Here is a 57,671-nt window from a genome sequence, read left to right as displayed (position 1 = left end):
TACCGTCTGCATTTTCATCGGCAGAGACCGTCGTTGTGAAGCCTGTAAGGGATGCACAGAGTGCCAGCATTAAAACGTAGCGGCCTATCTTATCCATTCTCATTATTACACCTCCACCCTGTCCTGTGAGAAAGATACAATACTATTAAAATATCATGCCGCTACACTGTGTCAAACCGCTCGTATGGGAACAGTATCCTATAACATTGTGCAAAAAGTAAGGAGATTCACATGCCAGATACAGAAAAATGAGGGGGGATCGTCGCCTACTCTAAAAGAGCGCTCCCCGAAGGTGTAGCGCCGGGTGCAGTTTGACTGCCCTTGGATGTTAAAGTATTTTTATAAGAGAGAGTGGGAATCGGCACAGAAAGAGTCGCGCGGAGTCTCCGGAGGAGGAAAAGGTACCACTATGGCAGAAAAGGCGCGCATTACCGGGATTGGGGCCGAGGTACTGGCGGACGGCGGCACCCGCTTCAGGGTGTGGGGCCCGAAGGCGGAGGGGATGAGGCTGAGGGTCATAACCGGCGGCAAAGAGGATACGCGGGAGATGGAGCCGGAAGAAAACGGCTACTACACCGTGACATTGCACGATCTCCCTCCGGGGTCGCGTTACCTGTTCCTGCCGCAAGGGAAGGAGGCGCGCCCCGACCCCGCATCGCGCTTCCAGCCGGAAGGGGTGCACGGCCCCTCCCAGGTCGTCGACCCGAACCTCTTCACCTGGCACGACGAGGGGTGGCGGGGGATTTCCCTCGAGGAGTACGTGATCTACGAGCTCCATGTCGGCACCTTCACCCGTGAGGGGACTTTCGCCTCCCTCATCCCGCGCCTCGACTACCTGAAGGAGCTGGGGATCACCGCCGTGGAGCTCATGCCGGTGGCGCAGTTTCCCGGGAGGCGCAACTGGGGGTACGACGGGGTATATCCCTTCGCCCCGCAAAACAGCTACGGCGGCCCCGAAGGGCTGCGCCGGCTCGTGGACGCCTGCCACGCGAAGGGGCTCGCCCTTGTCCTCGACGTGGTGTACAACCACCTGGGTCCCGAGGGGAACTACCTGGAAGAGTTCGGATGGTACTTCACCGACAGGTACCGGACCCCCTGGGGGAACGCGCTCAACTACGACGGCCCCTTCAGTGACCCGGTATGCGACTACTTCATACAGAACGCGCTGCACTGGATAAACGAGTACCACGTGGACGCCCTGCGGCTCGACGCGGTGCACGGCATCTTCGACTTCGGCGCCCGCCCCTTCCTCCTGCAACTGGCCGAGGCGGTGGCGGAGAATGAGAGGTCGACCGGGAGGAAAAGCTATCTCATCGCCGAGAGCGCGCTAAACGACGTGCGCATCATCCACCCGCCGGAGCGGGGAGGGTTCGGCGTGCACGCCCAGTGGAACGACGACCTGCACCACGCGCTGCACGCGATCCTCACCGGCGAACGCAGCGGCTACTACGAGGACTTCGGCTCCTTCACGCAGCTGGCGAAGGCGTACAGCGAGGGATTTGTCTTCTCCGGGGAGTATTCCCCCTTCCGCAAGAGGCGCCACGGCAACTCCAGCAGGGACATCGCGCCGTCGCAGCTGGTGGCCTTTTCGCAAAACCACGACCAGGTCGGCAACCGCATGACCGGAGACCGTCTCTCCTCGTCCCTCACCGGCGACCAGCTCACCCTCGCCGCAGCGGCAGTGATCCTCTCCCCCTTCATCCCCCTTCTCTTCATGGGGGAAGAGTACGCCGAGCGCGCCCCCTTCCAGTACTTCGTCGACCACGGCGACCCGGCCCTCATCGAGGCGGTGCGGAAGGGGCGAGCGGAGGAGTTCGCCTGCTTCTCGTGGCAGGGAGAGGTGCCGGATCCGGAGTCGGAGGAGACCTTCCTGCGCTCCATGGTGGACGTGGAGCGCAGGAGAGACGAGAGGGAGGAGCGGGTCCTCTCCTTTTACCGCAAGGCGCTGCAACTGCGCCGCACCATCCCCGCACTGCGGGACCTCTCCCGCGAGGGGGTGGAGGTAATTCCCCTGGAGCGCGAGCAGGTACTCGTCCTGCACCGGAAAAGCGGCAGGAGCGAGGCGTGCGTCCTCCTTTCCTTCTCCTCGAAAGGGGAGGAGGTGGAGGTCCGGCTGACGCAAGGGACGTGGCAGAAGCTTCTGGACTCGGCAGCGCCGCAGTGGGGGGGGCGCGGCGAGATAGCCTCCCGGGAGGTGACGGCGATGCAGGCGGAGAGCCGCCTGAAGGTTGCCCCATTCTCGGCCCTCCTCTACTGCAAGTACTGATCCTCCTCCCCCCGTTGCACCCCGCCGGGATCGACGGGGACGGGCTGGAGGGGTATCCCGACCGGTGCGGCAGCCGGGAAGCTCGCGGCAGCCGACGGTGAAGTCATATGGATGGAGATCGACCACGACCACGGATTCCGGTTGCCACCTACCGGCTCCAGTTCAACAAGGATTTCGGCTTTGCCGCCGCCCGCGACATACTCCCCTACCTGCGCCGCCTCGGCATCACCGACGTCTACGCATCCCCCTGCTTCGCGGCGCGCAAGGGGAGCGGCCACGGCTACGATGTCGTCGACCACGGCTCGCTGAACCCCGAGCTCGGGAGCCGGGAGGATTACCTCTCCTACTGCAGCGAACTGCAGCGCCTCGGGATGGGGCAGATCCTCGATTTCGTGCCGAACCACATGTGCATCGAAAGCCCCGGAAACCGGCTGTGGCAGGACGTCCTGGAGAACGGCCGCAGCTCCCCCTACGCCTACTTCTTCGACATCGACTGGGAGCCGGTGAAAAAGGAGCTGTGGGGGAAGGTCCTCCTCCCCTTCCTCGGCGACCAGTACGGCACGGTGCTCGAGCGCGGCGAACTGGTCCTCTCCTTTGAAAACGGCGCCTTCCTGATCCGCTACTACGACGCGGTAGTCCCCCTCGAGCCGACGACCTGGCTGCAGATCCTCAAGTACCGTCCCGAGCAGCTGGACACCCTCCTGCACCGGGAATCCCCCGCGCGGCTGGAGTTTCTGAGCATCATAACCGCCCTGCAGCACCTCCCCCCCCCCACGGAGCAGGACCCGGACCACCGGGAAGAGCGGTACCGCGAGAAGGAGATCATCAAGAGGAGGCTGCAGGACCTCTGCGCGCAGAGCCCGCAGATCGCCGATTTCCTTGGCAGAAACATCGCCGCCTTCAACGGGACCGTCGGGACCCCGGACAGCTTCAACCTCCTGGACGCCCTCTTGCGGGAACAGCCGTACCGCCTCTCCTTCTGGAGGGTCGCCACCGAGGAGATAAACTACCGCAGGTTCTTCGACATAAACGGGCTCGCGGCGATACGGATGGAGGATGCAGCGGTCTTCAGGCACACCCACGAGCTCCTCTTCCAGCTCATCCGCGACAGGCTCGTCACCGGACTGAGACTCGACCACCTGGACGGGCTGTACGATCCCGCTGCCTATCTAAAGAGGCTGCAGCGCGGGTGCTTCGTCCAGCTGCGCCTTGCGGCCGACGGTGGCTCCGAGGAGGCAGAGCTCGTGGCGCGCCACGGGAAGGAGTTCGACGCCCTCCTGGAGGAGCACCCGCACTACCACCCCTTCTACGTCGTGGGGGAGAAGATCCTCCTGGAGGGGGAGCGCATCCCCGACGACTGGCTCCTCACCAGCACCACCGGCTACGATTTCGCCGAGAACTTGAATGGCGTCTTCATCGACGCGGCGGCGGCGAGGGCCTTCGACCGGATCTACTGCAGGTTCGTGCGGCGCCCCCTCTCCTTCCGCGAGGTGAGCTACCGCACGAAAAAGCTGGTGATGCAGGTGGCAATGTCCGGCGAGATAATCACCATGGGGCACCACCTGAGCACGATCTGCGAGCGCGACCGCGCCACCCGCGACTTTACCCGGGCAAGCCTTACCCGGGCGCTGATCGAGGTCATCGCCTGCTTCCCGGTCTACCGCAGCTACACGAGCTCAACCTCGGTGCGGGAGACGGACAGCCGCTACATCGAGGAGGCGATCGACAATGCCCGGCGCAAGAACCCCGCGCTCAGCCGGGCGGTCTTCGACTTCCTGCGCGCGATTCTCCTCCTGCACTTCCCCCCCTACGCCACCGAGGCGGACCGCTCCGAGTGGCTCCACTTCGTCATGAAGTTCCAGCAGATCACCGGTCCTGTCATGGCGAAGGGGGTGGAGGATACCGCCTTCTACCTGTACAACCGGCTCGTCTCGCTAAACGAGGTCGGTGGCATGCCGGAGCGCTTCGGGAGCGGGATCGAGAGCTTCCACGGCGAGAACGTCGCCCGCCTCAGCACCTCCCCCCACGCCATGATCACCACCTCCACCCACGATTCGAAGCACGGCTCCGACTTCCGCGCCCGCATAGATGCCCTCTCGGAGTACCCGCAGCAGTGGCAGAAGGCGCTGACCCGCTGGAACCGGATGAACCAGGGTAGAAAGCCGGTCGTAGAGGGGCAGCAGGTCCCGGACCGCAACGAGGAGTACCTCCTGTACCAGATCCTCCTCGGCGCCTGGCCGCCGGAGGGGGACGGCTGCGGGGAGGAATTCAGGGGTCGCGTGAAGGGATATCTCACGAAGGCGCTGCGCGAGGCAAAGGCGCACTCCAGCTGGATCAGCCCGAACATCGCGTACGAGGAGGCGCTCTCCCGCTTCGTCGACCTCATCCTGACAGAACGGGAGGAAAATCCCTTCCTCGGCGAGTTCAGGGTCCTGCAGCGGCAGATCGCGCACTGCGGCCTCTTCAACGCCCTCTCCCAGACCCTCCTGAAGATGACCTCCCCCGGAGTCCCCGACTTCTACCAGGGGAGCGAGCTGTGGGAACTCACCCTCGTCGACCCGGACAACCGACGGCAGGTCGACTACGGGGTGCGCAGCGAGGCGCTGGAGCGGCTCGTGGCACGCGAGGGGGAGATCGGAGCAGCGGCTTTGGTGGAGGAGCTTCTGGCCTCCCGGCACGACGGGCGCCTGAAGCTGTACCTCATCCACCGGGTGCTCTCCTTCCGGGGGGAACACCGCGCACTCTTCGAGAGGGGTGAGTATCTCCCCCTGGAGACACGGGGAGAGAGGGGGCGACACATCTGCGCCTTCGCGCGCACCTGCGGCGGGGAGTGGGGGATCGTCGCCGTGCCGCGCCTCGTTTCGGGGCTCACTCCGGAACCGGGGAGCGCGCCCCTCGGAGAGGGGGCGTGGCTCGATACCGCCATCACCCTCCCGGCAAACGCCCCCACCCGCTACCGGAATGTCTTCACCGAAGAGACCGTGGAGGCGGAGCCGAGGGAGGGTGAAGCGCTCCTTTCGGCGGCAAAGGTTTTTGCGCGTGGGCCTGTGGCACTTTTGGCACAGTGACGGTAGGCTTTTATAGTGGGGTGACGCAGTCCTCCGTCCCAAAAGGAAATCCCCCGGTCCCCCTTCACAAAGGTTCATCCGGAATTCTGGGGAAGCCGTAGTTTGTCATAATGAATCGCAGGAGGGCCTCGCGTCCCCCCCTTTGCGAAGGGGGGACAGGGGGGATTTAGCTTTCGTTGGCAGTAGAGCCGGAATCGTTTCGACAGTAAGCGGTTCATTGTGAAGCTGAAGGTGCTGCGGTCCTATCGACCTCAATCTCCGCTGTCCTTCGGCAGCAAAGAGATCAGCAGATGGGGCCACTCAATTTCGTCGTATGTGGAGATCAAGACGTTGCCGGGCGCGAAGATGAGACCACAGCAGTTGCTCATAGCAGCTTGCTTTATGACCGTCTTCAACTGGTCAGGGATGACAAGGCAAAGGCAAATCCCCCCTGGCCCCCCTTCGCAAAGGGGGGAACGAAGTGGCCTGGCCTCCTTGCTGAAGGGCCGATAGATACCGGTTCCCCGGAATTCCCGGAAGAACCTTCGCAAAGGGGGGGAACGGGAGGGGTCCTGCAGCCGGTTTCCGGCGATATGCATCAACGGGGCCCGCAACACCCTCCCGTCAAGGTTCGACGGCAGAAGAGGGAGAAGATATGAACGAAGACGGAAGAGTTCGTGTGGTGATAGAGGGAGTGGCACCGGAGATCGACTGCGGGCGGTACCCGGCGAAGCGGATCGCGGGGGAGAAGATGACCGTGCAGGCGGACATCTTCAGCGACGGCCACGACGAACTGGACGCCCGTCTCCTCTACCGGCGCGACGGCGACGACAGCTGGAGCGAAAGCCCGATGGAGCGGATCGGGAACGACCGCTGGGAAGGGAGTTTTCCCCTCCCCTTCGCGGGGAGCTACCACTACACCGTCGCGGCGTGGGTGGACCACTTTCGCACCTGGCAGAAGGAGCTGGTAAAGAGGGTCGCGGCGGGGCAGGACCCGGCGCCGGAACTGGTGATCGGGGTAAAGCACCTGGAGCACGCCCTGGAGCACGGTTCCGGTGACGCGGTGGTCAGGCTGCGGACCCTGATCGGGGAGGTGAAGGGGCTCTCGGACCCGGCGGCGGCTTTCAGGCGCGCCACAACAGAGGAGGCAGCGGCGATCTACGACGCCTGCTCCGGGCGGGCCCACGCGGCGCGCTACGGAAGGGAGCTGAGCGTCACCGTCGACCGCAAGAGGGCGCTCTTTTCCACCTGGTACGAGTTCTTCCCCCGTTCCACCTCACCGGAAGGGGGGCACGGCACCTTTCAGCAGGCAAGCCAGCGCCTTCCGGAGATAGCGGCGATGGGGTTCGACGTCGTCTACTTCCCCCCCATTCACCCCATCGGCGTCTCGCACCGGAAAGGGAGGAACAACTCCACAGTCGCCTCCCCCGATGACCCCGGAAGCCCGTGGGCCATCGGCGCGGCGGAAGGGGGGCACAAGTCGATCCACCCGCAGCTCGGGACCATGGAGGATTTCCAGGCTTTCATCGCGAAGGCCCGCCAGCACGGGATCGAGGTGGCGATCGACATCGCCTTCCAGTGCTCCCCCGATCACCCCTATCTGAAGGAGCACCCCGAGTGGTTCCTCTGGCGCCCGGACGGCAAGGTGCAGTATGCGGAGAACCCGCCGAAGAAGTACGAGGACATCGTCCCCTTCCACTTCGAGACGCCGCAGTGGCGCGAGCTGTGGGAGGAGCTAAAGAGCATCATCACCTTCTGGATGTCGAACGGGGTGCGGATCTTCCGGGTGGACAACCCCCACACGAAGCCGTTCGCCCTGTGGGAGTGGATCATCGCGGAGGCGCGCAAGGTTTCCCCAGACGTCATCTTTCTCGCCGAGGCGTTCACGAGGCCGAAGGTCATGCACCGCCTGGCGAAGCTCGGCTTCAGCCAGTCGTACACCTACTTCTCCTGGCGCACCACAAAGGAGGAGCTGGAGACGTACCTCATGGAGCTCACCCGCGGCGAGGCGCGGGAATTTTTCCGCCCGAACTTCTGGCCGAACACCCCGGACATCCTCACCGAGTACCTGCAGTACGGCGGAGAGCCTGCCTTCAAGATCAGGCTCGTCCTCGCAGCGACGCTGTCGGCGAGCTACGGGGTTTACGGTCCCCCCTACGAGCTCTGCCTTTCCGAGGCGGCGCCGGGGAAAGAGGAGTACATCGACAACGAGAAGTACGAGATCAAGGAGTGGGACGTGCAGAAAGGGAGGGCTCTCAGGGAGCTCATGACGGAGGTGAACCGGCTCCGGAAGGAACATGCCTGTCTGCAGCGCACCGACAACGTCACCTTCTATCGCTCCGACAACGAGAACATCATCTGGTACCGCAAGGCCCTCGGCGACGACATCCTCTTCATCGCCGTCAATCTCGACCCCTTCCGCAGCCACAGGGGGCGGCTGCAGGTGCCGATCGAGGAGTTCTCCATCGCGCCGGGGCAGCACTACCTGGTGCAGGACGTATTGAACAAAGACCGGTTCATCTGGCAGGGTGAAGTTGTTACGATAGAACTCGACCCGCGGACGCAGCCGGCGAGGATCTTCCGCATCTGCGCGCCGATGCGCCGGGAGCTGGATTTCGACTACTTCTACTAGGAAAGGACCCCATCCCCACCCTGTCCTTCCCCTTGAAAGGGAGGGGACGGTGGAAGCTGTGCAGCCTGAAGACGATCTGCGTCGTCGATGTAATCATCGGAGGCAGGAGGGAACCGACAAGCGCTAACGCGGGAGAGCTACTACCATGCCCGACAGAACCGACAAGAATCCTCTCTGGTTTAAGGATGCAGTCATATACGAGGTGCACATCAGGAGCTTTTACGACAGCAACGGTGACGGCATCGGCGACATACGCGGCCTGATGAGCAGGCTCCCCTACCTCAGGGATCTGGGGGTGACCGCTGTCTGGGTCCTCCCCTTCTACCCTTCTCCGCTGCGCGACGACGGCTACGACATCGCGGATTACTACAATATAAATCCCGACTACGGCACGCTGCGCGACTTCCAGGAGTTCCTCCGGGAGGCGCACCGGATGGGGATGCGGGTGATAACGGAGCTGGTCCTGAACCACACCTCGGACCAGCACCCCTGGTTCCAGCGGTCGCGCAACGCAAAGCCGGGCTCCAGCTGGCGGAACTTCTACGTGTGGAGCGAGAACCCCGACAAGTACCTCGACGCCCGCATCATCTTCAAGGACTTCGAGTCCTCCAACTGGTCCCGCGACCCGGTGGCGAAGCAGTACTACTGGCACCGCTTCTATGCGCACCAGCCCGACCTGAACTACGACAACCCCGCCGTGCACAAGGCGATGTTCAAGGTACTCGACTTCTGGCTCGGCATGGGGGTCGACGGTCTCAGGCTCGACGCGGTCCCGTACCTGTACGAGCGGGAAGGGACGAACTGCGAGAACCTCCCGGAGACGTACGAGTTCCTGAAGAAGCTGCGCTCGTTCGTGGAGGAGCGCTACCCCGACCGGATGCTTCTTGCGGAGGCGAACCAGTGGCCGGAGGATGCCGCCTCCTACTTTGGCGAGGGGCGCGCCTGCCACATGGCCTTCCATTTCCCCCTCATGCCCCGCATGTACATGGCGCTGCAGATGGAGGACTCCTTCCCGATCTCCAACATACTGCAGCAGACGCCGGAGATTCCGCCCGAATGCCAGTGGGCCCTCTTCCTCCGGAACCATGACGAACTCACCCTCGAGATGGTGACGGACGAGGAGAGCGACTACATGTACCGGGTCTACGCCCGCGACCCCAGGGCGCGCATCAACCTGGGGATCAGGCGGCGCCTCGCCCCCCTCATGGGGAATGACCGGCGCAAGATCGAGCTCATGAACGTCCTCCTCTTCACCCTCCCCGGGACGCCGATCCTCTACTACGGCGACGAGATCGGTATGGGGGACAACTACTACCTCGGCGACAGAAACGGCGTGCGCACCCCCATGCAGTGGAGCCCGGACCGCAACTCCGGCTTTTCGAAGGCGAACCCGCAGAGGCTGTACCTCCCGGTCATCATCGATCCCGAGTACCACTACGAGGCGCTGAACGTGGAGAACCAGGCGCGCAATTCCACCTCCCTCTTCTGGTGGATGAAAAAGATCATCGATCTGCGCAAGCGCTTCAAGGCCTTCGGCTGGGGGACGCTGGAATTCCTCGACATGGACAACCCGAAGGTGCTGGCCATGGTGCGGGAGTACCAGGGTGAGACGATCCTCGTGGTGGTGAACCTCTCCCGTTTCGCGCAGGTCATGCAGGTCGGTCTGCCGCGCTTTGCGGGGCTCGTCCCGGAAGACATGTTCAGCAGGAACCGCTTCCCGATGATCAAGGAGACCCCGTACGTGGTGCTGCTCGGTCCCTATGACTACCACCTCCTCCTGATGACCCGGGAGCGCGAGGCGGAGATGCCGACGGAGAAGGCGGGATTCCCGGAGATCCCCTGCCCCGGTGTGTGGCAAAACGTGCTGAAGGGGGGGGCACTGCGCCACCTCGAGCAGGTCCTCCCCACGTACCTGAAGAAGTGCCGCTGGTTCCAGGGGAAAGGGCGCAGCATCAGCAGGGTGACCTTGACCGACACCGCCCCCGTGCCGCTGGAGGAGAGGAACGAGTCGGGACTCCTCGCCTTCTTCGAGATAAGCTACGGTGAGGGGACCCCCGAGACGTACATCCTGCCGCTCCATTACCTCCCCCTCGACGAAGCGGAGGCGTTGCAAAAGGACACGCCGGAGGCCGCGATCACCAGACTGAGGATCGACAGCGGCGAGACGGGGCTTTTGTACGACGCCCTGTACAACCCGGCATTCCGCCAGGCGCTCTTTCACTTCATGGTGCGCAGAAGGACGCCGCGCAAAGGGGCGAAGATCTCCGGGCGCTGCACCCAGATGTGCAGCAGGCTCCTCGCCCAGCAGACCGCTCCCCTCCCCTCCCAGGTGGGGCGCGTCGAGCAGAGCAACAGCGCGATCCTCTTCGACAAGGTCTTCTTCTTCAAGCTGTACCGCCGCATCCAGGAAGGGGTGCATCCGGAGGTGGAAGTCGGCGAGTTCCTGAGCGAGAAGGCGCATTTCCCGCACATAGCGCCCCTTGCCGGGGTGATGGAGTACACGCGCCAGGGGATGGAGCCGGCGGCGATGGCGCTGATGCAGGGATTTGCCGCGAGCGAGGGGGACGCCTGGGGGTTCACGCTCACCGAGGTAAACCAGTATCTGGAGCGGGCGCTGGCACAGCGCGCCGAGGCGGAGAAGGCACCGCTCCTCCCGTCCCCGCCGTACCTGGCGGCCGGCGACCATGCAGCTCCGGAGATACTCGAGCTCATGGGCGGGTTCTATCCGGAGATGGTTTCCCTCCTCGGGAAGAGGACCGCGAAGCTGCACGTGGCGCTTGCAAGCGGACAGGAAGCGTCCTTCGCTCCGGAGCCGTTCACGCTCCTCTACCAGCGCTCCCTCTACCAGTCGATGCGCACGAGGGCGCACAAGACGCTGAACCTCCTGCGCAAGAACCTCGACAGGCTTCCGGAGGCGCTGCGAGCGGACGCAGACTCGGTCATCGGCGCGGAAGGTGAGATCCTTGAATTCTTCAGGGCGATCACCCTGCGGAAGTTCTCCGCCCAGAAGACCCGCACCCACGGCGATTACCACCTGGGGCAGGTGCTCTACACGGGGAACGATTTCGTAATCATCGACTTTGAGGGGGAACCGGCGAAATCGGTGAGCGAGAGGAGGATCAAGCATTCCGCGCTGCGGGACGTGGCGGGGATGGTGAACTCATTTTACTACGCAGCATATTCGGCGCTGCTGAAGTCGCAGATACGGGAGGAAGACATCCCTTACCTCGAGCCGTGGGCGGAAGCGTGGTACCGCTACAACGGCGCCGTCTTTCTCAACTCCTACCTGGAGTACGTGGGGGAAAATTCGTTCCTGCCCGAGGACCGGGATGAACTGGAGACGATTCTGACCTGCTTCATGCTGGACAAGGCGGTCTACGAGTTGGGGTATGAGCTGAACAACCGTCCGGACTGGGTGATGATACCGCTGCGCAGCATCATCGACCTGCTGAACGGTACCCGCAAGGAAGGATAGTTTTCCCCGTACCGCCGGCCCCTGTGAGAGTTGCAGGGGCCGGCGCGTTTCGATCTTTTCCCCGAACTGCTTAAAAGCTAGGGATTCGCAATGGTGTTCGTGGTAAAGGTCGTGGTGTAATCGCCGACCTTGATCTGGGTCGTCACCTGCCCGCCTACCGTCTTCGAGGGGGTATGCTCCACCTGCAGCGTCTGGTTCGGAAGGATGGTACCGGTGGTGCCGTTGAATCCGGCACCGGCGATATTGACCTTGCTGTCCGCACCGGGAGTGACATCGGTCACCGTAACGGTCCATCCGGTTGTCTGCGTGCCAGTCACCGTCACTGTATTGGACTGGCTCACCACTCCGGAGCCGGAAGCTACCGCCTGTGTAACCTCTGCAGGGGTGGTGAAGGTAAAGGCATTGGGGGAATTCCCCCCCGTCGTGCTGTTATTTTCCGGGAACCACTCCACGTCCCCGCACCCGAACATCCCCGCAACCAGCAGTGCGCCGGAAACAGCCACTATCAGCTTCTTCAATTTCACGAGTGTCCCCCTTCGCCCTCAAGCGTCATCGTTAATAGGCCCGGCATTATAGAGTAGTTCATGAGGCTGTGCAACGGATTCTGCCTACGGCCGGGCATTTCTGCCTTCAGCAGACAGGGTGCCGCTGCTCCACCCCCCCCCGAGCGCCTTCACCAGCCCGACACTGGCGGCAAGCCTTCTGCCGAGGATATCGACTGCAGCCCTTTCGTTGTTCAAGGCGGCGTACTGCGTCACCACCACGTTCAGGTAGCTGATGGTCCCTGCCCGGTACTGGTTCAGCGAGACGTCGACCGACTGGCGTGCGGCGACTACCGCGGCTTCCTGCACCTTTGCTTCCTCCTCCAGTACACGCAAGGCGACGAGGTTGTCCTCCACCTCCTGGAAGGCGACCAGGACGCTCTGCCGGTAAGCGGCGACATTCGCCTCGTAGGCGGCGACCGCCTCCTCGCTGCGGGCCCGGCGCAACCCTCCGTCAAAGAGTACCTGCCCGAGGCTCGTGCCGATCGACCAGAACCGGCTCGGCCAGAGGAGCCAGTCGGCGGCGCTCAGTGCCTGAAAGCCTGCAGAAGCGCTGATGCTGAGACTCGGAAAGTAGGCGGCTTTCGCGACTCCTATGTCTGCGTTGGCGGCCGCCATACGGCGCTCCGCTGCAGCGATGTCCGGTCTTCGCTCCAGGAGCTGGGACGGGAGGGCCACAGGGATGACTGGAAAGGTCGGCTTGAGCTCCTCCGCCTTGAGGGAGAAGGAGGCGGGGGACTTTCCGATCAGAAGCGCGATGGCGTGCTCCAGCTGGGCTCGCTGCACCTGCAGGTCGAGCGCCTGAGCCTTCGTGCTTTGCAGCTGCGTCTCTGCCTGGAGGACTTCCGCCCGCGCCGCGACTCCGCTGTCGTAGCGGTTGCGCGTCAGCTCCAGGGCTTTCTGGTAATTTGCCACCGTTGCGTCAAGGAGTCTCTGCTGCGTGTCCTGCACCCGCAGCAGGAAGTAGTTGCGCGCGAGCTCCGCCTGTGCGCTCAGGCGAACCGCTGCGAGGTCGGCTGCACTTGCCTCCGCCCGCCCCCGGCTCCCCTCCACCGCACGTCGCACGCGCCCCCAGATGTCGATCTCCCACGTCGCGTCCGCGGGTAGATTGAAGTCGGTGAAGGTGGCCCCGGCGCCTGAGCGTCCGGAGGAAGAGCCCCCGGGAGTGCGGGAGCGGGTCACGGACGGGCTCGTGGTGACGGTGGGGAAATAGCCGGAGCGCGCCTCGCGCACGAGGGCGCGGGCCTGGCGGAAGTTTGCCTCGGCCTCCTTGATGTTCTGGTTGGAGATCTCCACCTGCGACTCCAGGGCGTTCAGCTGCGGGTCGCCGAAGAGCTCCCACCACGTGCTGCTCAGGCCGGGGTCCCCCGGCTGCGCCACCTTCCACCCCTTCGTTTCCTTGAAGGGCGCGTCGGGGGGGTGCGTCTCCTTGTACTGCGTCGGCACCTCCGCGGACGGCTTCACGTAGTCGGGACCGACGCTGCAGGCGGTAAGCGCCAGGGCTGCCAGTATGGTAAGCAGGTTTTTTCGCATAAGTGCACCACCTTTACTGCTGCCCCTTCAAGGACTAAGCGAGGCTATTACGTCCCCCCCTTTGCGAAGGGGGGACAGGGGGGATTTGACTTGGCCAGCCGTCCTGCAAGGGTGCGCAACTGCTGTGGTTTCAACTATTTCTTTGATTCTGTTTGCAAAACCTGGTGGGGCCAATGTCGTTGATCTTTAGACTGCCGCAGCTGCGGTTCGACGACCGAGATGTGCTGTTAAACGGGCTGCGGTTCTGGAGGAGACTTGAAGATCAAATCCCCCCTGCCCCCCCTTCGCAAAGGGGGGAACGTGAGGCCTTCTGCAGTGCTTCGTGGCAATGTACACCACGCTGCCCCGGAATTCCCGAATAGACCTTCGCAAAGGGGGGAACGCGAGTTCGCGGCAGTGGCAACAACATGATCCCCGTCCATCTTCCCCCCTGCCAACGCCGTTCCTGTGGCGGCTTGCGTCACCATCGCAGGCAAGATGCCTGCGCTCCAGCGCGAGGTGACGCTGGTGAACCACAGGAAACAGCACTGCTTTTGCAGCCGATCTCCTCCCGTTCTCTACACCCCTGCCCGCTCCTCTTCATACTGCACCCTCTGCGGCCCTTTACCGCGCTTCTTCTCGATCCACAGCCGCAGCCGGTCCAGGTAGAGGTACACCACCGGCGTGGTGTACAGGGTAAGCATCTGGCTGAAGATGAGACCGCCGACGATGGAGATGCCGAGCGGGCGCCGCAACTCGCTCCCCACACCGGTCCCGAGCGCCAGGGGGAGCGCCCCCAGAAGTGCTGCCATGGTGGTCATCATGATCGGACGAAAACGGAGCAGGCACGCCTCGTAAATGGCGTCCCTCGGGCTCTTCCCTTCCTTGCGCTCGGCAGAAAGGGCAAAGTCGACCATCATGATCCCGTTCTTCTTCACGATCCCGATGAGCAGGATGACGCCGATGATGGCGATGAGGCTCAGGTCGGTCTTGAAGATCATCAAGGCGAGCGCGGCACCCACACCGGCGGAGGGGAGGGTGGAGAGAATCGTCAACGGGTGCATGTAACTTTCGTACAGGACACCGAGTACGATGTACACAGTTACCAGCGCCGCGAGGATCAGGAGCGGCTCGTTCGCCAGCGATGCCTGGAAGGCCTGCGCGGTGCCGGAAAAGCTCCCCCGCACCCCCGCGGGGAGCCCGACCTCGCGGGCCGCCGCCTCGATCGCCTTCACCGCGTCCCCGAGCGCGATCCCCGGTGAGAGGTTGAAGGAGAAGGTCACCGACGGGAACTGCCCCTGGTGGTTCACCGCGAGGGCGGTGGCTTTCGGCTCGTAGCGGGTGAAGGCGCTCAAGGGGACGAGCGCGCCGCCGGCGGCGGGGACGTAGATGTCCCTCAACGTCTCCGGCCGCTGCCAGAAGACCGGATCGACCTCCATCACCACATGGTACTGGTTCAGCTCCGTATAGTGCACCGCGACCTGGCGCTGCCCGAAAGCGTCGTACAGGGTGTTGTCGATGGTCTGCATGCTGATCCCGAGACGCGCGGCGGTGGCGCGGTCGATGACGAGGCTCGCCTCGCGCCCTTTGTCCTGCTGGTCGCTATTCACATCCGCCACTTGCGGCACGCCGCGCAGCTTGCGCAGGAGCTTTTGCCCGGTGCTGTTCAGGGCGTCCAGGTTGTCGCCGGTGAGGGTGTACTGGTAGAGGGCGCCGCTCCCCCTTCCACCGACGCGCAGGTCCTGCACCGGCTGCAGGAAGGTCGGCGCACCGGGGACGGAGGAGACCTTCGGGCGCAGCCTCTTGATAACATCAAAGGCGGTGGCGCTGCGCTCGGAGAAAGGCTTCAGGGTGATGAACATGCGCCCCGTGTTCGTGGTGGAGCCCCCTCCCCCGCCACCGCCGGTGAAGCCGGCGACGTACTCCACGTCCGGGTCCTTCTTTATTATCTCCGCCACCTGGGCGAGCTTCTGGCTCATCGCCTGGAAGGAGGTGTCCTGGGAGGCCTGGATGCTCGCCGAGAGCCGCCCGTTGTCCTGCTCGGGGAAGAATCCCTTCGGGATCTTCACGAAGAGGATCACGTTCACCCCCACTGTCACGAAGACGAGAAGGAGGGTGATGAGGGAGTGCCGCAGCGCCCAGGTCAGGGTCCGCTGGTAGCCGCTCTGCAGCCAGAGGAAGGAGCGCTCGCTCAAGCGGTAGAAGAAGCCGTTCTCCCCTCCTCTTTCAGGCTTCAGTATCGTCGCGCACATCATCGGTGTGACCGTGAGGGAAACCACGAGGGAGACGAGTATCGCCGCGGAGAGGGTCACCGCGAACTCGCGGAAGAGGCGCCCCACCATCCCCTCCATGAGGAGGATCGGGATGAAGACGGCGACGAGCGAAAGACTCATGGAGAGGACGGTAAAGGAGATGTCGCCGCTTCCCAGGAGTGCCGCCTGCAGCGGCGCTTTTCCCTCCTCCAGATAGCGGGTGGTATTTTCCACCACGACGATGGCGTCGTCCACCACGAAGCCGGTGGCGATGGTCAGCGCCATGAGGGAGAGGTTGTCGAGGGAGTAGCCAAAGAGGTACATGATGGCGAAGGTGCCGATGATGGAGACCGCCACCGCCACGGCGGGAATGACGGTCGCACGCACGTTCCTCAGAAACCAGAAGACGACGAGGATGACCAGGAGGACCGAGATGACGAGGGTCACCTCGACGTGATGGAGCGACCCGCGGATGGGAGGGGTGCGATCGAGGACGACGGAGAGGTCCACCGCGCCGGGGAGCGCCCCCTTTAGCTGCGGCAGGAGCGCCCGCACCCTGTCGACCGTCTCGATGATGTTCGCGCCGGGCTGGCGGAAGATGATCACCATGATCGCCGGCTTCCCGTTCACGATGCCCGCGGCGCGCACGTCCTCCACCGAGTCCTGCACGGAGGCGACGTCGGCAAGGGTGAGGGCGCTCCCGTTCTGGTAGCGCACCACAAGGGGGAGATAGTCCTTCGCCTTGTGCAGCTGGTCGTTCGTGCGCAGCTCCCAGCTTCTCGTGTCACCGGCGAGGCTCCCTTTCGGGCGGTTCACGCTGGTCGCGGACAGCATCCCCCGCACAAGCTCCAGGCTGACACCGTAGCGCGACAGGGCGAGCGGATTGAGATCGACCCTCACCGCGGGAAGGGAGCTCCCCCCGATGAAGACCTGCCCCACCCCCTCCACCTGCGAGAGCTTCTGCTGCAGGATCGTGGAGGCGAGGTCGTACATCTGCGGCTTGCTGACGGTTTGCGAGGTCAGTGCGACGATCATGATCGGCGCGTCGGAGGGGTTCACCTTCCGGTAGCTCGGGTTGCTCGGCAGGTTCGCGGGGAGGTAGCCGCGGGCCGCGTTGATCGCCCCCTGCACGTCGCGGGCGGCGCCGTCGATGTCGCGCGAGAGGTCGAACTGCAAGGTGATGCTGGTGCTCCCCCGGTAGCTCGTGGAGGTCATCTCCGTCACCCCGGCGATGCGGCCGAACTGCCGCTCCAGGGGAGCCGCCACCGAGGTCGACATCGTCTCCGGGTCGGCGCCGGGGAGCGCCGCGGAGACCGATATGGTGGGAAAATCGACCTGCGGCAGGGGGGAGACCGGGAGGAGGTTGAAGCCGATGCACCCCGCGAGGACGACCGCGATCGTCAGGAGAGTCGTGGCGACGGGGCGCCTTATGAAGACGGCGGAGATGTTCATGCCGGCGTCTGCCCCTCCGGCTCAACTCCCTTGCGGCCGTAGCGGCGCGCCACCCTGTCAAAGGCGAGGTAGATGACGGGGGTCGTGTAGAGGGTGAGGATCTGGCTGATGATGAGACCGCCGACGATCGATATCCCCAGGGGGCGGCGCAGCTCGCTCCCCATGCCGTGCCCGAGCGCCAGCGGCAGGGCGCCGAGAAGTGCGGCCATGGTGGTCATCATGATCGGGCGGAAACGCAAGAGGCACGCCTCGTAGATCGCCTGCTCGGGCGGCTTCCCCTCTTCCCGCTCGGCGGCAAGGGCGAAATCGACCATCATGATCCCGTTTTTCTTCACGATCCCGATCAGAAGGATGATGCCGATGACCGCGATGACGCTCATCTCGCTGCCGCAGATCATGAGGGACAGGACCGCGCCTGCGCCGGCGGACGGCAGGGTGGAAAGGATCGTCACCGGGTGAATGTAGCTCTCGTACAGCACCCCGAGGACGATGTACACCGTGATGAGCGCGGCGAGGATGAGGAGAGGCTCGTTCCTGAGCGACTCCTGGAACGCCTGTGCGGTCCCCTGGAAGGAGCCGCGCACGCTCGGGGGGAGACCCATCTCCCGGGTCGCCTCCTCGATCGCTGCGACGGCACCGCCGAGCGATACCCCGGGGGCCAGGTTGAAGGAGGCGGTGACGGCAGGGAATTGCCCCTGGCGATTCACCACAAGGGGCGTGGTGGCCTCGGTGGCGCGGGTGACCGCGCTCAGCGGCACCGCCCCCCCCTGCGCGCCCTTGAGATAGATGGAGTCGAGGCTTTCTGGCCCCTTGCTGAACGGCTCGTCCACCGCGAGGACGACGCGGTACTGGTTCAGCTCCGTGAAGATGGTGGAAATTTGGCGCTGACCGAAGGCGTCGTAGAGTGTGTCGTCGATCATCTGCGGAGAGATGCCGAGGCGCGAGGCGCTGCTGCGGTCGATGTCCAGCGCAAGGAGAAGCCCCAGGTCCTGCTGGTCGCTCCCAACGTCCGCGAGCTCGGGCCTCTCCTTCAGCGCCGCCACGATGCGCGGGGCCCACTCCTTCAGCTCCTGCGTGTTGGGGTCTTCAATGAGGTACTGGAACTGGGTCCGGCTGACCTTCGCGTCGACGGAGAGGTCCTGCACCGGCTGCATGTACAGCGTCACCCCCGGCACCTTGGCGAGCTCCGGCTTCAGGCGGCGGATGACCTCGCTCGCGGAGAGGTCGCGATCCTCCAGCGGCTTCAGGTTGATGAGGATGCGCCCGGAATTCAAGGAGGTGTTTACGCCGTCCACCCCGATGAAGGAAGAGAGACTTGCCACCGCCGGGTCCTTCAGGATCACGCGGGCGAGCTCGCGCTGGCGCTCCGCCATCGCCTTGAAGGAGACCGACTGCGACGCCTCGCTGATCCCCATGATGGCGCCGGTGTCCTGCACCGGGAAGAACCCTTTCGGCACCAGGATGTAGAGGACGACGGTGAGAAGAAGAGTGCCGACGGCGACCATCAGGGTCGCGGTCTGGTGCTGCAGGACGTAGGTGAGCGAGCGGCCGTAGCGCTCGATCATCCTCTCGAGGAAGCGTCCCGAGGCGTGGTAGAAGCGTCCCTGGCGCTCCTCGGGCACATGCCTGAGAAGGCGCGCACACATCATCGGCGTAAGGGTAAGGGAGACGACGGCCGAGATGAGAATGGTGACGCCGAGGGTGATGGCGAACTCCCGGAAGAGGCGTCCCACCACGTCCCCCATGAAGAGGAGCGGGATGAGGACGGCGATGAGGGAGACGGTGAGGGAGAGGATGGTGAAGCCGATCTGCTTCGCCCCCTTCAACGCCGCCTGAAGGGGTGGCTCCCCCTCCTCCACGTAGCGGGAGATGTTCTCGATCATGACGATGGCGTCGTCCACCACGAAACCGGTGGAGATGGTGAGCGCCATGAGGGAGAGGTTGTTCAGGCTGAAGCCGAGAAGATACATCGCCCCGAACGATCCGACGAGGGAGAGGGGGACGGCGACGCTCGGGATGGTGGTGGCCGGGAGGTTTCTCAGGAAGAGGAAGATGACGAGAACGACGAGCGCCACAGCCAGGAAGAGCTCGAACTGCACGTCGCGCACCGACTCCCGGATCGTCACGGTGCGGTCGCTCAGTACCTGGACCTTCACCGAAGCGGGAAGGGAGCTCTTCAGCTGGGGGAGGAGCTTCGTTATGCGATCCACCACCTCGATGACGTTCGCCCCCGGCTGACGCTGAATGTTCAGCACCACCGCCGGCGAGTCGTTCATCCACGCCGCCTGGTTCACATTCTCCGCATCGTCGATGACGGTGGCGACGTCAGTGAGATGCACCGGAGCGTTGTTTCGGTAGGCGATGACGAGGGAGCGGAAATCCCGGCTGGAGTAGAGCTGGTCGTTGGCGCCGATGATGTAGGCCTGGCGCGGGCCGTCGAAGCCCCCTTTGGCGAGGTTCACGTTCGCGGTGGCGATCGCTGCCCGCACGTCCTCCAGCGTCATGCCGTAGGAGGCGAGTGCGGTGGGGTTCGCGTGGATGCGCACCGCTGGGCGCTGCCCGCCGCTTATGGTGACGAGGCCGACGCCGGGAAGCTGGGAGATCTTCTGGGAGAGGCGGGTGTCGGCCAAGTCCTCCACCTGCGGAAGGGTGAGCGTGTCGGAGGAGAGCGCCAGGGTGAGGATCGGGGCGTCCGCCGGGTTCACCTTGCTGTACACCGGAGGATTGGGGAGATCGCGCGGCAGGAAGGTGAAGGCGGAGTTAATCGCCGCCTGCACCTCCTGCTCCGCCACGTCGAGGCTCAGATCGAGGGAGAACTGAAGGGTGATGACCGAGCTCGACTGCGAGCTTGCGGAGTTCATCTGGGTAAGCCCCGGGAGCTGTCCGAACTGGCGCTCCAGCGGCGCCGTCACCGAGGTCGCCATGACGTCGGGGCTGGCGCCCGGGTAGAAGGTGCGGACCTGGATGATGGGGTAATCGACCTGGGGCAGCGCCGCGACCGGGAGCTGCCGGTACGCCACCACCCCAGCGAGGATGATGGCTATCATGAGGAGCGTCGTGGCGACCGGACGCAGAATGAAGGGGCGGGAGATATTCATCGCCCCGCCCCGTCAGCGCTTCTCGTCGGACCTGCAGGACCGGTGCCCTGTTGCCGCCCCTGCCCCTCTCCCCCTTGACCCGTTCCCCCCTTGTTTCCCCCCTCGCCGGGACCGCGTCCCGTGTGCGGCGTCCCCTGTCTCAGCACAACCTTGCTCCCTTCACGGAGCCGTTCGGCCCCCTCCACCACGACGAGCTCCCCCTGCGCCAGCCCCTGGGCGATCTCCACCGTGTCCCCCTCGCTCTCGCCGAGGGTCACGGGACGCACGGAAACGGTATGGTCGGGACGCACGAGATAAAGGAAGGTTCCTTGCGGGCCGCGCTGGACGGCGGCGGAGGGGACGGTCACCACCCCCTGCCGCGTCTCCAGGAGAAGGCGGGCGTTCACAAACTGGTTCGGAAAGAGCTCGTCATTGGCATTGGCAAAGAGCGCCTTCAGCTTCACGGTGCCGGTCGCCGCGTCGATCTGGTTGTCTATGGTGGCAAGCTCGCCCAGCGCAAGACGCTGGCGTTGCTCCCGGTCGTACGCCTCCACGGCAAGGCGCGCCCCCCCTTTGAGCTTCGCGATCACCTTCGGGAGGTGGTCTTCGGCGACAGGGAAAACGACGCCGGCCGGCTGCATCTGGGTGATGACCACGAGTCCCGCGGCGTCCGTGGCACGCACCAGGTTTCCCACGTCGACCTGCCGAAGCCCCACCCTCCCGGAGATCGGGGCCGTGATGCGGCTGTAGGTGATCTGCAGGCGTGCGTTGTCCACCTGCCCCTGGTCGATCTTCAGCGCCGCTTCCAGCTGGTGCACCAGCGATTCCTGGGTGTCTACCTGCTGCCTCTGGATGGAATCCTTTGACCAGAGCTCCTGGTAGCGGGCAAGGTCGAGCCGCGCGTTGCGCAGCAATTCGCGATCCTTCGCGAGCTGCCCTTCCGCCTGCGCGAGCTGCACCTGGAAGGGACGTGGATCGATGAGGGCGAGGAGATCGCCCCGTTTCACATTCTGCCCCTCGCGGAAGCGCACCTCCATGAGCTGGCCGTCGACGCGGGAGCGAACCGTTACCGTGTTGAGAGGAATGACGGAGCCGAGGCCGTTCTGGAAAACCCTGATCTCCCCTTTCGCTGCGGGAATTGCCAGCACGGAGGTGGGAGGGGGCGCCCCTTTGGCGGAACTCTTCTCCCCTTTCTTCCCGGGGGCGAGGTAGAGGTAGCAGCCGAGCGCGACCGCAAGGAGAAGAAGAACCAGCGGCCACACCGTGCGCCGTTTCCTTTCCTGCGGCAGATCCCGGCTCTCTTCCTCTTCTGCTGTATTTCTAGTCACGCGGTACTCCGATCGTAGCTGGCAAGGTCGGCGGCTGAAACGGCTCCTCCAGGGGAGGTGAAGTTACCAGAACGCCGCCGCGACGTCAACACGGCAGGATTACGGATTCCTTATCCTGCAGGTGGCACCCTCGCGCAACTATGGAAGATGAATGTGCAGGAAATATGGAGTGCGCGGTGCGAAGGGGAGATTGAATACAAGCACAACCCCGGCGGCAGGTCCCTCCCCTTGAAAGGGAGGAACGAGGAGAATGTAGGCCGGAATAAGCGTAGCGTTTCCGGCAACTGTTGCAGCCTTGATCGGCCCGGCCGACGCCGGGAACGCCTGCGGCTTATCCCGGCCTACAACTGCGACACCGTCGAGGAAATTTCTTTGATGACATAAAAAAAGCTCCCCGGCGGCTGGCAGAGGAGCTTTTGAATGTGACGATAGTGGTGATGCTAGTACGAGATCCCGTACTCCTTCATCTTGCGGTACAGGGTGTTGCGCCCGATGCCGAGCATGGTAGACGCCTTCTGGATGTTCCCCTGGTAGAAGGTGAGGACTTCGTAGATCATCCCCTTCTCCGCGTCGCGCAGGGAGGTGATCTCGGTCTTTCGCACCTCCGGCTTTGGTTTCAGCGTCGTGCCGCAGTCGAGGAGGTCGCCGGTGAGAACGCCATCGACTCCGCAGCGGATGATGGCGCGCTCGACTGCGTTCTCCAGCTCTCGGATGTTGCCGGGCCAGCTGTGACCCTGAATCTTTTTCAGGAAGGTGTCGTGGATCTGGACGTCCTTTCCGATCTTCGTGCTGATCTTCTGCACCAGGTGGCGGGTCAGCAGACCGAAGTCCTCGGGACGCTCGCGCAGCGCGGGGATGTGGATCCCGAGAACGTTCAGACGGTAGTAAAGGTCCTGGCGGAAATTCCCCTTCTGTACCTCCTGGCTCAGGTCCTTGTGCGTGGCGGCGATGATGCGGATGTCCACGAGCTTCTCGTTGCAGGAGCCGATGCGGGCCACCTTCTTCTCCTGGATAACCCGCAACAGCTTCGCCTGCACGTTGAGGGACATGTCGCCGATCTCGTCGAGGAAGATCGTGCCGCCGTCGGCGATCTCGAACTTCCCTTGCTGCCCGCCGCGCTTGGCGCCGGTGAAGGTTCCCTCTTCGTAGCCGAAGAGCTCGCTCTCGATGAGGTTCTCAGGAAGCGCGGCACAGTTAAGCGCAATGAACTGACGGTCGGAGCGCTGGCTTGCGTTGTGGATCGACTGGGCGAAGAGCTCCTTCCCGGTCCCGGACTCCCCGGTGATGAGGACGGTGGAGGGGCTGGCGGCGGCAAGACGCGCCCACTCCTTCGCGGCGACGACCGCCGGGCTCTCCCCCACGATGTCGTCGAAGGTGTAGCTGTGGGAATGAACGACGGTGGCACGCTGCCTGCTCGGCTGGCGCCCGTGGTGCTCGCGGAAAACGGCGACCGCGCCGATGACGCCGCCAGCGTCGTCGCGCAAGAGGGAGGCGGAGCTGTAGATCTTGCGCCCGAGTTTCTCCAGGATGATCTCGCGGTCGTCATACTCGGTGCCGTCAGAGAGGACTTTGAGGAGCGTGGAGCGGGCGTTGTAGATCGTGTCGACGTGGCGCCCCTTCACCTGGGCCGGGCTCACGCCGAAGATCTCCGCGCCTTTGGCGTTGATCTCGGTGACGATGCCGTTGTTGTTGATGGAGATCAGACCGTCCGACATGTGCTCGAGGAGCGCGTTGGAGTAGCGGTACGCCATGAAGAGCTTGTCGGTCGCCTTCAGGAGGCGCAGCTGGTTTTCGATGGCGTTCACGGCCGCGACGGCCATGCCGAGGGTGTGGGCGTTGGCGACGCGATAGTCGCCGCTGATATCGAGGACGGCCATGAGCTCGCCGTCCGGGTCGAATATCGGGGCGGCCGAGCAGGTGAGGAAGTGGTGCGGCTTACAGTAATGCTCCCACGCGTAGATCTGGACCGGCTTCTTCTCCACCACCGCTGTTCCGATGGCGTTCGTCCCCTTCATCGTCTCGTTCCAGTTGCCGCCGGGACAGAGGAGGACCTGGCGGGTGCGGGCGACGATGTCGTTGTCCCCCAGCACCTCCAGAAGATAGCCGTTCTCGTCGGCGAGGACGACCTGGAAGCCGGAGCCCTTGACGAAGTTGTACAGGTTGTCGAGGAAGGGACGCGCCACCTTCAAGAGGTGCTGCTTCTTGAAGAGGCGCTCCCTGAGCTCCAGCTGGTCCACCCGGGTCTCGGGCTCCAGGTACGGGTTGATGTTCAGATTACGGCAACGCTGCCAGGAGTTCGCCACCTCTGGCCGCAACTGCTGCACATCGAGGATGTTGTCCTCGACAAAGAGGCTCCAGGCCTTTTGCAGTATCGCGAGAGATTGTGAAGACATGGCTAATCACCCTTTCATAAGTTCCGGCCGACATAGCGCTTCGGCAGACCGAAGTATCCACCTTTGGCACACAAAATGTCAAGAACATTCTAGGGTTTAGTCACCCTGTATACTCAGTCAGCCCCCCTGTCATTCATTAACCCCGGTAAGGTACCGGTGAATAGCGGAGGCCGCTTTCTTGCCATCTCCCATGGCGAGAATCACCGTCGCCCCGCCGCGCACGATGTCACCGCCGGCGAAGACGCCGGGGAGATTGGTGGCCCCGTTCTCGTCGCAGGCGATGTTCCCCCAGCGGTTCAGCTTCAGCTCGGGGGCCGCGGCGGTGAGGAGCGGGTTTGGGCGGGTGCCGATGGCGTTCACTACCACGTCCGCCTCCAGGAAGAAGTCGGAGCCGGGGACCGGGACGGGGCGGCGACGGCCGGAGTCGTCCGGCTCGCCGAGTTCCATCTGCTGGCAGGTGAGCCCGTTCACCCACCCCTCGGTATCCCCTTTCACCTCGAGGGGGGCTGTGAGCAGGAAGAACTCGATCCCCTCTTCTTTGGCGTGTTTTATCTCCTCCACGCGGGCGGGCATCTCTGCCTCGGTCCTGCGGTAGACGATCATGGCGCGGCCGGCGCCAAGCCTTCTGGCGGTGCGTACGCAGTCCATGGCGGTGTTGCCGCCGCCGATAACGGCGACGCTGTCGCCCGTTAGGATCGGGGTGGAGGAATCGTCCCTGCGGCCGGCCTCCATCAGGTTCACGCGGGTCAGGAACTCGTTCGCGGAGTACACCCCCTTCAGGTTCTCCCCCGGGAGGTTCAGCATCATCGGAAGCCCTGCGCCGTTGGCGATGAAGACCGCGTCGAACTCCGCGCGCAGCTGTGCGAGGGTGAGGGTCTTGCCGATGATCACGTTGCACTCGATCGTGACTCCAAGGTCGAGGAGGCGCGCCACTTCCTGGTCGATGATCTCCTTCGGAAGCCTGAACTCCGGGATGCCGTAGCGGAGCACCCCGCCGGTGTCGTGCAGCGCCTCGAAGATCACCACATGGTGCCCCTGGCGGGCGAGCGATCCTGCCGCGGTGAGCCCTGCGGGGCCGCACCCGACGATCGCCACCTTCTTGCCGGTCGCCGTCGCAGGCGCCTCGGCGGGGAGCTCCGATGCATGCTGCATCGCCCAGTCGGCCACAAAGCGCTCCAGGTAGCCGATCGCCACCGGGTCTCCCTTGATGCCGCGCACGCACTTCGACTCGCACTGCTGCTCCTGCGGACAGACGCGGCCGCAGACGGCGGGAAGGGCGTTGTCGGCCTGGAGGATGCGGGCCGCCTCGGAGAGGTTCTCGTTCACGAGTGCGTCGAGGATCTCCGGGATGGAGACCGCCACCGGGCACCCCTCAACGCAGGGACGCCCCTTGCACTGGATGCAGCGTGCCGCTTCCTCGATTGCCTGCTCGTAGGTAAGACCCTGATTCACCTCCTCGAAGTTGCGGCTGCGCACCGTCGCATCGAGCTCCGGCATGTGCACCCTCGGGTTTGCCATCTTCTTTTTCACTGCTTCACTAGACACGTGCCGCCTCCTGGTTCATAAGATGGCACTCCTTCTCGCGGTGCCTCCGTTCGTGCTCACGGTAGGTGGTGAGCCGGTCGCTCAAGCTGGCAAAATCGACGAGGTGACCGTCAAACTCCGGGCCGTCCACGCAGGCAAAGCGGGTCTCCCCCCCCACCACGACGCGGCAGCCGCCACACATCCCGGTGCCGTCGATCATGATCGGGCAGAGGCTCACGATCGTCTCCACCGCGAAAGGACGCGTCACCTCGGAGACGGCGCGCATCATGGGGACGGGGCCGACCGCGAAGACGATGTCCGGCTTTTTCTCCGGGTCGACGAGGAGGTCCTTCAGGACGTCGGTGACGAAGCCTTTGCGCCCGGCGCTGCCGTCCTCGGTGGTGATGAGCAGGTTCTCCGAGAGGGCGGTCAGTTCCTTCTCGAGGATCACCAGATCCTTGTTGCGAGCTCCGATGATGGTGGTGATGGAGTTGCCCGCTTCAGCGACGCCGCGCACCAGCGGGTAGAGGACGGCAGTCCCCACCCCGCCGCCGACGCAGACGACGCGCCCCCACTTCTGGATGTGGGTCGGCTTCCCGAGCGGCCCGGCCACGTCGGAGAGCGCCCCCCCTGCCGGAACTGCGACGATCTGGCGGGTGGAGGCCCCGACGGCCTGGATGAAGAGGGTGATCGTACCCGCCTGGAGGTCGGCGTCGCCGATGGTAAGCGGGATGCGCTCGGCGCCGCGGGCGGCCCTCACGATAACAAACTGACCCGGTTGACGCGCCGCGGCGATCCGCGGAGCCTTCAGCACCAGACGGTGCAGGTTCGGCGCCAGTACCTCATTGCTCACTACCTCAAACATTGCTCACCTCTGGACATAGTGCACCCTTTCTACTTTTTAGATAGCTCTTGCTGCAGCAGGGCTTTGGTATTGAATTAAAGAGGAGACCTTCTTGAAGCGGTCTGCAGGAAAGCGACCTGGGAAGTGCCTCTGAACGAGAGCCCCGGGGAGCCCGGGAAACGTCTCAGTGCGGGGGTATTCTCTGGTGCCGGCCCTGGGACCCGCACTGCGTCCCGAGAAAAGAGAGGTAGCTAACTACCTCTTTTGCCTCGCGCACGGGTGTATACAATAACAGGACAGAGCGCAGCTTTCCAGAAAATTTTCATCATCTTAGTACAAAGAGAAAAAATGTGCCAGAGATGAGTGAGCTCCGGAGGGGAAAGAGAGAAGAAAAATGGCAGGATAGGCCGGCCGAGAAGGGGGTGAGCGGGGTCAGGCTTTGCATTTGGGCATTCGGTTGCGAAATCCCCAAATGCAAAGCCTGACCCCAGCATCTATTCACATTTCATTCAGTCGAGCCAGCTGAAGACTCCGTAGCTCCACAGACAGCTGTTGCATTCGGACCCCGCCGGGGACTCCTCGTCGGCGCAGGAGGCGAAGCCGGCGGAGAGGTCGTCCATCAGGGCGCTCTCGCGGTAGGTGCGGAAGGGTCGGCTGTTCCAGATATCCAGAATGTCCTCCTCCAGGACGTTGCCGAAGATCATCGGAGGAGCGGCGGGAAAGGCGCCGGTGCGGCAGTCCCCCCAGACACGGTAGCACGGCAGCATCCTGCCGTCCCAGGAGATGAAGGCCCCCCCCTGCTCCACAGAGGCGCAGCCCCTTCCACGATGGAGCGCGTTCTCCGGGAGCTTCAGCTCGAGCCCCGTCCTGCGCGCAACATCCTGCGCCCTCTCGAGGACCGAGCGGCTCTCCTCCTGATGGTGCGAGTCGCGGGCGAAGAGCGCCTTAAGATCGAGGGTGACGCCGCGCTGCTGCGCCTCCCCCTTCAGGGCGGCCACAAAATCGATGATCCTGCGCTCGCCGGGGGTCTTGTGGTACTTCCAGAGGATTTCGAAGTAGCGGGTTATCTCCACCCCCTGAGCCTCCGCCTCCCTCTTCCATACCTGGTACAAGGCAAGCGCCTCGTCGCACCCGGGTGCCGGGAGCCTCTCCGCCGCAGGGTCGGCGCAGGCGTGCAGGTTGGAGACGATGGCAAAGCTCGCGCCGCGGGCCGCGGCCCACTCCAGGGCAGCCGGGAGCTCCTCCAGGTTGTCGCGCTCCACCACGTACTCCACCCCCACGTCGAGCGCGGGACGGCTGCAGATCGATTTTGCCGAGGAGAGCGCCTTCAGCGCCCATTCGAGGTCCATAAGCTGATTGCCGGAGCGCACGGACCCGGAGGAGGCGACATCGGCCCCCTCCATGGAGAGGCAGATGCGGTCCAGGCCGGCGTCGACGAGGGAGATGGCACGCATGTTGGTGAGGAGGATGCCGTTGCTGCGGAAACCTACCCAGCTCCCGTCGGGCATGAGGTTCTTCGCGCGCTTCACGAACTGCTCGAGGTGGCTGTTCAGCAGAGGCTCCCCTACCCCGTTGAGGACGAGGGAATCGAGGGTCGAGAGAGCCCCCTCCAGAGACTTGAAGGTGGAGAGATCGAGGTCGCCGTCGTGCCTGCGGTAGGCGTCCGGGCGCTGCTTCCTGCATTGGAGGCAGCTCAGATTGCAGCGGGTGGTGGTCTCCACGAAAAGCCGGGAGGGGTATTCTAGGAGCGCCTCGCCGGTCTCCATGCAGGGGCCGGAAAGGGTAGCGGAGGAACAGGTATACATTTCGCCCTCACATGACGGTGGAGCCGGTTGACACCTCCGGGGACGCCCCCTCCTTCGAGGGACCTCCCCCTCCACGGTATTCCAGCTGTCACACCGTGCCTTGAGAGATGGTGGAATCAAGATTCTCTGTCGTGAACCGGGACGGCGCGGGAGAAAAGGAACGGCCGCGCGCGCCTGCCGGGGAGCCCCCTGCCACGACAGAGCAGGGACGCTGACCGCCTACTCCGGGCGCGACGTCTCCCATTTCTCCTTCAGGAGGGTGAACGCCTCGCGCATGACGTTGGAAGCCTTCTTGTTCGTCCGGTCCATTATCTGCTGCACGGCTGCGCGCTCGTCGTCGCTCATCCTTATGGAGATGATGTTCGCCTTCTTGTCTTTACCTTTCACGTTACCCTCCTGCCAGAGACTAGAGGTTGCGAGTGAACCTTTTTGTGGCGCGGGCGAGAGTCTTTGCTGCACCTGTGAAGGAGCAGAAGAAATCCTAGCCGCCTATCTGGGACATGGCAACACCGCCGCTCTCTTTGTCGGCGAGCTGGTGCCGGTCCGGTTTCTCCGTCACGATCCGCCTCAAGGTTTCCCGCAGGATCTCCGGATCGTCGTCTTTCAGCAGGGGCTTCAGATCCTCCCCCTTTTCCGCAAAGAGGCAGCCGCGCACCATCCCGGAGGCGGTGATCCTGATGCGGTTGCAGCTGTCGCAGAAGTGCCCGGATATCGGAGTGATGATCCCGATCGACCCCGGCGCACCCTCGATCCTGAAGTTGCGCGCCGGCCCCGCCATCTCGGTGCTCACGAGAGGGAGGAGCGGGTAGCGCTCCCCGATCCGCTCCAGGATCTCCCCTCCCGAGAAACTTTTTTCGTGCCATCCTTGACACTTCAAGGTTGGCATGTACTCTATGAACCGGATCGTGTACGGCTTCTTCAGGGTAAGCGCCGCGAAGTCCAGCACCTCTTCATCATTTACTCCCCGCATCACCACCATATTTATCTTCACCGGCGGGAATCCGGCATCCTCCGCTGCGGCTATTCCGTCCAGGACCTTCCCTAGGTCTCCTGAACGGGTGATACGTTTGAACGTTTCGGGCTTTAACGAGTCCAGGCTGATATTGAGTCGCTCCACCCCTGCCCTGCGCAGGTCGTGGGCCATCTCCCCCAGCAACACGCCGTTTGTGGTAAGGACAAGTTCCTTGAGACCGGGAGTCTTCGCCAGCCTCTCCAGGAACGACACCACCCCTTTTCTCACCAGCGGCTCGCCGCCGGTGACGCGGATCTTCTCGATTCCCACCTCCACAGCGGTGGAGGCGACACGGAAGAGATCCTCGTAGCTCAGCATCGACTCGTGCTGCAGCTTGGGCACCCCTTCCGCGGGCATACAGTAGGAGCAGCGCAGGTTGCAGCGGTCGGTTATGGAGAGCCTGAGGTAGTTTATGCGCCTGCCGAACGAATCTATAAGAGCCATGTCGCTGCCTTCTCTCGCAGTGGTTGAAGTCAAAAAAAGAGGAAAATCTCAGGGTTGCTAGGCAATAACGGTACCAACGCGCCGCAGCCGGCAGCGAATTTCTCCGGCGTATACCGCAACCCACTTCATAATACCCTTGATTACAGGGAAACGACTTATTATTATGCGTCCCCCATGTAATCGTATACAAGGAAACAAAACGGTTGCCCGAAAGGAAAACGGACCGTTCCAAAACAAAACAACTGTTCCACATTGGAACATACTGACCGTTCCCTTTCAGAACGGAGCGCAAAAGTGAAAATCAGGCGGAAAAAGGGCGCAGAGGTGAAACCCCTGTTTTTCCGAGCACAAACGGAAAGAGATGACAAAAAACTAAGTATACAACATTTTTGGTACGGCGATTGCGTAAGCTAGAAAACCGTTTTACAAAACCGTATGCAATAATCGGCCAATTGCGTACGGCTAACCAAGAGGTGGCAGCACCTCAAAAAAACCAACAGGAGGAAGTAAACATGGCATTAGCAGATCAGACATTCGGGTTCTACATTCCTACGGTAACTCTCCTTGGCGTCGGCGCTTCTAAGGAAGCCGGTGAGCAGATCAAGCAGCTCGGCGCAAAGAAGGCCCTGCTCGTGACCGACAAAGGCCTCTCCTCCATGGGCGTTGCCGCCAAGATTGCTGACATCGTGAAGGCAGCTGGCGTTGAGTGCGTAATCTTCGACGGCGCTGAGCCGAACCCGACTGACAAGAACGTACACGACGGCGTGAAAGTGTACCAGGACAACAAGTGCGACGCCCTCATCTCCCTGGGCGGCGGCTCCTCCCACGACTGCTGCAAAGGCGTTGGCCTTGTTATCGCCAACGGCGGCAACATCCGCGACTTCGAAGGCGTGAACAAGTCCGCTAAGAGCTTCCCCCCGTTCGTCGCCATCAACACCACCGCAGGTACCGCGTCTGAAATGACCCGTTTCTGCATCATCACCAACACCGACACCCATGTCAAGATGGCAATCGTTGACTGGAGGGTAACCCCGAACGTCGCTATCAACGATCCGGTCCTCATGGTCGGCAAGCCGCCCGCACTGACCGCAGCAACCGGTATGGACGCCCTTACCCACGCTGTCGAGGCATACGTTTCCACGATCGCTACCCCGATCACCGACGCATGCGCAATCAAAGCTATCGAGCTCATCGCAGCTTACCTCTCCAAGGCTGTTGCCAACGGTGAGGACCTCGAAGCTCGTGACAAGATGGCATACGCCGAGTACCTCGCAGGTATGGCATTCAACAACGCCTCCCTCGGCTACGTTCACTCCATGGCTCACCAGCTGGGCGGCTTCTACAACCTCCCGCACGGCGTCTGCAACGCGATCCTGCTCCCGGCAGTTTCCCAGTACAACCTGATCGCCTGCCCGCAGCGTTTTGCTGACATCGCAGTTGCCCTCGGCGAGAACGTCGAAGGCCTCTCCGTGACCGAAGCTGGCCAGAAAGCTATCGACCGCATCCGCAGCCTCTCCGCTTCCATCGGGATCCCGGCTGACCTCACCCAGCTCGGCGTTAAAGAGCAGGACCTCAAGATCATGGCAGAAAACGCGAAGAAAGACGCCTGCCAGTTCACCAACCCGCGCAAGGCTACCCTTGAGCAGGTTATCGGCATCTTCAAAGACGCCATGTAAGACCCTTTTCCCGGCAACGGGAAGAGTTCTGTAAGACAACAAAAGGATGGGCAGTGGTGATGAGCCCTGCCCATTCTTTTTAGGTGCCCTCTTATGCCGCGCTCCGACGAGGTGGCGCAGCAGGCGCCGCAGCACGCTTTTTCTGTTCTTCAACGCAGCACCTCCGAGCCGTACAGCCTAAAAGGGGAAGCCCTCACGGGGTCCGGCCAACGGGTTTCGCGGGAAACGGCGGAGCCTCCCTCCCGGAAAGGAGTCATTTACGGTAACCCCAAAATGATAGGGAGATGGAGAAACATGGAAAAAATCATTCGCGTGAACATGACGGACAAGACGAGCAAGATCGAAGCAGTCCCCGCAGCATGGGCACCCTATGGCGGGCGCAGCCTCACCTCCACCATCGTCGCAGCTGAAGTACCCCCCACCTGCAACCCCCTTGGCCCCAGCAACAAGCTCGTTTTTGCTCCGGGACTCCTCACCGGTACCGCAGCAGCACAGAGCGGCCGCCTCTCGGCCGGCGCGAAGAGCCCGCTGACCGGGACCATCAAGGAAAGTAACGCCGGCGGCACCGCGGCGCAGCAGCTTGCCCGCATGGGTGTGAAGGCGATCATCATCGAAGGTCAGCCGAAAGAGGACAAGTGGTACAGCCTCCAGGTCACCATGAACGGCGTGACGATCCAGGAAGAGAAGGAGCTCGTCGGCAAAGGCAACTTCGCGGTCATCGACGCGGTTGAGGCGAAACTCGGCAAGAAAGCCGGCGTCATCACCATCGGCCCGGCCGGCGAGTACCTCATGACCTCCGCCAACATCTCCGTCAAGGACCCCGACTCCAAGATCCGCAGCCACGGCCGCGGCGGCCTCGGCGCAGTCATGGGCTCCAAGAAGATCAAGTACATCACCATCGACGAGACCGGCTCCGCACCGGTACCGGTCGCTGACCCGGAGAAGTTCAAGACCGCTGCCCGCACCTTTGCCAAAGCGATGCTCGACCACCCGGTCTCCGGCCAGGGTCTGCCGACCTACGGCACGAACGTCCTCGTGAACATCCTGCACGAGGCAGGCGGCCTCCCGACCCGCAACTTCACCCAGGGTCAGTGCGCACACCACGACAACATCTCCGGCGAGACGATGTACGACACGATCGTGAAGCGCGGCGGCAAGCACAAGCACGGCTGCCACGCAGGGTGCATCATCCAGTGCTCCCAGGAGTACGTTGACGAGCAGGGTAAATACATCACCTCCGGCTTCGAGTACGAGACGATCTGGGGCCTGGGCGCCGACTGCATGATCTCCGACCTCGACGACATCGCCAAGGCAGACAACGCCATGGACGACGTGGGGATCGACTCCATCGAGGGCGCCGTCATGTTCGGCGTGGCGATGGAAGCAGGTATCATCCCCTTCGGCGACGGCAAAGGCGTTCTTCGCCTGCTGCGTGAAGAGGTGGCGAAAGGGACCGCCCTCGGGCGCATCCTCGGCAACGGCGCCGGCTCCGTCGGCCGCACCTACGGCGTTGTCCGCACCCCGGTCGTCAAAAACCAGGGGATTCCGGCATACGACCCGCGTTCCGTCAAAGGTATCGGCATCACCTACGCTACCTCCACCATGGGCGCCGACCACACCTCCGGCTACACCATCGCCACGAACATCCTGAACGTCGGCGGCCACGTCGATCCGCTGAAGAAAGACGGCCAGGTCGAGCTCTCCCGCAACCTGCAGATCGCTACCGCCGCGGTTGACTCCACCGGCATGTGCATCTTCGTCGCCTTCCCGGCGCTGGACATCGCCGAGTGCCTCCCGGCCCTCATCGACATGATCAACGCCCGCTACGGCATCAACCTGACCGGCGACGACGTCGTAGCCCTCGGCAAGTACGTCCTGAAGACCGAGCGCGCCTTCAACGTGGCGGCAGGGTTCACAAACGCCCACGACAGGCTCCCCGAGTTCTTCAAGTACGAGCCGGTCGCACCGCACAACGCGCTGTGGGACTTCTCCGACGCAGAGATCGACGAGTTCTGGAACTTCTAAAAAGTTGTTGACTTGAGAAAGCTAATGCAGTACTTCCCGGTGTGGCGCAAGCCACACCGGGCCTTTCGAAAAATCGGGCAGCTAGCATCGAAGCTACACACCAACATCAAGGTTTGGTCATGAAGATTACCGTAAAGCTTTTCGCCTCCTTCAGGGATAACAGGTTCAAGGTCGCCGACCGGGAGTACCCGTGCGGCACGACCGGCCGTTCCGTGATGGAGGAAGTGGGGATCACCGAGGAAGAGATGGGGATCGTGCTGGTAAACGGCCGCCACGTCTCCCTCGATGACGCGTTGCAGGAAGGGGACACCCTGTCGATGTTCCCGCTCGTCGGTGGAGGGTAGATGGAGAATCTCCTCGCATACCTGAAGGAGGGCGCCGCAGACGGCCTCCTCCCCTGGTCCGTCCAGGACAGCGCTGCCGTGCGCTTTGGCCTCAGCCATGCCGCGGTGGAAGAAGCTGCCCTGTCAAACGGCCTCTTCCCGGCGCGCTACCAGCGCAACCGGAAGATGATCGATGCGGCGGGGCAGGCGCGCCTTTTCGCCAGCCGCGCCGCGGTGATCGGCTGCGGCGGGCTCGGCGGGTATGTGATAGAGGAACTGGCGCGTTTAGGCGTCGGCCAGATCGTCGCTGTCGATCCCGACATCTTCGAGGAGCACAACCTGAACCGCCAGCTCCTCTCTTCCCCGAAGTCACTCGGCAAGCCGAAGGTGGAGATGGCGTACCGCCGGGTGGCGGAGATAAATCCCGCAGTCACGGTCACCCCCCACTACAAGGCGTACTGTGCAGGGAACGGAGAGGAGATCCTGCGCGGCTGCGACGTCGTCGTCGACGCACTGGACAGCATAGCGGTGAGGCTCGAGCTCGCGGAAAGCTGCGCGGAGCTCGCCATCCCCATGGTGTACGGAGCGATCGGCGGCTGGTACGGGCAGGTGGCGACCCAGCTCCCGGGAGATCGCACCGTGCAGCAGATCTATCGCAACTGGAGCGCAGGGAAAGGTATCGAAAAGGAGCTCGGCAATCCCTCCTTCACCCCAGCCGTCGTGGCGAGCCTGGAGGTTGCCGAGGCATGCAAAATCCTTCTGGGGAAGGGAGAGCTTTTGCGCAGGAGAAAGCTCTCCATAGACCTTCTGGAGATGGAGATCCATGAGATATCGTACGAGGATGTGCAGGAGACCGTCTCCTCCCCCGCCGCCGCACCTGGAAGAGCCGCGGGATGAGGAGTTTCTCCCCTTCCCTCGGACTTTCTCACCGACAGGGGGAGTGCCGCCACTTTCAGCATGAAAATTCATTAATTTGCCAGGGCCGGATTCCCCTCGGGAATACTGGCCATTTTTTTTGCCTGGAGAGGGAGTAAGGGTGAGAGGCAACTATTACAGGGCCCCCGTGGGGCCGGAAAGGAGGAACACGGAAAGGAACTCGCTTAAAGCACCACCAACACGTCAATTTGCTTAGCAGTACCATTCAATGATCAAGGGGGAAAAGTATGCAAAAGAAAAGAGTATCCACACTGGCAGCGGCACTGTTACTGGCAGCAACCGCAGTACCGTCCGCTCATGCTTTCGATGTAGGCGGTGCTAACGGCTGGAAGTTCTCCACCGACGGCTTCCTCAACGTATTCGCGACCTACGAGTCCGCCCAGGGCAGGCCTGCCGGGGTCATCGACGGCGAGCTCGGTATCGGCGGCAGCGGCGACCACGAGCGTAACTTCAGGGTAAGGACCGGTCTCCTCCCGGTAGGGATCGGCTTCAACATTAACGCCCCGACCACCAACGGTGTGGATTACGCCATCCGCCTCGGCATTTACCCGCAGATCCAGAACGAGGGAACGGGCCGTACCGACCTCTCCCCCAACATCGACTTCCGTGAAATCAACATGACCGCCACCGGTGCCTTCGGTCAGGTTCTCGCAGGTCGCGCGATCAACCTGTACCAGGCGAAAAACATCCTCACCGACATGACCCTGTTCAGCGTCGGCGTCGTCGGCCCCGTTCCGAACGGCCCCACCATGGGTCACATCGGCTACGGCTACCTCTACCCCAACTTCGACGCCCAGATCCGCTACACCACTCCGGACATGGCAGGTCTGAAGTTCGCCATCGCAGTCGGCGATCCGCACTCCGTCGGGGCTGCCACCATTACCGACGTGCCGCGCGTTGAGGCTGAACTCTCCTACGCCACCACCTTCCCCGCAGGGAAGGTCCAGGCATGGGTTTCCGGTCTGTACAACGAGGCGAAATTCGGCGCCGACACCGTCCTCTCCGGCGTGGACAGAAGCGGCAAGCGTGCCCGCTCCATCGGCGGCGCAGGCGGCGTGGAAGTCGGCATGGGGCCGCTGGACCTCCTCGCATCGACCTACGGCGGCAAAGGCCTCGGCATGCTCGGCATCTCCGACTTCGGCGCCCTCGACGCCACCGGCAAAGAGCGCCAGAACTTCGGCTTCCTCGGCCAGGCTACCTTCATGGTCACCCCGGTCGTGAAACTCGGCGCCAACTACGGCCAGTCCCGTGCATACAAGACCGTCAACGACAGCGACCTGAACATCATGAAGCAGCAGTCCGCAACGGCGAGCGTGACCTACAACGTCGCGAAGTTCGTGCAGCTGATCGCCGAGTACACCTGGGCGCAGGACCGTTGGTACAACGGCGAGACCCAGAACGCCAACATCGGCGCGCTCGGTACCTTCATTTACTGGTAAGCCATCCGCAAAAAGAGGCTCCTGTCTGGCTTGCCAGACAGGAGCCTCAGGCTGTACACTTATGAGAGGTGCATCTACTCGAACCTAAGGAGGCTCACCATGAAGAGAAGCACAATGATAGCACTTGTTGCGCTGCTTGTGTCAGCAACGGTGCCGGCTCTCGCTGCGGACCCGAATCAGGAGAAAGTAATTTGCGATCTCGCCTCTAAGAACTGCGTCAGCCGTGTCCAGACTCTGGAGAAGAAAATCAAGAAACTCAACATGGAGATCAAGAAGGGGGACCGGAAGTACTCCCCGGAAGAACTCAAAAAACTCGAAATGAAACTGCAGGAAGCGCAGGATCAGCTCGACCGCGTTGAGTCCACCGCCAAGTAGGTTTGTAGAAAGGAGTTGCTGTCCTGGCGAGAGTGGGCCAGGGCTCGACAGCTGCAACGCGAGCCGTGGCCCTTTTTTTGTCCGCTGTGCCGCAAAGAGTCCCCGGAACACCCCCGGCAGGGGATCGATGAGAGGGAACCCCACAAGTACCGGCGGCGGCAAGGAAAGATGAGAGACATCTTCCCGGTTGCAGCTTCATTACCGAGATCCATTAAAAGTACCGTGTAAACAATATTGCCTAAAGGAGCCTACCATGCCAAAATACGTCATCGAACGCGAAATTCCCGGCGCAGGACAGATCCCCGCTAACGACCTCCAGGCCATTTCCCAGAAGTCCTGCAGCGTCCTTTCCGGCCTCGGGCCGCAGATCCAGTGGGTACACAGCTATGTCACCGACAACAAGATCTACTGTGTGTACATCGCGCCGAACAAGGAGATGGTACTGGAGCATGCGAAGCAGGGCGGCTTCCCGGCCAACAGCGTCGAAGAAGTAAAGACGATCATCGATCCGACCACCGCTGAATAGAAGAGTACAGTTTCAAAAGACGGGATGGCGGCTTGAGCGAGAGCTTCTGACGCCCTCCCGTTTTTTTTGTCCCTCCCCAAGATACACACGAGGTCTTTCTTTATGCCTTCCTTTGAAGAAGCACGCGGCATCATTCTCGGGCAGACGAAGGTCCTGGGAGAGGAAAAGGTAGCGCTCCTTGAAGCGCATGGAAGAGTCCTCTCCCAAGACGTGCACACGCCGTGGGACATCCCCCTTTGCGACTATTCCGCCATGGACGGCTTCGCTGTACGCGCCGCCGACTGCACCCCCCTTCCCGCCACCCTTCGGGTCACCGGCTACATCCCCGCCGGCGCCGTCCCCACAACGGCAGTCGAGCCGGGGTGCGCGATCAGGATCATGACTGGCGCCCCTACCCCTCCCGGATGCGACGCGATCGTCCCGATCGAGGAGACGACCCAGGAAGGGGAGAGGGTGACGCTGAAGGCTCCTGTCCGCGCAAAGCAGCACATCCGGTTTCAGGGGCAGGATCTGAGGGCGGGGGGGGTGGCCCTTCATGCCGGGACCATTATCGCCCCTCCCCAGGTGAGCCTCCTCGCCTCCATCGGGAAGGCGCTGGTACCGGTCTACAAAAGGGCGCGGGTGGCTATCCTCTCCACCGGCGACGAACTGATCGAACTCGGCAAGACCCCCGGCCCCGGAAGGATCATAAACTCCAACGCCCTTTCCCTTGCCGCTGCGGTCCGCGAGTGCGGCGCCATCCCCGTGATCCTCGGGATCGCGGCGGACGAGCGCGAGAGCCTGCGGGAAAAGATGCTGGAGGGGGTGCGTTGCGACGCACTGATCACCTCCGCCGGCGTCTCCGCGGGGGACCGCGATCTCGTGCGAGAGATCCTCTCCGAGCTCGGCGCGACCGAAGGGTTCTGGAAGGTCGCCATAAAGCCGGGAGGGCCCACCGCCTTTGCCAGCATAAACGGTCTCCCGGTCTTCTCCCTCCCGGGGAATCCGGTTTCCACCATGGTGACCTTCGAGCTCTTCGTAAAGCCTGCGCTGCGCAAGATGATGGGTGAGAAGAAGGTGGTGAGAACCTTCGTGAAGGGGGTCCTTGCCGAGGAAATCCGCAAGGCGCCGGGGAAACTGAACTTCGTCCGGGTACGGGTGGAGCGGGAAGACGGCACCTATCGCGCCTACAGCTCGGGAAGCCAGCACACCGCGGCCCTCCCCACCATGGTGTCGGCGGACGCTCTCGCGGTCCTGCCGCTCGAGGCATCCCTGGTACCGGCCGGAAGCGCCGTCGAGCTCCTCATGCTGAGGGACGTCGACCTCACCGAAGGGTAACATCCTGCGCCAGCACATCCCTTTCCCGCAACGGAAGGGACCGTTTTCGCACCAACCAGCACAGAAAAAGGAGCAGCACATGTCTTTCAACCATTTCGACGAACAGGGACGCGCCATCATGGTGGACGTTTCCGCAAAGACCCCCACCATGCGCACCGCAATCGCCACCGCCACCGTGCACCTGAAGCCGGAAACGCTGGAGGCGATCGTCGCCGGCGTCATGACAAAGGGTGACGTCCTCGGAGTGGCGCGCCTTGCCGGCATCGCCGCCTCGAAAAAGACCCCCGACCTCATCCCCCTCTCCCACCCCCTGGCGATCCACTACAGCGGGATCGAGTTCGAGACCGAGAGCGCGACCGGGATCGTGCGCATCCAGGCGACGGTCCGCGCCTTCGAGCGCACCGGCGTGGAGATGGAGGCGATGACCGCAGCATCGGTGGCGGCACTCACCGTGTACGACATGTGCAAGGGTACCGACAAGTCGATACGGATCGGAGAGATCGCCCTCCTCTACAAGGAAGGGGGAAAAAGCGGCACCTACCGCAGGGAGGGGTAACGATGAGGGGAGCGATACTGACCTTGAGCGACAAGGGATCCCGCGGCGAGCGCGTGGACAGCAGCGGCCCGGCGCTGGAGAAGTACCTCGAGGAGCGCGGAGTGACGACGGTTCGCAGCGCGGTCATACCCGACGAGGCAGCGCTGATCTCCCGCACCCTGAAGGAGTGGGCAGACGGCGACGTCGCCGACATCATCCTCACCACCGGCGGTACCGGGGTCTCCCCAAGGGACGTGACCCCCGACGCCACCGTGGAAGTCCTTGACCGTGTCATCCCCGGCTTCGGCGAGGTCATGCGGGCGAAAAGCCTCCAGAAGACGCCGCACGCCATGATCTCCCGCGCCGTCGCCGGGATCCGCGGCAACACCCTCATCATCAACCTCCCCGGCAGCCCGAAGGGGGCCATCGAGAACCTCGACGCGGTGTGGGCGGCGGTGCCGCATGCCGTGGCGAAGATCCAGGGTGACAAGTCGGACTGCGCCGTACCGTGAACCACCTCTCCCCTCCCTGCGGACGCCGCGCCACGTGCGGCGCTCGCGGGAGGGGACTCCCCCCCTTCCCTGCCTCCCGCCACTCATAAAACAGCCGTAGATTCTTTTTCTCTAATATAATAAAATTAAATAGCCATTAGTGATGCTGTTGCATTAGAATTATTCTACACTTTGAGAACACCCTACTGTTTCCAGCTCGTTGCCGGTCCTCAATCAGAATTGCTCTGCCACATTTATTGCTAATTTATAATTTCAATGACAGTAGAAAGCGCTAAACATTGTTCTGCATCCTCCGATACTTCTAGTAAAACTGCCGCTACTATTGAAGGGTCCGGCGAAAAGTTACAGGGATGGAAGACTGGAGCTTCATCGACAGGAGAAAGAGGGACCTGACACCGAATACAGGGGAAGAAGTTGACGTATCGGAGGCACCAAAGGTAGTCGCTTGGCATACTGCGGTGCGCACACTATTGACACAGTAAGGAGAATAGGAATGGCCGGCAAAATCAAGCAAATGATCGACACAGTGATTAACCAAAGGGCCAAGGACAATGCAATGCTGGTGGGGGTGATCAAGACGAAACTGCTCCTTAAGGGGATTGATCCGGCCAAATTCACCGCGCAATCTGAAGATGATCCCGTCATTATCGGAAAGCTGGAAGCCTTGATCAGAGAGCTCAAATAAACTTAAGGAGAGAGGATTGTATGAATATCAAGACTGTTGCCTCGGAAAAAATCGATCTGCAAGACGTAGTACTAGACCTTCAGTCCCAGCTGTCCGGCTTCGATACGCACATGGTGGTCTTCTTCGCCTCCTCGACCTTTGATGCCGACGGCATCGCGGCAAAGATGCAGGAGGCATTCCCCGGAGCCTCCACCTTCGGCTGCACCACGGCCGGCGAACTCGTGAGCGGGAAGATGCTGAAGAATTCCGTCGTCGCCATGGCTTTCAGCAACGACTCCCTGAAGCAGGTGAAAGTAGCGGTGGTGGAAGACGTTAATGCCGACGATGCGGTTGACAAGGCTTTCGCCTCCTTTGCAGAGTTCTTCGGTACGCCGATGTCCGCTCTTGACCCGAAGAGCCATCTCGGCCTCATTCTGGTGGACGGCCTGAGCGGCGCCGAGGAGCGCATCATCGATCGCATCGGCGACCTCACCAACATCGGGTTTATCGGCGGCTCCGCCGGAGACGACCTGAAGTTCGCCGCCACCTATGTCTACGCCAACGGAAAGGCTTACAAGCACGCCGCGCTCCTCGCGGTGCTGGAGCCGACCGGCGAGTTCACCTTCATCAAGACCCAGAGCTTTAATCCGCTTCCGCAGAAGCTGGTCGTGACGAAGGCGATAGAAGAGGCGCGTGAAGTGCTGGAGTTCAACGGGAAGCCGGCAGCCGAGGCGTACGCCGAAGCGGTGGGGACCTCCGTTGAGGAAGCGCCGAACCGTTTCATGCACAACCCGGTCGGGCTTGTCTTCGAGGGGGAGCCGTTCGTGCGCAGCCCGCAGCAGATCAACCCGAAGGACGGCGGCATGATCTTCTACTGCGGCGTGAAGGAAGGTATGGAACTGAGCCTTCTGGAATCCACCGACATCATCGCCGACACAAAGAGCGCCCTCGAAAACGCGAAGGCGGAACTCGGCTCCATCTCCGGCATCATCAACTTCAACTGCATCCTGCGCACCCTGGAGCTCGGGCAAAAGGGGCTGACCGGCGCCTACGGCGAACTCTTCAGCGACATCCCCACCATCGGCTTCAGCACCTACGGGGAGCAGTTCATCGGGCATATCAACCAGACCGCCACCATGGTGGCCTTCAAGTAAGGCGACCGGCAAAATCGGTGACGAAAAAAGGGAGCTGCATCGGCAGCTCCCTTTTTTCATTCCGGCAGGACCGGCCGCCGACCTGCGCGTTCGGGCGAACTACAGGCTGAAGGAGCAGTAGGGAAAAGAGGATTCGTCGAGCGGTTGCTGCCTCTGCTCGTCGACGCGGGGGCGCACCCTCCTTTCGACCCTCAGCTGTCTCTGGGAGTGGTGCCTCTCCTGGCGCAGCGTCTCCAGGGTGGTGGTGTACTCGAGGATCCGGCTGACGCAGTTGGGGATGTCCAAGGAGCCGGTGTCTATGGTGAGCTCGGGGTTCCTCGGTTCTTCATAGGGAAGATCGACCCCGGTAAATCCAGGGAGGAGTCCCGCCCGCGCCTTCCGGTACAGACCTTTCGGGTCCCGCGCCTCGCAGAGGGGCTGATCGCACTTGAGGTATATCTCCACGAACTCCCCCGCCGCGAAGAGGGCGCGCACCCTGTCCCGCTCCTCCTGGAAAGGTGAAGCAAAGGCGGTGAGAACGACGACGCCGGCGTCGACGAAAAGGCGCGCCGTCTCCCCTGCCCTGCGGACATCCTCACGCCGGTCCGTGATCGAGGTACCGAGGTCGGAGTTGAGCCCGTGGCGCACGTTGTCGCCGTCCAGCAGGTAGGTGTACCACCCCTTGGCGAAGAGCGCCTCCTCGACCCGGCAGGCCAGAGTCGATTTTCCCGAAGCGGGGAGCCCGGTGAACCACAGGACCAGGGAGCAGTGGCCGTTGCGGTCCAGGTAATCCCACTTTTTCACACGCCGTTCCTGCCATAGTATGTGCTCGCCAGGACTGTTCATGGCACCTCCCGGGGTAAAGCCGGCGGCTTCCGACCTGGATCGGTCGCCTGCGCAGTCGGTGAGACAACCGTTAACCGCCCTCAATGTTAGCCAATCCCTCCCCTTTTTCAACAGCGAAGCTATCTTCCCCCGCCGAATCCCCCTCCCCCCGTGCTGCGATAAAATTGAAAGAGGAGCAGAAGGATTAACGGAAGGAGGAGAGTGCCATGATGTTTATCATGCTTACCCGGCTCGCACCGGAGGCCCTTCGGTCACCGGCTTCGCTGGAACAACTGGAGAAGAAGGCGGCCGAACAGATCCGCAGCAAGTGCCCGAAAGTGGAGTGGGTGCACAACTTCGCGCTGTTGGGGCCGTACGATTACCTCGACATCTTTAACGCGCCCGACCTGGAGACCGCGATGGAAGTTTCCACGATTGTGCGCACCTTCGGCCAGGCCACCACCGAGGTCTGGACCGCGACGGAGTGGAGCAAGTACAAGGAACTGGTAAGAAACCTGCCGCAACAGTAACCGGCCTGGCGGATCTCACAGAAGGGGAAATGCCGCCCGGAAATAAAAAGAGCTGGGATCTCGCGGGAGATTCCCAGCTTTCTTTTTATCTCGGGCAGCCGCCTCCTGTTCGCATCAGGCACGGTCGTGACTCCCCGCCCCCCACAGCTGAGTCCGAACCAGCGGCTCCCCCTTAGCCTGCCTCTTCAGCTCGCTCATCTCGAGCTTCAGTTCACTGATCTCCTTCCTCAGCCCGTGCAGCTCACACCACACGCATGAGTGCGCATCGTGCCTGTACTTGTGCTCCTCACACCCTTCCGTCATGTTATATTCGGTCATGTCATCTCTCCTTCAGGTTGCGCCACCTGTAATTGTGCACTTCAAGAGTACCGGACGACTTTCCCACCGCAACAACGTCCGGCATGTCCCTTCGTTTAAATGTGCAGCCGCGCCCTCCCCCTACTCCCTCGGGATCTCTGCCACCTTTTCCAGCCGCAGCATCTCGGCAGGATCGAGGCGACCGATCCGCCGGAGGATACCCTGCGCCCTCTCCTGCTGCGCCGGCTCCTTCTGTGCCTGCAGTGCCAGGTAGGCGAGCTTCAGCCCGCTCAGCGCCAGGCCGGGTTCGTACTTCTCCAGCGCGTGCCGGTCGAGCGCGCTCATCACCACCTCCGACTGTGGAAGGGCGATATCGGTGCAGCCGACACCGAGCAGAAAATCAAGGAGGGAAAGGCGCCACACGAGCCTCTCCCGGCCGGAACGGCAGCCCTGTACCTTTTCGTGCAGCAGGTGCACCGCTTCGGTGAGCTGCCCCTCGCGAGCCAGGAGCTGCGCCTCCTCGACCGCGCCGGGGAGCGCGACCACATCCCCCTCGGCAACCTCCTGTGAAGGGACGACCTGCGGCGAGGGCGGCGTTGACGCCGGGAGGGTCTGCCGGAGCCAGCGGCGGGTCTCTGCGTCGGCAAAAGGGGTGCCGTCGCAGAAAGAGAGCTCCACCAGACCGGGCAGACGCAGGAGCAGATGACAGGTTTCATGCACGACCGCTTCCTGGGCGGAAAGGTAGGAGCCACCGAGGTGCCCGAGCGCCTCGAAGCTCAGGCGGTTCAGGTCGAGCCAGAGCGCGAACCGTGCAAGGCGCTCCTCCGATACCTCCAGCAGATGCTTGGCGCAGCGCTTCTGCCGCAGTTCCCTGAGCGTTGCCGCAAGCTGATGATCCGGTGCAGCGATACGGGTGCGCCCTTCCAGCGACGGTGGCAATGCCGACACGGTGCTCCAGAGAGCATTCCGGAGGAGGCGGTAGCCGAGCGGGTTGCACGGCTCGCCCCGGCGCAGGAGGAGGGCGCAGCGCATCAGAGCGCCGAGCGTCTTCTCGAGATCTTCCCCCCCGACTGCCGGGAGCTCAGTTTTTTCCACCGGCGGCGGGACCGGCACGAGTGTCTCGGGGGAGCGGACGTCCGAGGCAACCGGCACCACCGGCACCACCTTGTCGGCCGCGCCCCCTCCGACCTCCAGGAAATAGCGCCGCAGCGGCTCCAGAGAGGGGGCGCCGGGGAGGCGCTCCACCAAGAGGGCCTCGATTTTGTCCAGCAGCTCGAGGGCGACCGTTTCCTCCCCCGCGGGGAGCGACACCTTCCCCCCCTGCAGCGCCTTCAGCGTCTTTTCCAGCCACCACTCCACCGACAGCATTCTCCCCCGCGCCTTTGCCCGCACCGGGTACAGATCGTCCCAAAAGTTGTCGAGCATGCCGTAGTAAAGGCGCAGCGCCGGAAGAACACCTTCTGTGGTGCGGGTATGGAGGAGTGCAACGGCGAGGTAGCTGGTGACCACCAGGTCCTTCGACTTCTTCGCGAGGATCTCGGATGCAAGCTCCACCACCCCTTCCCAGTCGACGATCCCCGCATAGGAGGGGCACGTCAGCTTCTCCACCTCCGACTGCAACGCCTCGAAAAGCGGATCGTTGCGCACCTCCGTGCCGGCCGCGCTCTCCCCCGCGATGGGGTCGAGCAGTTTGGCGATCTCCATCTCTTGCGCCTCCACAATTCCAGCGTGCCGACGGCTAGATCGACGAGAGGATCTTCCGCCGGAAAAGATAGTACCTGAACGCCCCCCCCTTCCCTTCTGCCGGAGGAAGGGGGGGGCTGTACTGTATGTGGCGACTGCTCTCGGGGGCTAGTACGATTTGCCTATGGAGCGGGGTACATGTGCCTGGGCTGCGGCACTCTGTCTTAGAACGGGGGCGCTCCCGGTGAAGGTGTAATTGACCCTCACATGCTTTATGCCCAGTTTTTGCAGGGCGCCCGCTTCGGCGGGAAACTCGGAGGTGGCAAAGGTGCGGCTCCCTCCCCGGAAATCGTTCAGGAAAGCGGGGAACCCGCGCGGCCCCCCGTAGCGCTTGGTGAGGACCAGGTCTCCCACCTCGACCTTCAAGACGACGTCGGAACAGTTTTCCGGCGCCCAGTAGAAGGTCTTCCCGGTGGGGTAGTTGAGGTTCACGAGACTCTGGGTATTTCCGGCGCACAGCAGGTCGAGACGGGTGGCGTGAGGATGGCTCGTGGCATCCTGGTTCGCCTCGCTCGGAAGCGCCTTTATCCCCACCGTGTAGCTCGCCTGCCGGGAGAGTGCACTGGCGACGACGTTAGTGCCGCGGGACATGAAGGAGAAGAAGGCGCCGTCGAGAGGGAGGGTCGCACCGAGCACCTCTTTCGGTTTGAACCCCCCGTCGGTGCGCACCAGGAAGGGGGCCGCGGGTCCCTTGGCGAATTTCCAGGCGAGGCCGTCCGGCCCGAGGAGAACCTGCGTTGCCTGCGGAGTCGGAAGCTCAACGCCCCCCGGCACCACCTCTTCTTCCCACTCCTCCTGCAGCTTCGCTGCCGCTTCCTTCCTGATGTAGTACCAGAGAAACTCCATCGGCCCCGCCACCAGGCGTGCCGGGACCTCCGCCATTGGGCTGTCCGCCCCGACGCCGAGGCGTATCCGGTTCAGGGAGTGATACGCCGCAAAGAACGGGCTCCTCCCGGTAGCAGGGTCGTCGGTGAAGGTCTGCGCCGCGAGCTGGAAAGACTGCCCGCGGGAGGCGGCCGCGGGAGCAATCGCCCCGAGCGCGGAGAGGTATTCCCGCCACGCTGCCGCTGTTTCCTGCAGGGGATCGGCACCGACTCCTCCACCCCCGCGGGAAAGCTTCTGCTTTATCCCGCCGGAGGTCGGCGCCCCGGTGTCCGCCGCCTTTGCCATGATTCCGTCATACGGGGCCGCGCGCTGCGTCCGAGCCCCCTGCAGGAGGTAGAGCTGGCGCAACCATACCGGCACCCCGGTGCCGTGAGAAAGCGGCTCCAGTTCCCAGGTGAGCCGGTTCATGAGGGCAAGATACGGCCCCTGCTCCGTACCGATCACCGAGGCGACCCGCTGCCATTCATTATTGCCGCGCAGCCGCTTTACGCCGCGGGAGAAGTCCTGTGCGAAGGTCTGCCATGCAACGAACGCCGCATTACGCTGCCAGTTCTCCAGGTCCGCCCTGGCAGCGGCATACCTCCCCTTCCCGCCGCTGGCCCCCTCCACCTCGCCGACCAGAGCGCTCAGCCGCGCCATCCCCTTCCGGGTGTACGTGGGGTAGATGACCGGCTCGTCTGCCCCGGAAGGCACCCCTCCCCAGAAGGGGGCGAGGGTCAGGGGGGTGAGCCCTTCGTTGTGCTCTACCCAGTGGCAGAGCCAGCGCAGGTTCCCTTCCTTCATCGCCAGCACATACCTCAGGCGGGCCTGGAGACTCTGCGCTTCGGCCTTCAGGGCATCGCCATCTTTGCTCCAGGCAAGATAGGAGAGGTAGAGCTGGCCGAATTTCCTCCCCGGCTCCTGTCCCCCCCTCTCCGTGACGCCGACCGGGAGCGGCGCCGCCGGAAGCGGCTTTTTCTGCAGTTCCGCCAATTGCGCCCCGCCGATGCGGGCCCTGAGGATGTTCAGCCGACGCACCAGGTGCATGGCGTACTGGCAATAGGTAGCATCGGGTGAGTACGAGTGCAGGAGGGCGACGTTCTGCTCCAGATCCTTGTCGAGGGGGGAGAGTACCGTCTTCCTGAAGCGGCGGCAGAATTTCTCCTTAAGTCCACGCTCCACCTCGATGCTCCCGGTGAGCCCGAGCCGCGGAGTCATCCACCCCCTGTTTTGCCCCTCCACCGTGGCGATCGCCGCGCGATACCGCTCCAGCACTTCCAGATCGCTCCCCGCCGCCACGGGGGGGGCGAGCTGGGCCGAGGCGACGCGTATGGTGCGGAGGTTCTTTATGAAGGAGAAGCCGAGCAGGCCGGACAGGGCGATCATGACGAGCGCCCAGGACATGAAGGCGAGGTCCGCGGTCATCGCCCTCCACCGGATCCCTTGTCTCGTGGGGGAGAGAAGTGAGCGGTCCCTCGGCATGACGGTGGCGAAGAGCTCCTGCAGGAAGAACCCGCGGTCTGTCCCCGGAAGCTGGCGCTGTTCCGAGGCGGGGTGCATGGTGCCGGAGAGAAGGGAAAGGGGGTACCCCTTCTGCAACGCGCTGCCGAAGAAGAGGCCGCGCAGCACCGGGGGCTCCTGGTACGGGTTCTCCTTGAAAAGGGAGGTCATGAAGATGGTGAGCGGCTCCTTCAGGAGGGCGAACTCCTCCGGGAAGAGCGCGAGGGACTCGGCCTCCCGGCGTGCCGCCGGGTCGTTCAAAAGCTGCAGCCGGTAAAACCGCAGCCTCTCCTGCACGGCGGCGATCGTACCTGCGGTGAAGCTCTCCGCGTTCTCCGAGATCCTCTCGTTCAGCCGCCCCATGGGGCTCGACGCCGTCCTCTCGGGGAGAAGGGCGCTGAAGCGCTCCATCCCCTCGATGAGGTCGCACTTCGTCACCAGGACGTACACCGGGAACTTGACCTTGAATATGCGCATCAGCTCGTCGACGCGCTGGCGCAGGACCCGCGCCTCCCCCCTGCTTCCGTCCGGGTCGAGGGAGAGAAGGCGGTCCGCCGCCACGGTGATGACGACACCGTTCAAAGGCTCCTTGCGCCGGTGTTTGGCCAGCAGGGTGAGGAAATGCTCCCACTCCTCCCGGTCCTCCTTCTCGTCCACCGGAAAGGAGTAGCGGCCGGCGGTGTCGATGAAGACCGACTTCTCGAAGAACCAGAAGTCACAGTTGCGGGTCGGAGGGGGGAGTTCTTCGGAGGGGGAAAAAAAGGGGGAGCAGAGTCTGGAGCTGTGCAGCATGCTGCTCTTCCCGGAGCCGCCGGCGCCGAGCGCCAGGTACCACGGCAGCGCGTGCACCGGGTCCCCCATCTTCTTCAGGTGGGACGCCTGAAGCTTCTCCAGCGCCACGCGCCACTTCTCCTGCAACGCCTCCAGCGCCGTCTCCTCTGGTGGGGGAGGCTCCTGCGGCAGCTCGCTCTCCTCTTCCAGCTCCTTGTGCACGAGCTTTGCCTCGCAGCGCCGTCCCATTATGCTGCGCAGGAAGAAGAGGGCGACGCAAATCCCCGCCAGAAAGACGAGCAGGCAAAGCGCCACCCAGGGGGGGACGGAGATCCACCGCGCCACCAGCGGCGCCGCGGCCAGCAAGAGGAGGAGCACCGCTATCTCCAAAAGATGCCTGGTACGCTCATTCATGGAACCCTCCTTCTAAGGAGGCGGCCATACGCTACCGCCGCAGCTGCTGCACCCTCTTTGTCAAAAGGGCACTCTCTTCAGAAGAGTCTCCGTCATCCCCCCGAGTGCCACCCGAAAGACCACGAAGAGGACAACGAAGAAGAGGAGAGGGATCGCCAGGACCGGGAAAGGAGGGAGGGCGCGCAGGAAGGACCTCCCTGCGTCCTTCCCGTCCGCCGGCAGGTCCTGTGGGTATCCCCCCGGGAAGAGGTCGCGCTCGTCGGCGGGCCCCGAGGAGGAGCTGCCGGTCAGCACCTTCAGCTCGGCCGAGCGCAGCTTGGTGAGCGCCTCCTCCGCGCCGGGCCCGCAGTAGCGGCCGGTAAAGCCGAGGGATAGGCAAAGGTAGTAGACTTCCCGCACATCCTGCTCGAGGAGGGAGAGATCCTTCAGCCGCTCGAAGAACTCCTCCCCGTCATCGCTTCTACCGTAGTAGTGACGCTGCAGATCTTCCTTCGGCCACTCGTGCCGCTCGACCCAGGCGGAGTTCAGGATGATCTCGTCACCCCATGCGCAGACGGCGAAGCGGGCGGCGAGATACCCTTCCTTCACCCCTTCCCGCTCTGCGAGCGCTTCCCCCTGTTCCAGCAGATGGTCGATCTCCGCCCGGAGCTGATCCGCCCTCAGGAGGCTCTCCTTGGCGTTGCGCTGAAAGTGGACCAGATACGAGATGAGCGGTGCAAAGCAATCGGTAAGATGCATGGCTTTCCCCGTGTGGTCATCCTTGTGTCTGCTTCGTTTCAGTCGGAGTTTGCGAGGGGGCTGCACTCCCGATTCCCTGCAGGGGAAGAGGAGTGACGAGCCTTGTCGTTGCCGGAAGCGGGCGGGCCGCTCCCGGTTTGACTTCTGTCAGGAGGCTCTGCGACTTGCTGGGACGACCCCGCTGGTCTGCGGTCGCTCGGGGGGGGGCGTCCCGGTTCGTGCCAGATCTTGTTGCGAGGAACGTGGTTGAACTGCTGCTGCAGGACATCCTGCAGCCACACCTTTCGCTCTCCGGCGTCAGTGCGTCTCTTCCTCCGCCACGACGCGGTCCGGGCCGAGGCGCAGGTCGAGCGTCACCGGGGCGGGCTTCAGCGCCTTCTCCCCCTTTTGCCCCGTATCGTGCTGTATCACCGGGACCTCCACGAGGTAGACGGAGTTTTCCACCGGCGCAGCAAAGTACCCCGCGACATAGCCGAGATAGCGGGCCCCCTCCGCGCGATCGACCCTCTCCTCCAGCTCCTGCCGCGGCTGGATAACCAGCCGCTTCGCGGTGGCGACGCTCGGGTCGAAGCGGCTGCACTCCAGAAGCCGCGCCATCCCGTCCGGCTCCCCGACCGCCTGGTTGAAGGCGTTCGGGTCGCGCAGCTGGTACAGGCAGGTCACCAGGGCGTGCGGCGTCTTGTGGTAGAGGTTCAGCTGCTGGTCCCCTACGAGTCGCAGGCGGATCGCCTCCCGTTCGAAGGACCACTGGGGAGGGGCAGGTGCTTGTTGGGGGATGGGGGTGGAGGCGCAGGATGCGAGAGTTGCCATCGCTGCGAAAGTCAGTAAGAAGCGCAGTAACGGTCTCATGATTCTCTTCCCTGTTGGACGGTTCCGGTCACCCTGCGCGCCTTGCGGCGCACTCATCGTAAAGGCAGCGACAGTGCCGTGCAGCGCTCTACCCACCGCACGGCACCAAGCCAAGGGTATCATAAATTTTTTGTAATGCAGGTTTCGCTGTGCGGAGATCCGCACGGGGCAGGTCTTTACAGCGCGGAGAGCCACTGGCTGATGATGGCTACCCCCTTCAGGAGGGAGCTCGTCTCGTAACGGGAGAGGTTCTCGTACACGAACTCCTCCAGGACAGGTTTCTCCGGATCGACGAAGCGGGCTATCGGCTCGAGCGCCTCGGGCCAGACGCTCTCCTCCAGAGCTCCGTTCGGGGCATAGTGGCACAGCCGGCAGTCGGGATCATCGGCAAGGGTATCGAGAGTGGAGACCACCCCCTCGATCTTCTCGAAGAGACGGTCCTCGCCGAGAAGCCCCGCGTGCTCCGCGAGGAGAGTGGCGCGCACCGTGCGCAGGGAGTCGGTGAGAGGCGAGCCCTCCCCCTCCTCCGCCTCCCAGCTCACGTTGATCTCCGTGTCGAGTCCCATGCTCCGGTTCGTGGCATTCGCGGAACCGACGGTGAGGAAGCGGTCGTCGACCAGGAGGAGCTTTGAGTGGATGAAGGTCATCTTGCGCTCCCCCTTCCTGCCGCAGGCGGAGGAGTACGCCCTGAACTCGTGGCCATGCTGCTGTGCCACCCGCTTCAGCGCGCGCAGCATCCTCATCTGGGGGACCCCCAGGAAAAGCTCCTCGGTGAAGGGAAGAAGCTGCGGCAGGACGAGGACGATCTGCAGCTTCGGGCGCTCCGGCGCCGTCATCCTCTGCACGAGCGCCCAGTAGCACGCCTGCGAGCTGAAGTACTGGTTTTCCAGGTAGATCAGCCGCTGCGCGGAGAGGATGGCGTCGATGAAGAGGCGGCGGATCTCGTGAATCTCCGGCTGCGGCGGTTCCAGGTTGAGCGCCTGGGTGCGGCTCACGGCGACGGTGCCGGCCGTTATCGGGATGCCGCGCACCCCCCCGAGGTCGAGAGGGGCGGTCACCGTCGGGAAGATCAGGGCATCCCCTCCCGAGTCGAGCCAGCGCTGCGCGAACAGGGCGATGAGCTCCTTTACCACCGGGCCGGTGTGGTACGACTGTATATCGTGGTATCCGCCGTAGGCGGTCCCGTCCGCATCGACCCTCAGCGGATTCTTCTCCAGGTGCAGGCGGTCGTCCCAGCGGGAGGCGCAGATGTCCATTCCGCCGAGGAAGGCGATCTGCCCGTCGACGATCACGAACTTCTGGTGGTGGGTAGCCCCTACCGCATGCTTCCCGTCGAAGCGGAAGTGCAGCCGGTCAATGGTGGACCAGTCGAAGATGAGGGTCTGAAACCATTCCCGCTCCAGCGAAAAGATCACGCTGAAGTCCCAGGCGAGTATGTACACCTCCAGATCGGGTGACTTCTCGCAGAGCTCCTCCAGAAAGTGCAGGAAGCGGACGTCGCGGTCGGCGAGGGCCGCCTCCTCCCCGCGCAGCAGGGCCACCTCAGAGTCGAACTGCCACCCGGCCAGAAGGATGTAGTGGCGGGCCTGGCGCGCGGTATGGTAGAAGGCGCGGTAGTAGTCGCGGGAGTCGATGATGACGCCGCTTCCTCCCGTCTCGTACACCCCCTTGCAGTTGATCCCGGACTTCACGATGCTCATAAAAGCTCCACTGTTACCAGAAGGGGGAGATGGTCGGAGGCGACCCTGGTAAGGGGGGTACGGGGGACCTTCACGGCACGGACGGCGAGCCCCTCGGATATGAAGAGATGGTCTATGCGCAGCATCGGGAAGCGCACCGGCCAGGTGCCGAACGGCATCTGCCACTGCAGCTCCCGCTGGGCGTCGCGCAGCCCTTTCGTGAGCCTCCGGTAGGCACCGGAACCCGGCACCGCGTTGAAGTCGCCACAGAGGACGAGCGGGGGGGTGCACCCCGTGCTCCCGATCCATTCCTCCCCGGTGATCGCCTGGGCCTGCAGGAGCCGCTCCCGGCGGTTCAGCCCGAAATGGGTGGTAACTATCTGCAGCGGGCTCCCCTCCACCTCGATCTCCGTCCAGAGCGCGCCGCGCCGTTCAAAGGAGGCGTGCACCGGTTCCTCCGGCAGGGGCCCCGCTTTCACGAGGCGCACCGGAAAGCGGCTCAGGATGGCGTTGCCGTACTCCCCTTCCCCCTCCTCCACCTGGAGGGAGGGGTGGAAGTGGTAGTACATCTGCAGGGTGCGGGCGATGAGATGCGCCTGGTCGATCATGTCGGTGCGCACGAGCCGGGCGTCGAGTTCCTGCATCGCCACCACGTCGGGGTTCAGGACGTCGATGACCTCGGCGATGCGCAGCGGCGAGGCCTTGCCGTCCATGCCGATACTGCTGTGGACGTTGTAGGTCATGATGGTGAGGGTCTTCGGCATGGTGGCGCGGGTCCTTCTCCCACTCGCGGCGCCGCAAAACCGCGATCTTACTAAAGACTACTGACAGCAAAGGTGAGTGTCAATGGAGGGGAGACGGCACGCGCAGCGCCCCCCTTTTGACTTGCATACCTTTTCCGATAGGCTAGAAATGCGCCCGTACCTTGCTGCGAGCCACTTCTGCATCGCCCCCACCGCGCACGGTGACCCCATGGAAGAGCACCTCTTACGGAGCGGCGAGCCGTACCCGCCGATCAGCGACTATGGCTTCATTGCCGACTGTTCCTGCACCGCCCTCGTCTCCAGGGACGGCTCCGTGGACTGGTGCTGCATCCCGCGAGTAGACTCCCCCTCCTGCTTCGGACGTCTCCTCGGCTGGCAGACCGGCGGCTTCTTCAGGATCGCCCCCCTCGCCCCGTACCGGGTTCGACGCTCCTACCTGCAGCACACCCTCATCCTGGAGACGGTCTTCACCACGGAGAGCGGGAGCGTCCGGCTTCTCGACCTCTTCCCCGTCGGGGGGGGACGAGTCATGCAGTCGTACCAGCAGCTTCTGCGCATCGTGGAGGGGGTCGAGGGGGAGGTCCCCGTCCGGGTGACGATCGTGCCCCGTTTCGACTACGGCGGTATCCAGCCGTGGATCAAGAGATACCGCAAGGAGAGCTTCATCGCGCTTGGGGGGTGCAACGGGCTCCTTCTCTCCGGCGACCTCCCGCTGGAGCAGGTCGACCGCCACGCCCTCGGCGCCACCGTTACCCTCTCCTCCGGGGAGCGCCGCCGGGTCTCCATCCTGCACCGGCCGCCGGAGCTCCTCGACGGGGATGCCGTCGATCCCCCGGATGTCGCGGAAATGGAGTGGCGCTTCGAGGAGTCGGTACGGTGGTGGCGGGGGTGGTGCCAGTCGGAGAAGACGACTACCGCCGCTCCCGACCTCGTCCTGCGCTCCGCGCTCGTCCTGAAGGGGCTCTCCAACTGCGCGACGGGGGCCATAGCGGCGGCCGCGACGACCTCCCTCCCGGAAGCGCCGGGGGGGCCGCGCAACTGGGACTACCGCTATTCCTGGATCCGTGATTCGGTCTTCACCGTCCGCGCCCTCACCGAGATCGGCTACCACGAGGAATCGGACGCCTTTCGCCGTTTCATAGAGCGCTCCACCGCCGGAAGCGTCGACGAGTTGCAGATCATGTTCGGTGTCGGAGGGGAGAGGCACCTGGAGGAGTACCGGGTGGCGACGCTGGAGGGGTACGACGGGGCAGCACCGGTGCGGGTGGGGAACGTCGCCTCACGCCAGCTGCAGCTCGACGTGTACGGCGAGCTCCTCGACCACGCCTGGCGCTGGCACCAGCTCGGCGCCTCACCCGACGACGACTACTGGGACTTCCTGACTCACCTCGTCGGCGCGGTCGCCCGCAACTGGCGCAGGAAAGACCACGGCATCTGGGAGATGCGCGGGCAGGCGCGCCACTTCGTCTTCTCGAAGGTCATGTGCTGGGCCGCGGTCGACAGGGCCGTTTCCCTGGCAAGGGAGCTCGGGCGCGAGGCTCCGCTGGAGGAGTGGAGCGCCCTTGCCCGGGATATCGGGGAGAGTGTGGAGAACGAGGGGTACGACCGGGAGCGCGGGATCTTCGTGCAATATTTCGGAGGGAGGGAGCTCGACGCTTCCCTGCTGCTGATGCCGATGACCGGCTTTCTCGCCTGGGACGATCCGCGCATGGTGCGCACCGTGGACGCGATACAGGAGGAGCTCTCCGAGGGGGGGCTCCTGCGGCGCTATGCCGCTGGCAGTGACGGCCTGGAAGGGAGGGAGGGGGTCTTTATCGCCTGCTCCTTCTGGCTCACGGAGTGCCTAGCCCGCCAGGGTCGCTGGCAGGAAGCCCGGGAAGCCTTTGCCCGCGCCGTTGCCACCGGAAACGACCTGGGGCTCTTCCCCGAGGAGTACGACACCGGCACCGGGCGGATGCTCGGGAACTTTCCCCAGGCACTGACCCACCTCTCCCTCATCGGCGCGGCACTTGCGCTCGAAGGGAAAGAGGGGGGACAGTAGGAGGCGCCCGCCCGAAAGAGTCGGTTCCGGATAGGGGCACAGGCCCCGACAGGAATCGGTGCTCCCCGCGCGGCAGGCGTCTCCACTCACAGGCGAGCCGGGTGCTCGCCGAACTCTCCGTACCCCACTCCGTAGCGCTCCCTGTCCAGCGACTGCTGCGCCCTCTTCCCCCGCATCATGACCGCGCTCGCCACCGAGAAGAAGGCAAAGGCCATCCTGCCGAGAGTGACGTACTTCTTCATCGTCTTCATCGGGTTCTTCTTCATCTCCTTCGGAAGAACCTCCACGATGGTGTCCCCCAGATCGACCCTCCGTACCGGAACCTCCACGCGCACCGCCTTCTTGTGCGCGCGCCTTCTCAGGAGCCAGAGGAGCCCCACCCCGATAGCAGCACTCGGCACCGGCCTTCTCTTCATGGTGTAGCCGAGGTGCACCACCGTGTTCACCGTGCCGTTCACCACCTTCGTCTTCACCTGCTCCTTCAAACGCGCCGGGGCCAGTTTCGCCTCGATGGAGTGGAGGGTGTCGGTGATCTCAGCCTCGGTGTGCCGGATCTCCTCCTGCATGAGGACTGTCGGCCTCGGCGTTACCGGGTGGTTTTCACTTGTGATTTTGCCCATTTTACCGTCTCCTTAACGGTTTCCGTCGACCTTTCCGGCACAGCCTTCATCTGGGTCAGGTCCTTGCGCCCCTTCTGTATCAGTACGACACCTCCCACAACGAGCAGGATGGAGATCAGAAGCGCCGAAAGCCACATCGGTACGAAGTTGCCGAGCGCGAGGACGAGGGTGGCCACGATGGTCAGAAAGGCGGTGTGGAGAACGACCGCGCCTGCTCCCAGCGCGGCAGCGTCTTTGCCGAAGCGGATCGCCTTCTCGGACATCTCGGTGCGCAGAAGCGTCACTTCCTGCTTCAGCAAGGTGCGTATTTCATTCATCAGCTCGGAGAACAGCTCCCCGAGGGGACGATCTTCTTTTCTTTCGATCATGAACGGCCTCCTTTGCCGATTCGGGGCACCCCCTCCGACGGGGGCGCGGGTAAAACTGTCCAATCACTATAAATTCTAAGGTTACCGCAACTTCTGTCAATCCCATGACACCGGGAGAGATCCGCGGCGGGTCCGTCATTTCCCCTTACAATACAGGGATTTACGCAGGCACACCGGATTGACTTCCGCCCCCCCTCCCCTATACTTTAAGGTGATGGCCGATAGAAGCGGCCGCGGCACCGTGAAGCGGTGCGGGAGGATGTACATGAATCCGACAAGAAAGAAAAGCCGCGCACTCTCCTTTCTCCTGGCGGGAACGGCCGCGGCGGTTGTCACCTCGGCGATGGCGCGTCGCCTGCGCCGGGTCAGCTTCGCCGGGGCGTCCGTAGTCATCACCGGCGGATCCCGGGGGCTCGGGCTGGAACTGGCCCGGCTCTTTGCAGACGAGCGCGCCGCGGTCACCCTTCTCGCGCGCGACGCCGAGGCGCTGGAGCGGGCGAGGCTCGACCTGGAAAGGCGCGGCGCCGACGTGCTGGCGCTGCAGTGCGACGTGGCAAATCCGCACGAGGTGCAGCAGGCGGTGGATCAGATCATGCGGTACCGGCGCCGCATCGACGTACTCGTCAACAATGCGGGGATCGTGCAGGTCGCCCCGATGGAGAACCTGGACCTGCAGGACTTCCGCGACGCCATGGACATCTACGCCTGGGCACCGCTGTACACGGTGAGCGCTGTCGCACCGCTCATGCGCCGGCAGGGGGGCGGGCGCATCGTGAATATATCCTCGATAGGGGGGATCGTGGCGGTCCCTCACCTGCTGGCCTATTCGGTCGGCAAGTTCGCCCTCACCGGCCTCTCCGACGGGCTGCGGGCGGAACTGGCGAAGGACGGGATCCGGGTGACGACGGTCATTCCCGGGCTCATGCGCACAGGCTCGCACCTGCACGCCTTTTTCAAGGGGCAGCACCGGAAGGAGTACGCCTGGTTCTCCATCTCCGATGCCTTCCCCCTCTTTTCCAGCTCCTCCCGCACCGCCGCCCGCAAGATCCTGAACGCCTGCCGCTACGGTGACGCGCGGCTGATCATCTCGCTCCCGGCGACCCTCATGCATGCCTGCAACGCCCTCTTCCCCGGGGTGTACGCAGGGGCGACAGAACTGGCCGCTCGCCTTCTCCCGGCGCCGGACCCGGCGTACGGGGGTGTGCTGCATCTGGGGAGGGAGAGCCGGTCACGCTTTACCCCGCGCATCCTGACGAGCCTTGCCGACCGCGCGGCGGAGAGAAACAACGAGATGTAACGAGTAGATGCGGCGAGGTAGGGAGGGACCCTCCCCACCTCTGCGGGGCGGTTTGTAATGCCCCCTCCCAATGTTAAAATGATTAAAAAGAATACATAAGGAGGACCCGCAATGACCCGGGACGAAATTATCAATCAGCTGCAAAAGTTGATTCACCTCGACGTTGACGCAACGCACGCCTACGACCAGGCCATCAAGAATGTCAGCGAGCAGATCATCAAGGAGAAGCTGATCCTCTTCCAGGCGGACCACCGCAAGCACATCGACCTGCTGTCGGCGAAGATACTGGAGCTCGGCGGCACCCCTCCGGAGCTCACCTCCGACTTCAAGGGGTTCTTCATCACAGGATTCACCGCGCTGCGCAGCCTCACCGGAACGAAGGGGGCGCTGGAAGCGATGGAAAGCAACGAGCGTCTGACGAACACGAAGTATGAGGATGCCTCCCGTCTCGACCTCCCCCTCGAAATCGTCTCCATTGTGCAGTCGAACCTCTCCGATGAGCGCTACCATCTTTCCTTCATCCGCGAGGCACTCGCTTCCCTGAATGCCAGGTAGGGCGAGCGCCGGCAGATGAAATGGAAAAGGGCCCGAACCGGTTTCCGGTTTAGGCCCTTTTCTTTTGCCGCCAGAAGCGGGTTGTTGAGGTGGCTACTTCTTGCTGGACGAAGAAGAACGCCCCTTTGAGGATGACGAGGACGATCCTTTGGAAGACGACCCTTTGGAGGACGATCCTTCGTCTGAACCTCCTCTTTCGCTACCAAACGCTTTCATGACATCCGCCATGCTGTTGTACTCGCGGTCGTCCATCCTCTTGATTTCGTCGAGGACTACCGCCTCCGCCTTCTGGTGTTGGGCATGCTTCACCAGGTCTTCCTTCTGGGCGGGGAAATCGATCCCTTTGAGATGTTTTGTTATGTTAGCAGGTGAATGACCTCCACCACGTCCGACATTCGCCATAATCCTTCCTCCTGTCTGGCTGCCGTCTCTCCTTGGTTGCAAGCCACAATGGCTACCTTAGAATTCTAGCATCTTTGCCGGACAGTGCCAATCAAGGCAGAATAAAAGGGCTTATTTTACGCCACCTTGCGAGACAGGAAAAGCCATGAGAGAAAAGGAGAGGCTCCCCGCCGCACTCTGTTTCCGCGTAACCCGCAGGTGCAATGCGCGGTGCGATTTCTGCCTCGCACCTCCTGCCGGAAGCGACCCCCCTGGCGAGGTCCTGCTGTACCGCCAGCGCTGGCTTCTCCGGCATGGAGCGAGAGAGATCCGCTACTGCGGCGGGGAGCCCTCGCTGCACCCCGACCT

General features: G+C 63.3%; 44 protein-coding genes and 1 riboswitch (2 of these 45 cut by a window edge). Of the genes, 21 read left to right on the top strand and 23 right to left on the bottom strand.

Annotated features, from left to right (window positions below):
- Positions 1–103, bottom strand: partial view of a hypothetical protein gene (locus tag LPW11_RS15105; protein WP_230994707.1) — the 5' portion only. It extends 359 nt beyond the left edge of the window; 103 of the gene's 462 nt are visible here — the first part of the coding sequence; it begins with the start codon at positions 101–103; its stop codon lies beyond the left edge, outside the window.
- Positions 104–409: 306 nt separating this feature from the next.
- Between LPW11_RS15105 and treZ the strand changes: the two genes are divergently transcribed.
- The 4 genes from treZ (at position 410) to treS (ending at position 11,420) form a co-directional block, all read left to right on the top strand.
- Positions 410–2,266, top strand: a complete 1,857-nt coding sequence (gene treZ, locus LPW11_RS15100) for a malto-oligosyltrehalose trehalohydrolase (RefSeq protein WP_230994706.1) — start codon at positions 410–412, stop codon at positions 2,264–2,266.
- 107 nt (positions 2,267–2,373) lie between these two features.
- A complete protein-coding gene (gene treY, locus LPW11_RS15095) occupies positions 2,374–5,334 on the top strand; it encodes a malto-oligosyltrehalose synthase (protein ID WP_230994705.1) in 2,961 nt (986 codons plus the stop codon).
- 634 nt (positions 5,335–5,968) lie between these two features.
- Entirely contained in the window at positions 5,969–7,945 is a 1,977-nt protein-coding gene (locus LPW11_RS15090; protein ID WP_230994704.1) for an alpha-1,4-glucan--maltose-1-phosphate maltosyltransferase, read from the top strand.
- Between the two features lie 145 nt (positions 7,946–8,090).
- The gene (gene treS / locus LPW11_RS15085) at positions 8,091–11,420 is read left to right on the top strand and encodes a maltose alpha-D-glucosyltransferase (protein WP_230994703.1); all 3,330 of its coding nucleotides are present in this window, start codon (positions 8,091–8,093) and stop codon (positions 11,418–11,420) included.
- A 77-nt stretch (positions 11,421–11,497) separates the two neighbouring features.
- On the opposite strand, the gene LPW11_RS15080 is transcribed toward treS, so the two are convergent.
- The 11 genes from LPW11_RS15080 to moaA form a co-directional block, all read right to left on the bottom strand.
- A complete protein-coding gene (locus LPW11_RS15080; RefSeq protein ID WP_230994702.1) occupies positions 11,498–11,944 on the bottom strand; it encodes a hypothetical protein in 447 nt (148 codons plus the stop codon).
- Between the two features lie 84 nt (positions 11,945–12,028).
- Positions 12,029–13,495, bottom strand: coding sequence for an efflux transporter outer membrane subunit (locus LPW11_RS15075; RefSeq protein ID WP_230994701.1), 1,467 nt, complete (start codon positions 13,493–13,495; stop codon positions 12,029–12,031).
- A gap of 557 nt (positions 13,496–14,052) precedes the next feature.
- Positions 14,053–17,178 carry a multidrug efflux RND transporter permease subunit gene (locus tag LPW11_RS15070; RefSeq protein WP_230994700.1) on the bottom strand — a complete coding sequence of 1,042 codons (3,126 nt, stop codon included), beginning with the start codon at positions 17,176–17,178 and terminating at the stop codon, positions 14,053–14,055.
- A complete protein-coding gene (locus LPW11_RS15065; protein WP_230994699.1) occupies positions 17,175–20,276 on the bottom strand; it encodes an MdtB/MuxB family multidrug efflux RND transporter permease subunit in 3,102 nt (1,033 codons plus the stop codon). Before LPW11_RS15065 ends, LPW11_RS15070 begins: the two co-directional genes overlap by 4 nt.
- Positions 20,273–21,583 carry an MdtA/MuxA family multidrug efflux RND transporter periplasmic adaptor subunit gene (locus tag LPW11_RS15060; protein WP_230994698.1) on the bottom strand — a complete coding sequence of 437 codons (1,311 nt, stop codon included), beginning with the start codon at positions 21,581–21,583 and terminating at the stop codon, positions 20,273–20,275. The genes LPW11_RS15065 and LPW11_RS15060 overlap by 4 nt, the downstream gene beginning before the upstream one ends.
- Before the next feature lie 440 nt (positions 21,584–22,023).
- A complete protein-coding gene (locus tag LPW11_RS15055) occupies positions 22,024–23,976 on the bottom strand; it encodes a sigma-54-dependent Fis family transcriptional regulator (RefSeq protein WP_230994697.1) in 1,953 nt (650 codons plus the stop codon).
- Positions 23,977–24,105: 129 nt separating this feature from the next.
- Positions 24,106–25,521, bottom strand: coding sequence for an NADPH-dependent glutamate synthase (gltA, locus tag LPW11_RS15050; RefSeq protein ID WP_230994696.1), 1,416 nt, complete (start codon positions 25,519–25,521; stop codon positions 24,106–24,108).
- Complete coding sequence (locus tag LPW11_RS15045) at positions 25,514–26,365, bottom strand: sulfide/dihydroorotate dehydrogenase-like FAD/NAD-binding protein (protein ID WP_230994695.1); 852 nt, start codon at positions 26,363–26,365, stop codon at positions 25,514–25,516. Before LPW11_RS15045 ends, gltA begins: the two co-directional genes overlap by 8 nt.
- A gap of 488 nt (positions 26,366–26,853) precedes the next feature.
- Positions 26,854–28,149, bottom strand: coding sequence for a radical SAM/SPASM family putative metalloenzyme maturase (locus LPW11_RS15040; RefSeq protein WP_230994694.1), 1,296 nt, complete (start codon positions 28,147–28,149; stop codon positions 26,854–26,856).
- A gap of 219 nt (positions 28,150–28,368) precedes the next feature.
- Entirely contained in the window at positions 28,369–28,536 is a 168-nt protein-coding gene (locus tag LPW11_RS15035) for a hypothetical protein (protein WP_230994693.1), read from the bottom strand.
- 94 nt (positions 28,537–28,630) lie between these two features.
- Positions 28,631–29,605 (bottom strand): GTP 3',8-cyclase MoaA, encoded by a 975-nt coding sequence (moaA, locus tag LPW11_RS15030; RefSeq protein ID WP_230994692.1) that lies wholly within the window; start codon positions 29,603–29,605, stop codon positions 28,631–28,633.
- A gap of 512 nt (positions 29,606–30,117) precedes the next feature.
- On the opposite strand from moaA, the gene LPW11_RS15025 reads away from it, so the two are divergent.
- The 12 genes from LPW11_RS15025 to LPW11_RS14970 all read left to right on the top strand — a co-directional run bounded on the left by LPW11_RS15025 (position 30,118) and on the right by LPW11_RS14970 (position 41,087).
- The gene (locus tag LPW11_RS15025) at positions 30,118–31,281 is read left to right on the top strand and encodes an iron-containing alcohol dehydrogenase (protein ID WP_230994691.1); all 1,164 of its coding nucleotides are present in this window, start codon (positions 30,118–30,120) and stop codon (positions 31,279–31,281) included.
- 151 nt (positions 31,282–31,432) lie between these two features.
- Positions 31,433–31,549, top strand: a riboswitch (molybdenum cofactor riboswitch).
- Positions 31,550–31,575: 26 nt separating this feature from the next.
- The gene (locus LPW11_RS15020) at positions 31,576–33,306 is read left to right on the top strand and encodes an aldehyde ferredoxin oxidoreductase family protein (protein WP_230994690.1); all 1,731 of its coding nucleotides are present in this window, start codon (positions 31,576–31,578) and stop codon (positions 33,304–33,306) included.
- 119 nt (positions 33,307–33,425) lie between these two features.
- Positions 33,426–33,650: a MoaD/ThiS family protein gene (locus LPW11_RS15015; protein WP_230994689.1), complete on the top strand. Its 225-nt coding sequence runs from the start codon at positions 33,426–33,428 to the stop codon at positions 33,648–33,650.
- On the top strand, positions 33,651–34,526 hold the full coding sequence (locus LPW11_RS15010) for a HesA/MoeB/ThiF family protein (RefSeq protein WP_230994688.1): 876 nt from the start codon (positions 33,651–33,653) through the stop codon (positions 34,524–34,526). It begins immediately after the preceding gene.
- 266 nt (positions 34,527–34,792) lie between these two features.
- On the top strand, positions 34,793–36,004 hold the full coding sequence (locus LPW11_RS15005; RefSeq protein WP_230994687.1) for a hypothetical protein: 1,212 nt from the start codon (positions 34,793–34,795) through the stop codon (positions 36,002–36,004).
- Between the two features lie 99 nt (positions 36,005–36,103).
- Positions 36,104–36,379: a hypothetical protein gene (locus LPW11_RS15000; protein WP_230994686.1), complete on the top strand. Its 276-nt coding sequence runs from the start codon at positions 36,104–36,106 to the stop codon at positions 36,377–36,379.
- Positions 36,380–36,632: 253 nt separating this feature from the next.
- On the top strand, positions 36,633–36,905 hold the full coding sequence (locus tag LPW11_RS14995) for a DUF4242 domain-containing protein (protein WP_230994685.1): 273 nt from the start codon (positions 36,633–36,635) through the stop codon (positions 36,903–36,905).
- Between the two features lie 102 nt (positions 36,906–37,007).
- Positions 37,008–38,222, top strand: a complete 1,215-nt coding sequence (locus LPW11_RS14990; protein ID WP_230994684.1) for a molybdopterin molybdotransferase MoeA — start codon at positions 37,008–37,010, stop codon at positions 38,220–38,222.
- A 79-nt stretch (positions 38,223–38,301) separates the two neighbouring features.
- Entirely contained in the window at positions 38,302–38,778 is a 477-nt protein-coding gene (moaC, locus tag LPW11_RS14985) for a cyclic pyranopterin monophosphate synthase MoaC (RefSeq protein WP_230994683.1), read from the top strand.
- Positions 38,779–38,780: 2 nt separating this feature from the next.
- Positions 38,781–39,269, top strand: coding sequence for a MogA/MoaB family molybdenum cofactor biosynthesis protein (locus LPW11_RS14980; RefSeq protein ID WP_230994682.1), 489 nt, complete (start codon positions 38,781–38,783; stop codon positions 39,267–39,269).
- A 493-nt stretch (positions 39,270–39,762) separates the two neighbouring features.
- Positions 39,763–39,954: a hypothetical protein gene (locus LPW11_RS14975; RefSeq protein WP_230994681.1), complete on the top strand. Its 192-nt coding sequence runs from the start codon at positions 39,763–39,765 to the stop codon at positions 39,952–39,954.
- 20 nt (positions 39,955–39,974) lie between these two features.
- Positions 39,975–41,087, top strand: coding sequence for an FIST signal transduction protein (locus LPW11_RS14970; protein WP_230994680.1), 1,113 nt, complete (start codon positions 39,975–39,977; stop codon positions 41,085–41,087).
- Between the two features lie 99 nt (positions 41,088–41,186).
- Here LPW11_RS14970 and cysC read toward each other — a convergent pair whose 3' ends face one another.
- Positions 41,187–41,912, bottom strand: a complete 726-nt coding sequence (gene cysC / locus LPW11_RS14965; RefSeq protein ID WP_230994679.1) for an adenylyl-sulfate kinase — start codon at positions 41,910–41,912, stop codon at positions 41,187–41,189.
- 206 nt (positions 41,913–42,118) lie between these two features.
- On the opposite strand from cysC, the gene LPW11_RS14960 reads away from it, so the two are divergent.
- On the top strand, positions 42,119–42,421 hold the full coding sequence (locus tag LPW11_RS14960; RefSeq protein WP_230994678.1) for a GYD domain-containing protein: 303 nt from the start codon (positions 42,119–42,121) through the stop codon (positions 42,419–42,421).
- Between the two features lie 114 nt (positions 42,422–42,535).
- Here LPW11_RS14960 and LPW11_RS14955 read toward each other — a convergent pair whose 3' ends face one another.
- From LPW11_RS14955 to LPW11_RS14925, 7 genes are all read right to left on the bottom strand, one after another.
- Positions 42,536–42,739 carry a hypothetical protein gene (locus LPW11_RS14955; protein ID WP_230994677.1) on the bottom strand — a complete coding sequence of 68 codons (204 nt, stop codon included), beginning with the start codon at positions 42,737–42,739 and terminating at the stop codon, positions 42,536–42,538.
- A 120-nt stretch (positions 42,740–42,859) separates the two neighbouring features.
- Positions 42,860–44,422, bottom strand: coding sequence for a type VI secretion system protein TssA (tssA, locus tag LPW11_RS14950; RefSeq protein ID WP_230994676.1), 1,563 nt, complete (start codon positions 44,420–44,422; stop codon positions 42,860–42,862).
- A 147-nt stretch (positions 44,423–44,569) separates the two neighbouring features.
- Positions 44,570–48,010 carry a type VI secretion protein IcmF/TssM N-terminal domain-containing protein gene (locus LPW11_RS14945; protein WP_230994675.1) on the bottom strand — a complete coding sequence of 1,147 codons (3,441 nt, stop codon included), beginning with the start codon at positions 48,008–48,010 and terminating at the stop codon, positions 44,570–44,572.
- A gap of 60 nt (positions 48,011–48,070) precedes the next feature.
- Entirely contained in the window at positions 48,071–48,748 is a 678-nt protein-coding gene (locus tag LPW11_RS14940) for a DotU family type IV/VI secretion system protein (protein WP_230994674.1), read from the bottom strand.
- Between the two features lie 297 nt (positions 48,749–49,045).
- Positions 49,046–49,597, bottom strand: a complete 552-nt coding sequence (locus LPW11_RS14935) for a type VI secretion lipoprotein TssJ (RefSeq protein WP_230994673.1) — start codon at positions 49,595–49,597, stop codon at positions 49,046–49,048.
- A 176-nt stretch (positions 49,598–49,773) separates the two neighbouring features.
- Positions 49,774–51,297, bottom strand: a complete 1,524-nt coding sequence (locus LPW11_RS14930) for a phospholipase D-like domain-containing protein (protein ID WP_230994672.1) — start codon at positions 51,295–51,297, stop codon at positions 49,774–49,776.
- Positions 51,294–52,040, bottom strand: a complete 747-nt coding sequence (locus tag LPW11_RS14925; RefSeq protein ID WP_230994671.1) for an endonuclease/exonuclease/phosphatase family protein — start codon at positions 52,038–52,040, stop codon at positions 51,294–51,296. The genes LPW11_RS14930 and LPW11_RS14925 overlap by 4 nt, the downstream gene beginning before the upstream one ends.
- A gap of 208 nt (positions 52,041–52,248) precedes the next feature.
- Here LPW11_RS14925 and LPW11_RS14920 point away from each other — a divergent pair, with 208 nt between their 5' ends.
- Positions 52,249–54,081: a glycoside hydrolase family 15 protein gene (locus tag LPW11_RS14920; RefSeq protein WP_230994670.1), complete on the top strand. Its 1,833-nt coding sequence runs from the start codon at positions 52,249–52,251 to the stop codon at positions 54,079–54,081.
- An 86-nt stretch (positions 54,082–54,167) separates the two neighbouring features.
- Here the strand turns inward: LPW11_RS14920 and LPW11_RS14915 are convergent, their stop codons facing one another.
- Both LPW11_RS14915 and LPW11_RS14910 read right to left on the bottom strand, forming a co-directional pair.
- A complete protein-coding gene (locus tag LPW11_RS14915) occupies positions 54,168–54,701 on the bottom strand; it encodes a hypothetical protein (RefSeq protein ID WP_230994669.1) in 534 nt (177 codons plus the stop codon).
- Positions 54,668–55,069 carry a phage holin family protein gene (locus tag LPW11_RS14910; protein WP_230994668.1) on the bottom strand — a complete coding sequence of 134 codons (402 nt, stop codon included), beginning with the start codon at positions 55,067–55,069 and terminating at the stop codon, positions 54,668–54,670. Before LPW11_RS14910 ends, LPW11_RS14915 begins: the two co-directional genes overlap by 34 nt.
- 265 nt (positions 55,070–55,334) lie before the next feature.
- Between LPW11_RS14910 and LPW11_RS14905 the strand changes: the two genes are divergently transcribed.
- Both LPW11_RS14905 and LPW11_RS14900 read left to right on the top strand, forming a co-directional pair.
- Positions 55,335–56,366, top strand: a complete 1,032-nt coding sequence (locus LPW11_RS14905; RefSeq protein ID WP_230994667.1) for an SDR family NAD(P)-dependent oxidoreductase — start codon at positions 55,335–55,337, stop codon at positions 56,364–56,366.
- Between the two features lie 111 nt (positions 56,367–56,477).
- Positions 56,478–56,921: a DUF2383 domain-containing protein gene (locus tag LPW11_RS14900; protein WP_230994666.1), complete on the top strand. Its 444-nt coding sequence runs from the start codon at positions 56,478–56,480 to the stop codon at positions 56,919–56,921.
- Between the two features lie 93 nt (positions 56,922–57,014).
- On the opposite strand, the gene LPW11_RS14895 is transcribed toward LPW11_RS14900, so the two are convergent.
- Positions 57,015–57,323, bottom strand: a complete 309-nt coding sequence (locus tag LPW11_RS14895; protein ID WP_230994665.1) for a DUF2795 domain-containing protein — start codon at positions 57,321–57,323, stop codon at positions 57,015–57,017.
- Between the two features lie 145 nt (positions 57,324–57,468).
- Between LPW11_RS14895 and LPW11_RS14890 the strand changes: the two genes are divergently transcribed.
- On the top strand, positions 57,469–57,671 hold the beginning of the coding sequence (locus tag LPW11_RS14890; RefSeq protein ID WP_230994664.1) for a radical SAM protein. 586 nt of this gene lie beyond the right edge of the window; only the first 203 of its 789 coding nucleotides appear in the window; it begins with the start codon at positions 57,469–57,471; its stop codon lies off the right edge, out of view.

Origin of the sequence: Geomonas sp. RF6 (assembly GCF_021044625.1) — a bacterium.
GTDB lineage: Bacteria > Desulfobacterota > Desulfuromonadia > Geobacterales > Geobacteraceae > RF6.
Note: the sequence above shows the minus strand (reverse complement) of the source record. Positions and strands in the feature narration are given on the sequence as shown.

Bases quoted from the DNA above. Each gene is read 5' to 3' on its own strand.
- LPW11_RS15055 (WP_230994697.1), bottom strand. From the start codon at position 23,976: ATGTCTTCACAATCTCTCGCGATACTGCAAAAGGCCTGGAGCCTCTTT.
- LPW11_RS14895 (WP_230994665.1), bottom strand. From the start codon at position 57,323: ATGGCGAATGTCGGACGTGGTGGAGGTCATTCACCTGCTAACATAACA.
- treZ (WP_230994706.1), top strand. From the start codon at position 410: ATGGCAGAAAAGGCGCGCATTACCGGGATTGGGGCCGAGGTACTGGCG.
- LPW11_RS15065 (WP_230994699.1), bottom strand. From the start codon at position 20,276: ATGAATATCTCCCGCCCCTTCATTCTGCGTCCGGTCGCCACGACGCTC.
- LPW11_RS14930 (WP_230994672.1), bottom strand. From the start codon at position 51,297: ATGAGCATCGTGAAGTCCGGGATCAACTGCAAGGGGGTGTACGAGACG.
- LPW11_RS15090 (WP_230994704.1), top strand. From the start codon at position 5,969: ATGAACGAAGACGGAAGAGTTCGTGTGGTGATAGAGGGAGTGGCACCG.
- LPW11_RS14905 (WP_230994667.1), top strand. From the start codon at position 55,335: ATGAATCCGACAAGAAAGAAAAGCCGCGCACTCTCCTTTCTCCTGGCG.
- LPW11_RS14960 (WP_230994678.1), top strand. From the start codon at position 42,119: ATGATGTTTATCATGCTTACCCGGCTCGCACCGGAGGCCCTTCGGTCA.
- cysC (WP_230994679.1), bottom strand. From the start codon at position 41,912: ATGAACAGTCCTGGCGAGCACATACTATGGCAGGAACGGCGTGTGAAA.
- LPW11_RS14940 (WP_230994674.1), bottom strand. From the start codon at position 48,748: ATGCATCTTACCGATTGCTTTGCACCGCTCATCTCGTATCTGGTCCAC.
- LPW11_RS14955 (WP_230994677.1), bottom strand. From the start codon at position 42,739: ATGACCGAATATAACATGACGGAAGGGTGTGAGGAGCACAAGTACAGG.
- LPW11_RS14900 (WP_230994666.1), top strand. From the start codon at position 56,478: ATGACCCGGGACGAAATTATCAATCAGCTGCAAAAGTTGATTCACCTC.
- LPW11_RS14935 (WP_230994673.1), bottom strand. From the start codon at position 49,597: ATGAGACCGTTACTGCGCTTCTTACTGACTTTCGCAGCGATGGCAACT.
- LPW11_RS14945 (WP_230994675.1), bottom strand. From the start codon at position 48,010: ATGAATGAGCGTACCAGGCATCTTTTGGAGATAGCGGTGCTCCTCCTC.
- LPW11_RS14980 (WP_230994682.1), top strand. From the start codon at position 38,781: ATGAGGGGAGCGATACTGACCTTGAGCGACAAGGGATCCCGCGGCGAG.
- LPW11_RS14975 (WP_230994681.1), top strand. From the start codon at position 39,763: ATGGCCGGCAAAATCAAGCAAATGATCGACACAGTGATTAACCAAAGG.
- LPW11_RS15010 (WP_230994688.1), top strand. From the start codon at position 33,651: ATGGAGAATCTCCTCGCATACCTGAAGGAGGGCGCCGCAGACGGCCTC.
- LPW11_RS15075 (WP_230994701.1), bottom strand. From the start codon at position 13,495: ATGCGAAAAAACCTGCTTACCATACTGGCAGCCCTGGCGCTTACCGCC.
- tssA (WP_230994676.1), bottom strand. From the start codon at position 44,422: ATGGAGATCGCCAAACTGCTCGACCCCATCGCGGGGGAGAGCGCGGCC.
- LPW11_RS15020 (WP_230994690.1), top strand. From the start codon at position 31,576: ATGGAAAAAATCATTCGCGTGAACATGACGGACAAGACGAGCAAGATC.
- LPW11_RS14990 (WP_230994684.1), top strand. From the start codon at position 37,008: ATGCCTTCCTTTGAAGAAGCACGCGGCATCATTCTCGGGCAGACGAAG.
- LPW11_RS15025 (WP_230994691.1), top strand. From the start codon at position 30,118: ATGGCATTAGCAGATCAGACATTCGGGTTCTACATTCCTACGGTAACT.
- LPW11_RS15045 (WP_230994695.1), bottom strand. From the start codon at position 26,365: ATGTTTGAGGTAGTGAGCAATGAGGTACTGGCGCCGAACCTGCACCGT.
- LPW11_RS14910 (WP_230994668.1), bottom strand. From the start codon at position 55,069: ATGATCGAAAGAAAAGAAGATCGTCCCCTCGGGGAGCTGTTCTCCGAG.
- LPW11_RS15005 (WP_230994687.1), top strand. From the start codon at position 34,793: ATGCAAAAGAAAAGAGTATCCACACTGGCAGCGGCACTGTTACTGGCA.
- LPW11_RS15070 (WP_230994700.1), bottom strand. From the start codon at position 17,178: ATGAACATCTCCGCCGTCTTCATAAGGCGCCCCGTCGCCACGACTCTC.
- LPW11_RS14915 (WP_230994669.1), bottom strand. From the start codon at position 54,701: ATGGGCAAAATCACAAGTGAAAACCACCCGGTAACGCCGAGGCCGACA.
- treY (WP_230994705.1), top strand. From the start codon at position 2,374: ATGGATGGAGATCGACCACGACCACGGATTCCGGTTGCCACCTACCGG.
- LPW11_RS14995 (WP_230994685.1), top strand. From the start codon at position 36,633: ATGCCAAAATACGTCATCGAACGCGAAATTCCCGGCGCAGGACAGATC.
- LPW11_RS14920 (WP_230994670.1), top strand. From the start codon at position 52,249: ATGGAAGAGCACCTCTTACGGAGCGGCGAGCCGTACCCGCCGATCAGC.
- LPW11_RS14970 (WP_230994680.1), top strand. From the start codon at position 39,975: ATGAATATCAAGACTGTTGCCTCGGAAAAAATCGATCTGCAAGACGTA.
- LPW11_RS15040 (WP_230994694.1), bottom strand. From the start codon at position 28,149: ATGTATACCTGTTCCTCCGCTACCCTTTCCGGCCCCTGCATGGAGACC.
- LPW11_RS15015 (WP_230994689.1), top strand. From the start codon at position 33,426: ATGAAGATTACCGTAAAGCTTTTCGCCTCCTTCAGGGATAACAGGTTC.
- moaC (WP_230994683.1), top strand. From the start codon at position 38,302: ATGTCTTTCAACCATTTCGACGAACAGGGACGCGCCATCATGGTGGAC.
- LPW11_RS15000 (WP_230994686.1), top strand. From the start codon at position 36,104: ATGAAGAGAAGCACAATGATAGCACTTGTTGCGCTGCTTGTGTCAGCA.
- LPW11_RS14925 (WP_230994671.1), bottom strand. From the start codon at position 52,040: ATGCCGAAGACCCTCACCATCATGACCTACAACGTCCACAGCAGTATC.
- moaA (WP_230994692.1), bottom strand. From the start codon at position 29,605: ATGGCTCTTATAGATTCGTTCGGCAGGCGCATAAACTACCTCAGGCTC.
- treS (WP_230994703.1), top strand. From the start codon at position 8,091: ATGCCCGACAGAACCGACAAGAATCCTCTCTGGTTTAAGGATGCAGTC.